Below are 52,689 nucleotides of genomic sequence, written 5' to 3'. Positions count from 1 at the left end.
GGGTCGCGGCAGGGTTGTGGCCGATACGCTGAGACCGATCGCCGGAGTCGGCGATGACCGGAACCTAGCGTGACCGGCACGCGCGCGCTGGAGAGTGAGCGCCATTATGGATGCAGCCGCCGCCAAGACTCGCGGCCGCATGCAAAAGGGGCGCGTCCCGCCAGCGGAACGCGCCCCTTTCAGCTCCTTGAAGGATCGGACTCAGTTCGATCCCATGACCGACGCGACCGTAACCGGCGCGGCGACGCCCGGCTGTACCGGTTCGGCGCGAACCGGTGCAGCGGTGATGGCGCTCATATGCTTGAGCCGCCCATCGATATGGCCACCATTTTCGATCGTGATGTTCTCATATTCGACATCCCCGGTGATGCGCGCGGTGCGCTCGACGGTCAGCAGCTTGGCGCGGACCGTACCCTCGATCGCACCGGCGAGGCGGGCGCTTTCGGCAGTGACGCTGCCGAAAATCTGGCTGTCGGCGCCCTGCGCCAGCGTGCCGCAATCGACATCGCCCTCGACCCGGCCTTCAATGTGCAACTCACTGGTGGCGCGGATGCTGCCGGTGATGACGATGTCCGGGCCGATGACCGAGAACATGCCGCGCTTCGATGCGCCGTTGCTCGGCGCAGGCGGCGCGGGCGGCATGCTGGGACGGTCATCACGCGAACGGTTGCTGTTGAACATTGTTACTCCCCACTTCCCCGGAATCTGAGTCGCTGTTCAATATCATAGCGAAATGGCGGCTGCAGCACGGCTGGTCCCGGATTTCGTCCCGTTGGGGGATTATCGTTTGCATTCGGGACGGCGAGCGGTCGTGCAGCGATCCAGGTCGCGGCGAGCATGCACGCCGCGCCCAGCGCGACCATCGGCGCGCCGAGGCCCAGATAGCCGGTGATCGCGGCGAACGATCCGATCTGGACCAGTGCCGCGAGGGCGAAGGCGGATCGCGTGCCGCGCGCGATCGCGAATGCCAAGATGAGCATGTCCGCGAGCAGGAAATAACGTTCATGCATGCGCGGCAGCAGTCCGGCGGTGAGCAGCGCGGCGAGCGCGGCCATGCCGACGAGTCCCGCATTGTCGAAGCGGACGATCTGCATCTTGGCGACGAACCAGGCGGAAGCGCCCAGCGCCGTGGCGAGCGCGAGGCCGAACAGGCGCGGGGCATTGTCGGGCGCGATCATCGCGGCGAGCGACCAGATGTTCGGCGCATTGCGCGCGATGTCGTTGCTGAACGTACCCGCCTGACGGAAGTAGATTGTCGCGAGGTCGGCGGGTGGCCAACCGGCGAGCAGGGCCGGGGTCATCAGCGCGAGCAGCCCGGCGGGCGCGGCGAGCCACTGGACCAGCGGCACACGCCGCTGGATGGCGATGGCGAGGAAGAAGGGGGCGACCAGCACCGCCTGCGCCTTGAACGCCACCGCCACGCCGCACCAGACGAACATCGCGACATGCCGCCGCTCGACGGTCATGGCGACGGCCATCAGGCAGGCGGCGACATAGATTGCGTCGCACTGACCCATCAATAGCGCGTTGAACGCGACCGAGGGGAGGGCAATGACCAGTGCCGCCCAATGCGTTCGCTGCGCTACGCCGAGCGCGCCGAGCAGCCGGTGCATCGCCAGCGCCAGCGCAACGGTTCCGGCGACCGAGAGCAGTTTGATCACGCTCATTGGATCGAGCCATGCGGCGAGCGGGCTGACCAGCGCGAGCAGGTAAAGGTAGCTCGGCATGTAATTGGAGAAGGGGCGCGCGAAGGCGTCGGCGACGCCGTTGGCGCGGATCGTCTCGAGCCACGGGATCAGATAGGCGGTCATGTCCGGCGTGAAGAGCGGCCACAACACCCAGGCCTGCACCGCCGCGACCAGCGCGACCAGCAGCGGGGAGGGGGCCGGGAGCCCGGAACGAGAGGCGGCGGACGACATGGCATCGCGGATAGGGCGCTGCGCTGAAGATCGGGTTAAGCTGGCGCCGCGCATGGCCGGTGGACAAGCCGCTGTCGCCGTTGCAGAAACCGCGCACCAATGCCGCGTTCCCTGTCCCCCGCCGCCCGACTTCGCCTGATTGCGCTCGTGCTCGCCATGCTGGCGCTGGGGCTGATCGCGCTGGGCGGGCGGTGCATGCTGCCGACGATGGTCAGCTGTTCGGCGACGACGCTCTTTGGCGGGCCGAAGCTGGACGTCCCGTACAAGAGCACGCGCCGCGATGTGGTCGCGCTGATGCTTGAGATGGGCGAGGTGAAGGCCGGGGACACGGTGATCGACCTTGGCACGGGCGATGGGCGCATCCTGATCGCTGCGGCGAAGGAGCGCGGGGCGACGGGACTTGGCGTCGATCTCGATCCCGTGCTGATCAAAAAGGCGCGCGACGCGGCGGAGGACGCCGGGGTCGCGGACCGCGTGCGATTCGAGGCGGCGGATCTGTTCAAGACCGACCTTAGCTCCGCTGACGTGGTCACCATGTATCTGCTGCCCGAAGTCAATCTGCGCCTGCGTCCGCAGCTGTTCGCACAGTTGAAGCCGGGCACGCGCGTGGTGAGCCACGCCTTCGACATGGGCGATTGGAAGCCGGAGGCGAAGCGGAAGGTGGGCGGATCGACGGTCTATATGTGGCGGATCCCGCAAACCGCTCCCGCAACCACCCAAACACCCCGTTGACCGTCGGGGGGCGCGCGTATATAGGCCGCGCGCTCGCAGGGATTCCGTCCCGCGAGCTTTATTGAGCTGAACGTTGTTGGAGACGCCAGGGCCCGGAGGCCGCGCTAGGCCGCCAGGGTCCTTTCGTATTTTCCGGAATCATGGCTCCAGCAAAGTAACCATTGGAAGGTGAAGGGCTTCATGCCGACGATTAACCAGCTGGTCCGCAAGGGCCGCGAACCGCAGAAGGCCAAGAGCAAGGTCCCTGCGATGGAACAGAACCCGCAGAAGCGCGGTGTCTGCACCCGCGTCTATACCACGACCCCGAAGAAGCCGAACTCGGCACTGCGCAAGGTGGCCAAGGTTCGCCTGACCAACCAGCGCGAAGTGATTTCGTACATCCCCGGCGAGGGCCACAATCTTCAGGAGCACTCGGTGGTCCTGATCCGCGGCGGTCGCGTTCGCGATCTTCCCGGTGTGCGTTACCACGTGCTGCGCGGCGTTCTCGATACCCAGGGTGTCAAGGATCGCAAGCAGAGCCGTTCGAAGTACGGCGCGAAGCGTCCGAAGTAAGCCAAAGTAAGCCCCGGACAGGTTCCGGAACCGGCTGAAGTTTTAGAAGGAAATTCAAGATGGCTCGTCGTCGTCGTCCCGAAAAGCGGGAAATTCTGCCCGATCCCGTGTACGGAGATCAGGTTCTGTCGAAGTTCATGAATAGCGTGATGCTGGACGGCAAGAAGGCCGTCGCTGAAGGCATCGTCTATTCGGCGCTTCAGGTTGTCGAGCAGCGTGCGAAGAAGGACCCGATCGGCGTCTTTCATGAAGCGCTGAACAACATCAAGCCGGGCATCGAAGTCCGCAGCCGCCGCGTCGGCGGTGCAACCTATCAGGTCCCGGTCGAAGTGCGCCCCGAGCGCGCCCAGGCACTGGCGATCCGCTGGCTGATCAGCTCGGCGCGCAACCGCAGCGAGAACACGATGTCGGCACGCCTGTCGGGTGAGCTGCTGGACGCTTCGAACAACCGCGGCAACGCCGTGAAGAAGCGCGAGGACACGCACCGCATGGCCGAAGCGAACCGCGCGTTCAGCCACTACCGTTGGTAATGACGGCGTTGCCGGTCTTTTCCCGGTAACATTCTTACCTATATCCCGGGGAGTCGCTTCTGGCGGCTCCCCATACCCTTAAGGAACCACGATCATGGCCCGCAGCCATCCGCTCGATCGCTATCGCAATATCGGCATCATGGCGCACATCGACGCCGGCAAGACGACGACGACTGAGCGCATCCTCTATTACACCGGCAAGTCCTACAAGATCGGCGAAGTGCATGAAGGCACCGCGACGATGGACTGGATGGAGCAGGAGCAGGAGCGCGGGATCACGATCACGTCGGCGGCAACCACCTGCAAGTGGAAGGCCGAAGACGGTCAGGGCCCCGAGCATCTGATCAACATCATCGACACCCCGGGCCACGTCGACTTCACCATCGAAGTCGAGCGTTCGCTGCGCGTGCTCGACGGCGCGGTTGCGTGCTTCGACGGTGTTGCCGGCGTTGAGCCGCAGTCGGAAACCGTGTGGCGCCAGGCGGACAAGTACAAGGTTCCGCGGATGTGCTTCGTCAACAAGCTCGACCGCACCGGCGCCGATTTCTATTTCTGCGTGGACACGATCGTTGACCGCCTCGGCGCGCGTCCGGCTGTCCTGTATCTGCCGATCGGCATGGAAGGCGGCTTCAAGGGTCTGGTCGACCTGGTCAACAACCGCGCGATCGTGTGGCTCGAAGAGTCGCTGGGCGCCAAGTTCGAATATCAGGACATCCCTGCCGATCTGGCAGAGAAGGCCGCGAAGTATCGCAGCGAGCTGATCGAAATGGCGGTCGAGCAGGACGACGCCGCGATGGAAGCCTATCTGGAGGGCAATGAGCCCGACGTCGCGACGCTCAAGAAGCTGATCCGCAAGGGTACGCTCGAAATGGCGTTCGTGCCGATCCTGTGCGGCTCTGCGTTCAAGAACAAGGGCGTTCAGCCGCTGCTCGACGCGGTGGTCGACTATCTGCCGTCGCCGCTCGACATTCCGGACGTTCAGGGCGTGAAGCTCGACGGCGAGACCCCGGATTCGCGTCCGGCGGACGACAATGCGCCGTTCTCGGGCCTGGCGTTCAAGATCATGAACGACCCGTTCGTCGGCTCGCTGACCTTCACCCGCATCTATTCGGGCACGCTGACCAAGGGCAGCTACCTGAACTCGGTGAAGGACAAGAAGGAAAAGATCGGCCGTATGCTCCTCATGCACGCGAACTCGCGTGAGGACATCGATGAGGCGCGTGCGGGCGACATCGTCGCGATTGCGGGCCTCAAGGAAACGACGACCGGCGACACGCTGTGCGACGCGGCCAACCCGATCATTCTCGAGCGGATGGAATTCCCCGAGCCGGTGATCGAGCTGTCGGTGGAGCCGAAGACCAAGGCCGACCAGGAAAAGATGGGCCTCGCGCTCAACCGCCTGGCTGCCGAGGATCCTTCGTTCCGCGTTTCGACCGACCATGAGTCGGGCCAGACCATCATCAAGGGCATGGGCGAGCTCCATCTCGAGATCCTGGTCGACCGCATGAAGCGCGAGTTCAAGGTCGAGGCGAATGTCGGCGCGCCGCAGGTGGCGTATCGCGAATATCTCAAGAAGCCGGTCGACATCGACTACACCCACAAGAAGCAGTCGGGCGGCACCGGCCAGTTCGGCCGCGTCAAGGTCAAGCTGACCCCGGGTGAGCGCGGTTCGGGCTTCGTCTTCAAGGACGAGATCAAGGGCGGTAACATTCCGAAGGAATATATCCCGGCGATCGAAAAGGGCTTCCGCGAGACCGCGATGACGGGTTCGCTGGTCGGCTTCCCGATCATCGACTTCGAAGTGCTGCTGTATGACGGTGCGTATCACGACGTCGACTCGTCGGCGCTGGCGTTCGAAATCTGTGCCCGCGCCGCAATGCGCGAAGCGGCGCAGAAGTCGGGCATCACGCTGCTCGAACCGATCATGAAGGTTGAGGTCGTGACTCCCGAGGATTATCTCGGCGACGTCATCGGCGACATCAACAGCCGTCGTGGCCAGATCCAGGGCACCGACAGCCGCGGCAACGCGCAGACCGTCGACGCGATGGTCCCGCTGGCCAACATGTTCGGCTATGTGAACCAGCTCCGCTCGTTCACGCAGGGACGCGCGCAGTACAGCATGCAGTTCTCGCATTACGACGAAGTGCCGCCGAACGTGGCCGAAGAAGTGAAGGCGAAGCTGGCCTAAGGCTGGCGTTCATCCAAATTGATCGCTATGGGGCCGCGTTCTCGTGAGTCCCATGGCGGTCCGGGAAATTGACTCAGAAGGTAGGAAATAATGGCGAAGGCAAAATTTGAGCGGACCAAACCGCACCTCAACATCGGCACCATCGGTCACGTCGATCACGGCAAGACCTCGCTGACCGCCGCGATCACCAAGGTTCTGGCAGAGAACGTCGCGGGCAACGCCGCGGTCGATTTCGCCAACATCGACAAGGCTCCGGAAGAGCGTGAGCGCGGCATCACCATCTCGACCGCGCACGTCGAGTATGAGACCGAAACGCGCCACTATGCGCACGTCGACTGCCCCGGCCACGCCGACTATGTGAAGAACATGATCACCGGCGCGGCGCAGATGGACGGCGCGATCCTGGTCGTGTCGGCCACCGACGGCCCGATGCCGCAGACCAAGGAGCACATCCTGCTCGCCAAGCAGGTCGGCGTTCCGACCATGGTCGTCTTCCTCAACAAGGTCGACCTGGTCGACGACGAGGAAATCCTCGAGCTGGTCGAAATGGAAATCCGTGAAGAGCTCAGCAAGCGCGAGTTCGACGGCGACAACATTCCGATCATCCGCGGTTCGGCGACCGCCGCTCTGTCGGGTTCGGACGACAAGCTGGGCAAGGACGCGATCCTCGCGCTCATGGCCGCTGTCGACGAGTCGATCCCGCAGCCGGAGCGTCCGCTGGACAAGCCGTTCATGATGCCGATCGAAGACGTGTTCTCGATCTCGGGTCGCGGCACCGTGGTGACCGGCCGCGTCGAAACCGGCGTTGTGAAGGTTGGCGAGGAAGTCGAGATCGTCGGCATTCAGCCGACCGTCCGCAAGACCACCGTGACCGGCGTCGAAATGTTCCGCAAGCTGCTCGACCAGGGCCAGGCCGGCGACAACATCGGCGCGCTGATCCGCGGCGTTGCACGTGACGAAGTCGAGCGCGGCCAGGTTCTGGCCAAGCCGGGTTCGATCACCCCGCACACCGACTTCCAGTCGTCGGTGTACGTCCTGTCGAAGGACGAGGGTGGCCGTCACACGCCGTTCTTCGCGAACTATCGTCCGCAGTTCTACTTCCGCACCACCGACGTCACCGGCACCATCGAGCTGCCGGCCGGCACCGAGATGGTCATGCCGGGCGACGAAGTCGCGCTGGGCGTGAAGCTGATCGCGCCGATCGCCATGGACGTCGGCCAGCGCTTCACGATCCGCGAAGGCGGCCGCACCGTCGGTGCAGGCGTCGTCAGCGGCATCGACAAGTAATCGACGCCCGCAAGGGCTGAGAATGAAGAGTCCGGCTTCCCCCAGGGGAGGCCGGACTTTTTGTTTGTGTGCCGCTGATTGGGCTTGCACGTGGCGGGGGAGGGCCTTCTTCAGTAAGGGTCCGCTATGCCCTTCCGAATCCTGACCTGCGACAATGGTGTCCTGTCGCTCGAGTTCGAGCCTGACGACATGGGTGCCGTGCGAGCGGCCATCGTGCGGCAGTTCGGAGCGTTGAATGTCGAAAGACACGTAGTTTCGTCGGAGGTTCACTTTGGCGGCGAGTCGTTCACATTTCAAAACGAGTGGGATGACCCTTGTCTAATCACGTCCACAGAGAGCGGGCGAGCGATCCTTCGCCGCTTATGCGATGATCTTAAGGTCATCGAAGCGCGGCGCGGCTCCGGTCTGAGCTCGGCGCGACGATAGAGAGTAGCGGTGCGACGAATTTCCTGTACTCACCCCCTTGCCAACCCGCCGCTTCCGCTGTAGTGGCGCGCCTTCGTTTTAGCGTATGAACCAGCAAGAGGCGTGTTTCACGCGCCCCGCTCTTTCGCATTGGTAGGGACATGGACAACAATATCCGCATCCGCCTGAAGGCGTTCGACCACCGCGTGCTCGATCAGGCCGCAAGCGATATCGCCGACACCGCGCGCCGCACTGGCGCCATGATCCGTGGCCCGATCCCGCTCCCGACCCACATCGACAAGTTCACGGTCAACCGTGGCCCGCACATCGACAAGAAGTCGCGTGAGCAGTTCGAGACGCGCACCTACAAGCGCCTGCTCGACATCGTTCAGCCCACCGCCCAGACCGTCGACGCGCTGATGAAGCTCGACCTCGCCGCTGGCGTTGACGTGGAGATCAAGCTGGCCTAAAGGCCGCGCTCTCCCAACGAGATTCGCGATTCCATCGGGATTGCGCAGGGCTGGCCGGATCGATCCCGATCCGAAGAGCCGCCCCGGAGCGAAAGCTCTAAACGACATAGGGATACCGCCGGACTTCGGTCCGGGCTGCGTCCCCCGTCTTTCCTGCCTTCGGGTCGGAATTCAGCCCGGACGGGGGCTCGCATCATATTTACGGGCTGAGGCATGCACCCTTCGGAATGGTCCGCGGGGTGCCTCTGTATTGAGGAGCAATTGATCATGCGCACTGGCGTGATCGCGAAGAAACTGGGGATGACCCGCCTGTTCAAGGACGATGGCCGCCACGTGCCGGTTACCGTTCTGAGCCTCGAAGGCGTTCAGGTCGTCGCCCGTCGCGAAATGGACAAGGACGGCTACACCGCCGTGCAGCTGGGCGCTGGCAGCGCCAAGGCGAAGAATGTCGCCAAGCCGCAGCGCGGCCAGTTCGGCAAGGCCGAAGTGGAGCCCAAGGCAATCCTCGCGGAGTTCCGCGTGGATGCGGACGGTCTGCTTGACGTGGGCGCCGAGATTTCGGCCGACCATTATGTCGCAGGCCAGTTCGTCGACATTCAGGGTCGTACGCAGGGCAAGGGCTTTGCGGGCGGCATGAAGCGCTGGGGCTTCGGCGGTATGCGTGCAACGCACGGCGTGTCGATCAGCCACCGCGCGCTGGGTTCGACCGGTAACCGCCAGGATCCGGGCAAGGTCTTCAAGAACAAGAAGATGGCCGGCCACATGGGCGACAAGAACCGCACGCAGCAGAATCTCGAAATCGTCGGCACCGACGTCGAGCGCGGCCTGATCTTCGTCAAGGGCTCGGTCCCTGGCTCGAAGGGTGGCTGGCTGTTCGTCAAGGATGCGGTGAAGGTCGCGCGTCATGCCGACGCGCCGTTCCCCGCCGGCATCAAGACTGCCGCCAACAGCAACGACACCGCCGCAGCGGACACCCCGGCCGACACGGTCGAGGCGCCTGAGGCGACCGAAGGCCAGGAGGGCTGAACGTGAAGGTCAAGGTTCAAACCCTCGACGCCAAGGAATCGGGCGACATCGAGCTCAACGATGCCGTGTTCGGCCTCGAGCCGCGCGCCGACATCCTGCACCGCGTCGTCACCTGGCAGCTGTGGAATCGCCGCGGCAGCGCCCGTCCGACGCGTGAGCGTTCGGAAGTCTCGCGCACCGGCAAGAAGTTCGGTCGCCAGAAGGGTGGCGGTACCGCCCGTCACGGCGACCGCGCTGCTCCGATCTTCATCGGCGGTGGTAAGGCCCATGGCGCCCGTCTGCGTGACTTCAACATCTCGCTGAACAAGAAGGTTCGCGCGCTGGGTCTGAAGATGGCGCTGTCGAGCCACGCCAAGGCGGGTTCGCTGATCGTCCTCGACGGGTTCGAGGCGAGCAAGACTTCGGCGCTGAAGGATCAGTTCGCTGGTCTGAAGGTCGGTCGCAAGACGCTGGTGATCGACGCGGATACCGGCAACGGCTTCCTCGCCGCACGCAACCTGGCGGACGTCAACGTCCTGCCGGCGGTTGGTGCCAACGTCTATGACATCCTGAAGCACGACACGCTGGTCCTGACCCGCGCTGCCGTCGAAAAGCTGGAGGCGCGCTTCAATGGCTAAGAAGCAGGAGCAGATCGACGTGCGTCATTATGACGTGATCGTCGCGCCGCACATCACCGAAAAGTCGACCCTGGTCTCCGAGCATAATGCGGTGGTCTTCAAGGTCGCCGGTGAAGCGACCAAGCCGCAGATCAAGGCGGCGGTCGAGGCGATCTTCGGCGTCGGTGTCACCGCGGTGAACACCATCGTCCAGAAGGGCAAGACGAAGCGCTGGAAGGGCAAGCCCTACACGCGCAGCGACATCAAGAAGGCGATCGTCACGCTGAAGGACGGCGATTCGATCGACGTCACGCAGGGGGTCAACTGACATGGCTCTGAAGAATTATAACCCGACCTCGCCGGCGCGGCGTGGCCTGATCCTGGTGGACCGTTCGGGTCTGCACAAGGGCGGTCCCGTCAAGGCGCTGACCGAGGGCAAGCGCAAGACCGGTGGCCGCAACAACAAGGGCCATGTGACCTCGCGCGGCATCGCGGGTGGCCACAAGCAGCGGTATCGCATCATCGACTTCAAGCGTCGTCTGTGGGACGTCGAAGGCACCGTGGAGCGGATCGAATATGATCCCAACCGCACTGCCTTCATCGCGCTGATCAACTACGGCACCGCCGAAACGCCGGACTATGCCTATATCATCGCTCCCCAGCGCCTCGGCGTTGGCGACAAGGTGATCGCGGGCAAGAAGACCGACGTGAAGCCGGGCAACGCCATGGAGCTGGGCCAGATGCCGGTCGGCACCATCGTCCACAATGTGGAGATGAAGCCGGGCAAGGGTGGTCAGATCGCACGTTCGGCCGGCACCTATGTGCAGGTCGTCGGTCGTGACCGCGGCATGGTGATCGTTCGCCTGAACTCGGGCGAGCAGCGCTACATCCGCTCGGACTGCATGGGCACCGTTGGCGCCGTGTCGAACCCCGACAATGGCAACACCAACCTCGCCAAGGCTGGCCGCAACCGCTGGAAGGGCATCCGCCCGCTGACCCGCGGTGTTGCCAAGAACCCGGTCGACCACCCGCACGGCGGTGGTGAAGGCCGGACCTCGGGCGGCCGTCATCCGGTCACCCCGTGGGGCAAGCCGACCAAGGGTGCGCGCACTCGTCACAACAAGGCGACGGATAAGTTCATCATCCGCAGCCGCCACGCGAAGAAGAAGGGCTAAACCATGGCTCGCTCCGTTTGGAAGGGTCCGTTCGTGGACCTCCACCTCCTGAAGAAGGCGGAAGTCGCTCAGGAGAATTCGGGCCGTGGCGGTCCGATCAAGACCTGGTCGCGTCGTTCGACCATCCTGCCGCAGTTCGTCGGCCTGACCTTCAACGTCTACAACGGCCGCAAGTTCGTGCCGGTGTCGGTGAACGAGGACATGGTCGGCATGAAGCTCGGCGAGTTCGCCCCGACCCGGTATTTCCCGGGTCACGCGGCTGACAAGAAGGGTAAGCGCTAACATGTCGAAGCCCAAGGCTCCCCGTCGCGTTGGCGACAATGAGGCGCTGTCGGTCGGCACGCAGATCCGTGGTTCGGCGCAGAAGCTGAACCTGGTCGCTGGCCTGATCCGCGGCAAGAAGGCCGGTGACGCCCTCAACATCCTCTCCTTCAGCACGAAGGCGATGGCGGTTGATGCGCGCAAGGTGCTGGCTTCGGCGATCGCCAATGCCGAGAACAACCACAATCTCGACGTCGACGCACTCGTCGTCGCCGAGGCGTCGGTCGGCAAGTCGATCACCATGAAGCGGTTCCACACCCGTGGTCGCGGCAAGTCGACGCGCATCCTGAAGCCGTTCAGCCGTCTGCGCATCGTGGTGCGCGAAGTGCAGGAAGAAGCATAATGGGTCACAAGAGCAACCCGATCGGTCTGCGCCTGCAGATCAACCGCACCTGGGACAGCCGCTGGTTCGCCGAGGGCGCCGATTACGGCCGCCTGCTGCTGGAAGATCTCAAGATGCGCCAGTACATCATGAAGACGCTGCCGCAGGCGGCGATTTCCAAGGTGGTGATCGAGCGTCCGGCCAAGCTGTGCCGCGTCAGCATCTTTGCTGCGCGCCCCGGCGTGATCATCGGCAAGAAGGGCACGGACATCGAAAAGCTTCGCAAGAAGCTCGGCGAGATGACCAGCTCGGACGTGTCGCTGAACATCGTCGAGATCCGCAAGCCTGAAGTCGACGCCAAGCTCGTCGCACAGGGTATCGCCGATCAGCTGGAGCGCCGCATCGCGTTCCGCCGCGCCATGAAGCGCGCCGTTCAGTCGGCGATGCGTCTGGGCGCGGAAGGCATCCGGATCAACTGTGGCGGCCGTCTGGGCGGCGCGGAAATCGCGCGTTCGGAATGGTATCGCGAAGGCCGCGTTCCGCTGCACACGCTGCGCGCGAACGTCGATCACGCAACCGCCGAAGCCCACACCGCCTATGGCGTGTGCGGCGTCAAGGTCTGGATCTTCAAGGGCGAGATCCTGGGCCATGATCCGATGGCGACCGATCGCCTGAACATGGAATCGCAGACGTCGGGCGTTCGCCCCGCGCGCGATGACCGTCGCTAAGGGTTAGAGACAATGTTGCAACCGAAGCGCACCAAGTTCCGCAAGGCCTTCAAGGGCCGGATCAAGGGTGAGACCAAGGGCGGCGCGACGCTGAATTTCGGCTCGTACGGCCTGAAGGCGATGGAGCCGGAGCGGATCACCGCACGCCAGATCGAGGCGGCACGCCGCGCGATCACGCGTCACATCAAGCGTCAGGGCCGCCTGTGGATCCGCGTGTTCCCGGACCTGCCGGTTTCGAGCAAGCCGGCCGAAGTCCGCATGGGCTCGGGCAAGGGCTCGCCTGAATATTGGGCGGCGCGCGTGGCGCCCGGCCGCATTCTGTTCGAGCTGGACGGCGTTCCTGGCCCGCTCGCAGCGGAAGCGTTCGAGCGTGCGGCGATGAAGCTGCCGATCAAGACCAAGGTCGTGGCCCGCCTCGGCGACACGTCGCACCTGGAGGGTTAAGAGATGACCAAGGCAATCGATCTGCGCGCGAAGAGCGACGATCAGCTGACCGAGGAGCTGGGCAACCTGAAGCGCGAGGCATTCAACCTGCGTTTCCAGGCGGCGACCAGCCAGCTCGAGAAGCCGAGCCGCGTGAAGGAAGTCCGCAAGGACATCGCCCGCATCAAGACGCTGCAGAACGAGCGTTCGCGCTCGGCTGCGAAGTAAGAGGACACAGGAACCATGCCGAAGCGCGTGCTGACCGGGCAGATCGTGTCCGACAAGGGCGACAAGACGGTGGTCGTGAACGTGGAGCGCAAGGTCAAGCACCCGCTCTACGGCAAGATCATCCGCCGCTCGAAGAAGTATCACGCCCATGACGAGGCGAACGAGTACAAGGCTGGCGAGACCGTGCGGATCGAAGAGACCGCACCGATCAGCAAGCTGAAGACCTGGAAGGTGATCGAGCGGGTGAACACCCACGCGACCCCCGAGCGGGCCGACATCGCTTAAGGCCCCCAAGGGTCTCAAGAGTTCAACTGGAACCCCCGGGACGTGTCCCGGTAGGCCAAGAGAGAAGGAACCGGATCAATGATCCAGATGCAGTCCAATCTCGACGTCGCTGACAACAGCGGCGCGAAGCGGGTGCAGTGCATCAAGGTGCTGGGCGGGTCGAAGCGTCGCTTCGCCGGCGTCGGCGACGTCATCGTCGTCAGCATCAAGGAAGCACAGCCCCGCGGCAAGGTGAAGAAGGGTGACGTGCATCGTGCCGTCATCGTCCGCACTGCCAAGGACGTTCGCCGCGCCGATGGCTCGGTCATTCGCTTCGACGGCAACGCTGCCGTTCTGGTCAACAAGAACGAGGAGCCGATCGGCACCCGTATCTTTGGCCCGGTGGTCCGCGAGCTTCGCTCGAAGGGCTTCATGAAGATCATTTCGCTCGCCCCTGAGGTGCTGTGATGGCTGCTGCCAAGATCAAGAAGGGCGACCAGGTCATCGTCCTGTCCGGCAAGGACAAGGGCAAGACCGGTGAAGTCGTCAAGTCGATGCCGAAGGCCGACAAGGTCGTCGTGTCGGGCGTGAACATTGCCGTGCGTCACACCAAGCCGAGCCAGGGCGACCCGCAGGGTGGTCTGAAGCGCGCCGAGGCGCCGCTGCACGTGTCGAAGGTTGCGCATGTGACCAAGGACGGCAAGGCGACCCGCGTCCGCTTCGAAGAGCGTGACGGCAAGAAGGTCCGCGTTGCGGTCAAGACCGGGGAGGTCATCTGATGGCTGACACCTATATCCCGCGCATGAAGTCGAAGTATGACTCGGAAATCGCCAAGGCGATGACCGCAAAGTTCGGCTACAAGAACGCGCTCGAAGTGCCGAAGATCGAGAAGATCGTGCTCAACATGGGCGTCGGCGAAGCGACCCAGGACAAGAAGAAGGTCGAGCAGGCAGCGTCCGAAATGGAGCTGATCGCCGGCCAGAAGCCTGTCGTGACCAAGGCCAAGAAGTCGATCGCGCAGTTCAAGCTGCGTGAAGGCATGGCGATCGGTTGCAAGGTGACGCTGCGCCGCGAGCGGATGTACGAGTTCCTCGACCGCTTCATCACCATCGCGCTGCCGCGTGTGCGTGACTTCCGCGGCCTGTCGGACAAGTCGTTCGACGGCCGTGGCAACTATGCCTGCGGCATCAAGGAACAGATCGTGTTCCCCGAGATCAACTATGACCGCATCGACAAGGTGCGCGGCATGGACGTGATCGTGACCACCACCGCCAAGACCGACGAGGAGGCCCGCGAGCTTCTCCGTCTCTTCGGTTTCCCGTTCCCCATCGAGGCGGACGGCGAAGCGAAGCAGGCAGCGTAAGGGAAAGAGAACTTAAGTCATGGCGAAACTGAGTTCCGTGCTCAAGAACGAGCGTCGCAAGAAGCTGGTGAAGAAATATGCCGGCCGCTATGCGAAGCTGAAGGCGATGGCCAACGACAAGTCGCTCGATGAGACCGAGCGTCTGATCGCGCGCCTGAAGATGGCCGAGATTCCCCGCAACGGGAACCCGACCCGCATTCGCAACCGGTGCGAGCTGACCGGTCGTCCGCGCGGTTATTACCGCAAGTTCCGTCTCGCACGTGTCATGCTGCGCGATCTGGCCAACAAGGGCCTGATCCCGGGTGTCACGAAGTCGAGCTGGTAAGGATCACGAAGATGGCATTGACCGATCCTCTGGGTGATATGCTCACCCGCATCCGCAACGGCCAGCGCGCCCGCAAGGACTCTGTCCTGACGCCGGCAAGCAAGCTGCGTGCGCGTGTCCTCGACGTGCTTCAGCGCGAGGGTTATATCCGTGGCTACAGCGAAGAGCAGATGGGCCCTGCGGCCGGCATCCGCATCGAGCTGAAGTATTTCGAGGGCCAGCCCGCGATCAAGTCGATCGCGCGCGTCTCGAAGCCTGGCCGCCGCGTCTATTCGGGTTCGAAGGAACTGCCGAAGGTGCGCAATGGCCTGGGCATCACCATCGTTTCGACGCCGCGTGGCGTTCTGTCGGACGCCGAAGCGCGCGAGCAGAATGTCGGTGGCGAAGTGCTCGCGGAGGTGTTCTGATGAGCCGCACCGGTAAGAAGCCGATCACCGTTCCCGCCGGCGTCACCGCCAGCGTCGAGGGCGGCAAGATCAGCGTCAAGGGTCCGAAGGGCACCCTGACGATGCCGACCGCTGACGACATCGCGTACGAAGTGGGCGATGGCACGATCACGGTGAAGCCCGCCAACGACACCAAGCGCGCCAAGGCGTTCTGGGGCATGCAGCGCACGCTGGTCCAGAACCTGGTGACCGGCGTGACCGAGGGCTTCACCAAGAAGCTGCTCATCACCGGCGTCGGCTATCGTGCGAACGCACAGGGCCGCAAGCTGAAGCTGCAGCTCGGCTATTCGCATGACGTCGATCTGGACGTGCCGGAAGGTGTGGAGGTCAAGACCCCCGACCAGACGACCGTCGAGATCTCTGGCAACGACAAGCAGGCCGTTGGCCAGTTTGCCGCGGAAATCCGTCGCTGGCGTAAGCCTGAACCCTATAAGGGCAAGGGCATCAAGTACGATGGCGAGTTCATCTTCCGCAAGGAAGGGAAGAAGAAGTAATGAGCAAGGGTCTCTCTCTCTTCGAGAAGCGGCGTCGCCGCAACCGTACCGCGCTGCGCGCGCGCTCGGGCGGTCGTCCGCGGCTGTCGGTGCATCGCTCGGGCAAGCACATCTATGTGCAGGTTATCGACGATGCGCAGGGCAAGACGCTCGCCGCAGCCTCGACGCTGGACAAGGATGTCCGTGGCACGAACGGTGGCAACATCGACGCGGCCAAGGCCGTCGGCGCACGCATCGCGGAAGTCGCCAAGCAGGCCGGCGTGACGCAGGTCGTGTTCGACCGTGGCGGGTTCCTGTTCCACGGACGCGTCAAGGCGCTGGCGGATGCCGCGCGTGAAGGCGGATTGGAGTTCTAAGATGGCCGACGAACAGAACCAGACGCCCGTCGAGGGCGCAGCAGCCGAAGCCGGCACCGAGAACCGTCGTGGCCGTGGTGGCCGTGGTGGCGACAATCGTGGCGGTGGCGGTCGTGGCCGTGACGGTCGTGGTCGTCGCGACGATCGCACCCCGCGCGACGAGCAGGGCGAAGAGCTGATCGAAAAGCTGGTCCACATCAACCGCGTCAGCAAGACCGTGAAGGGCGGCAAGCGCTTCGGCTTTGCAGCTCTGGTCGTTGTCGGCGACGGCAAGGGCCGGGTCGGTTTCGGTCATGGCAAGGCGCGCGAAGTGCCGGAAGCCATTTCGAAGGCGACTGCCGCTGCCAAGAAGAAGATGGTCCGCGTGCCGCTGCGCGAGGGCCGGACGCTGCACCATGACGGCAAGGGCCATTTCGGCGCTGGTCAGGTGACCGTCCGTTCGGCGCCTGCCGGTACCGGCATCATCGCCGGCGGTCCGATGCGCGCCGTGTTCGAGAGCCTGGGCGTGGCCGACGTGGTGACCAAGTCGGTCGGGACGTCCAACCCCTACAACATGATCCGCGCGACCTTCGAGGCACTGGGCGACCAGTATTCTCCGAAGGCAGTGGCCCAGCGTCGCGGCAAGAAGATTGCCGATCTGCTCGGCCGTGGCGGTTCGCAGACCGCCGAGGCTGATGCCGCGGCGATCGTGGAGTAAGCGACATGGCAACGATCAAGGTGAAGCAGATCGGTTCGCCGATCCGTCGGACCAAGGATCAGCGTGCGACGCTGATCGGTCTGGGCCTCAACAAGATGCACCGGGTCAGCGAACTGGAGGACACTCCCGAAGTTCGCGGCATGATCCGGAAGCTGCCCCATCTGGTCGAGGTCGTCGAGGGCTGAACCCCCGGCATCTTTTCCAGGTGACAATATGAGGGGAGGGGGCTATCGGCCCCCTTTCCGATTTTCCCGGCCCGTCCGGGAATTCAACCAGCGCGACTAAAGCGAAAGCGAGTGCACGACATGAATCTCAACGATATCCGCGATAATGAGGGTGCCCGTAAGGGCCGGATGCGCGTCGGACGCGGCATCGGCTCGGGCAAGGGCAAGACCGCAGGCCGCGGCCAGAAGGGTGCCAAGGCACGTTCGGGCGTCGCGATCAACGGCTTCGAGGGCGGTCAGATGCCGCTCCACATGCGCATCCCGAAGCGCGGTTTCAACAATCCGCGCGGCAAGGACTATGCCGAGGTCAATCTGGGCATGATCCAGAAGCTGATCGACGCCGGCAAGCTGACCGCGACCGAAATCGACCACGCTACGCTGCAGGCCGTTGGCCTGGCCCGTGGTGGCAAGAACGGCGTCCGTCTGCTCGCCAAGGGCGAACTGAAGGCGAAGCTGAGCTTCACCGTCGCTGGCGCGTCGAAGGGCGCGATCGAGGCGGTCGAGAAGGCTGGTGGCACCGTCACCATCCCGACGATCGTCCCCGCTGCTGACAAGCATGCTGCGAAGCATCGCGTGAAGCAGAAGGAAATCGCCGCGAAGAAGGCCGGCAAGGCCTGACTTTAGCTGTGGATCGGGCAGGCAAGCGCATTGCCCTGATCTGACAGTAACCTATATGGGCGGCGGGGGAGCGGCAAACGCTTCTCCGCCGCTTTGGTTTCCGGGATAGAATTTCAATGGCATCCGCAGCCGATTCAATGGCATCCGGCCTCAACCTGTCCAAGTTCGGACAGGCCACCGAACTCAAGAAGCGCCTGTGGTTCACACTCGGCGCGTTGATCATCTTCCGGATGCTCAGCTTCGTGCCGCTGCCCGGCGTCGATCCGACGCAGCTGGGCCTGCTGGCCGACCGCACCCAGGGCGGCGTGCTCGACTTCTTCAACACCTTTTCGGGCGGCGCGCTGGAGCGCATGTCGGTGATCGCGCTGGGCGTGATGCCCTACATCACTGCGTCGATCGTGGTGCAGCTCGCGACCTCGCTGTCGCCGACGCTCGCCGCGATCAAGAAGGATGGTGAGAGCGGGCGCAAGCGGCTGAACCAGTACACCCGCTACGGCACCGTCGCGCTGACCGCGATCCAGGGCTATTTCATCGCCGTGGGTCTTGAGACGCTGGGCGCGAGCCAGGGGCTTGCCCCGGTGGTCGAACCGGGCATGTTGTTCCGCATCGCGGCCGTCATCTCGCTGATCGGCGGTACCATGTTCCTGATGTGGCTGGGTGAGCAGATCACCAGCCGCGGCGTCGGCAACGGCATTTCGCTGATCATCATGGCCGGCATCGTCGCGCATCTGCCGACGACGCTGGTGCAGCTGTTCGAGGGCGGCCGCTCGGGCTCGATGAACCCGGTGACGCTGGTGGCGATTCTGGCGGCGGTGGCGGGCCTGATCCTGTTCATCTGCTTCATGGAGCGGGCGCAGCGCCGGATCCTGATTCAGTATCCCAAGCGCCAGACCCAGCGCGGCGTTCAGAGCGAACGCAGCCATCTGCCGCTCAAGATCAACACCGCGGGCGTGATCCCGCCGATCTTCGCCAGCTCGCTGTTGCTGATGCCGCTGACGATCAGCCAGTTTGCTGGTCAGGCTCAGGCCGGCCAGAGCTGGAGCGGTGACCTGATCATCACGCTGAACCAGTATCTGCAGCATGGCAGCCTGGTCTATATGCTGCTCTATGGTGCCGGCATCATCTTCTTCTCGTTCTTCTACACCGCGGTCGTGTTCAACCCGGAGGAGACGGCGGAGAATCTCAAGAAATATGGCGGCTTCATCCCCGGCATCCGTCCGGGTAAGAATACCGAGGCCTATTTCGATTATGTGCTGACACGCATTACCGTGATTGGTGCGGCGTACCTGACCGTCATCTGCCTGTTGCCGGAATATCTTGTGTCGGCGCTCGCGATCCCCTTCTATCTCGGCGGGACCAGCCTGCTCATCGTCGTGAACGTGACGATGGACACGGTCACGCAGATCCAGTCGCACCTGCTGGCACACCAGTATGGCGACCTGATCAAGAAGGCGAAGCTGAAAGGCGGCCGCCTGCGTTAAGCAGGGGCATGGAAGGGGAAGCCAGTTGAACATCATCCTGTTGGGGCCTCCGGGCGCAGGCAAGGGGACCCAGGCGTCGCGGCTCGAGAGCGAGCGCGGCATGGTGCAGCTGTCGACCGGCGACATGCTGCGCGCGGCGGTCAAGGCGGGGACGCCGGTCGGGCTGCAGGCGAAGGCGGTGATGGAAGCGGGCGAGCTCGTTTCCGACGCGATCGTCAGCGGCATCATCGGCGAGAGCCTGGATGCGCTGGGCGACAAGGGCGCGATCTTCGATGGCTACCCCCGGACCGCGGCACAGGCGGAGTCGCTCGACACCCTGCTGGCCGAGCGTGGCCGCAGCCTCGATCATGTGATTGAGCTGGTCGTCGACGAGGACGCGCTGGTCGAACGCATTACCGGCCGCTTCACCTGCGCCAATTGCGGTGCGGGCTATCATGACAGCTTCAAGCAGCCGGCGGTGGCGGGCGTGTGCGACGTGTGCGGGAGCACCGAGTTCAAGCGCAGGCCCGACGATAATGAAGATACCGTGCGCACGCGCATGGCCGAATATCGCGCGAAGACCACGCCGATCCTGCCGATCTACGAAGCGCGCGGACTGGTGCAGCGCGTCGATGGTATGGCTGACATCGCAGAAGTGACTGCAGCGATCGAGGCCATTCTCGACGGGCAGAGCTGAAGCCGCGCGCTGCGGCGGGGAACCTGCCGAGCGCTGATCGATTGACCGGGGTGCGCAGTGACCGCGTGTCCCCGGCGACACCTATTGCGCCGCACCCGGCACGCGACCCGATCGCGTGCGTTTGGGTGCGCGTTAGTTTATTGGAACGTACAATGTCTTACAAAGAACCCTCATTTCAGGATCGCACCGCCGCCGCCGCCAAGGCAAAGCAAAAGGCGCTTGAACTACTGCGCGCCAAGCCGGCGGTAGATCCGGCAGAGCTGGAAGCGCGGCGCAAGGCGCAGGAAGCGCGCGACCAGGCGTTGGCCGAGCAGCGTGCGGCGAAGGCGGAGGCGCTGGCTGCAGCGAAGGCGGAGAAGCTTGCGAAGAAGCAGGCTGAGGCCGAGCGTCAGGCCGAGGAACGGGCGGCCGCCGAGGCTGCTGCAGCGCTCAAGGAAGCGCGGCTCAAGCCGCCGAGTGCGGCCGAGATGAAGGCGGCGCGTGATGCGCGCTATGCGGCGCGGAAGGCGCGGAAGTAATCAGGAAAATGGGCCGCCCTCCTTTAGGATGGCGGCCCTTTTCATATCCGTTCAGCGACGCGCGCGGCGCTTGAACTGGTCGAGGCTGACGACGTTGGTCGGGCGCTCGATCGCGATGCCCGAATAGAGCGTCGCCATTGGTTCGTCGGTGACCGTGTGAACGCTGTCCTCGCCGAAGCCGTTGAAAGCGGTGCGCATGGCCGAGCCATAGGCGCCGAGCATGCCCACCTCGATATAGTCCCCAGCGATGATGTCCGAGGGCAGATCGAACGGGCCGGCCATGTGATCGAGATCGTCACAGGTCGGGCCATAGAAGCTGTATTCGGTCATCTCGGTCGCTTCATCGGCGTCGTCCCGCAGGACGCGAACCGGGAAACGCCAGCCGACATGCGCCGCGTCGAACAGCGCACCATAGGCACCGTCGTTGATATACAGCTCGTCGCCACGGCGCTTTTCGACGCGCACGATCAGCGAGCTATATTCGGCGCACAGCGCACGGCCGGGTTCGCACCACAGTTCGGCGCTGTACGAGATCGGCAGATTCTCGAACGCGTTGTGGATCACGCCGAAATAGGTTTCGAGCGGGGGCGGCTCCATGCCCGGATAGGTCGACGGGAAGCCGCCGCCGACATCGACGATGTCGACCGTGACCGACGAAGCGACGATCGCCGCGCGGACGCGCTCCATCGCTTCGGCATAGGCGGTGGGGGTCATCGCCTGTGAACCGACATGGAAGCAGATGCCCAGTGCGTCGGCGGCCTGGCGGGTCGCGACCAGCAGGTCGGCCACATCCTCGGGCTCCGCACCGAACTTCGCCGCCAGGCTCAGCTTCGAGTGATCGGACGACACGCGGATGCGGACGCACAGGTTGAGGTCGGTCGCACCACGGGTGGCACGCACGATCTTTTCCAGCTCGTCCATCGTGTCGAGGCTGAAGGTTTGGACGCCGTGAACGAAATAGGCTTCCTCGATCGCTTCCTCGGCCTTGACCGGGTGCATGAAGCACAGGGTCGCCTTGGGCAGGGCGCGGCGCGCCATGCGCACTTCGCCGATCGACGCGACGTCATAATGCGTCACACCGCTGTCCCAGAGGATCTGGAGCAATTCGGGGGAGGGGTTCGCCTTGACGGCATAGAGCACCGTTCCCGGAAACTTCTCGACAAAGAAGCGGGCGGCGCGCTTTGCAGCGTGCGGACGAACGAGCGTTACCGGCTCGACGGGACGAAGGGCTTTCGCTAGCCCGAGCGCGCTATGATGCTTGTGCAACTCAAGGGACCTCCAAGTGGCTTGCGCCGTACGGTTAAAGCTGCCTTGCGGTTGGAAGTCCCATGGGGCAGCGGAAGGGGGCATTTAGGGTCGGGGGTCCCCCCTGTAAAGTAGTTTTGGACCCATTTGAGCGTGGTGGGGTGAGATGTGACGATATTGCGACAGCCTACCCGGGCCGGCGTGCGGGACGCAGCGGCAAAGATTGCGGCGATCCTGCCGCCAACTCCCTTGTTCGTGGCGGAAATCCGCGGCGTGCCGGTGATGTTCAAGGCCGAATCGCTGCAGCCGATCGGCGCGTTCAAGATCCGCGGTGCCTGGCACCGGCTCACGGCACTGGACCCCGATGTAAGGGCCAAGGGTGTGGTCGGATTCTCGTCCGGCAACCATGCGCAGGGCGTGGCCTGGGCGGCGAAGCGACTCGGGGTGCCGGCGGTGATCGTGATGCCCAGCGACGCCCCGGCGCTGAAGCGGGAGGCGACGCTGGCGCTGGGCGCCGAAGTAGTCAGCTATGACCGGATGACCGAAAATCGCGACAAGATCGCCGCGCATCTCGCCCATGCCCGTGGCGCCACGCTGGTTCCGCCGTTCGACGACCCCTGGGTGATCGAGGGGCAGGGGAGCCTGGGGATCGAGGTCCTGACGCAGGCGGCCGAGATGAAGCTGCCCGATCCTGCGATGGTCGTACTGCCGTGCGGCGGTGGCGGGCTGGCCGCCGGGGTCGCGCTGGCGCTGCCCGATGCGCAGGTGACGGTGGTCGAACCGGAAGGCTGGGACGATATGTGCCGCAGCCTGGAGGCGGGGTGGATCGAGCCGGTTTGCGACAATCCGCCGCCGACGGCCTGCGATTCGCTGCAGACGCTGCGCGTCTCGCCGCTGACGTTCGACGTGCTGTCGCGGCGCGGGGCGACCGGGGTGCGGGTGACCGAGGCGGAGGTGCGGGCGGCGCAGCGCTGGGCGGCGCGGAAGTTGCGGCTGGTGATCGAGCCGGGCGGGTCCGTGGCGCTCGCCGCGCTGCTCGCTGGTAAGGTCGAGGCGCGGCCCGACCTGCTGGTGGTGCTGAGCGGCGGCAATGCCGATCCGGCGGCCTATGCCGGAGTGCTGAGCGGGGACGATTGACGGCGCTGCGAGAGTGTCCGGACGAAGCGGACGAAAAATGCGGGGTTTGGAGCCGAGTGGACGGGTCTGCGGCTGGCAGACAGCTGCGACGCGACGCTGACACGACACCTGCGCGACGCGGGGGCGACAAGTGCGCAACCGGGATGCGACATCTGGGCGGCGCGTGTCAGGCGCGGGCGTTTTGCGAAGGGGAGGCAGCGAGTTGGGGTTCACCGATCAGTTTAGATCAGGGAATTTCCAACATTGGAAGGGGACGGACTGGACCGGACGAGCGCAGTTCGATCCGTCGGGCCACGCGCCATATCGATCAATGCCTTGAAGGCCGCCGAATGGTTGCGCCTGCTGGGATAGTAAAGACACAAGGGCGCCAGCGGCGGTGTCCAGCCTTCCAGAACGCGACGCAGCCGGCCGGCTTGGATGTCCGCCCGCACGTCCGATTCCATGAAATAGCCGATGCCGACATGATCCAGCACCGCGCTCCGCGTGAGGCTCGCTTCGTCCAATGTGATCGGGCCTTGAACGTCGATCTGAACGGGCTGGCCGTCCTTCTCGAACTGCCAGCGATGGAGGGCGCCGTTCGGCAGGCGGATGCGCAGGCATGCGTGGTGCAGCAGGTCGGGTGGGACACGTGGTTCACCATGCGCGTCGAAATAGGCCGGAGTCGCGACAACGGCGAAGCTGCGGGGAGGGCCAACCGGGACGGCGATCATGTCGGTCGGCACCAGATCGGCGCTGCGCAGGCCCAGGTCGAAGCCGGCCTCCACGATGTCCACGATGCGGCCCTCGGTCACCAGATCGATATGGACCTGAGGATAGCGCCGCAGAAAATCGAGCAGGAGCGGTTGCAGGATTTCCCGCGCGCCGGTCGCAAAGGCGTTGATCCGCAAGGTGCCAGACGGCGTTTCCTGGTGTGCGCGCGCCGCTTCCAGCGCGTCGTGCAGCGTCCGTATGGCTGGCCCGATCTGATTGACGAAGCCCTGCCCTGCGTCGGTGAGCGACACGCTGCGCGTCGTGCGGTTGAACAGGCGGATGCCAAGGCCGCGCTCCAGCTTGCCGATCAGGTTACTCAACGCCGTGGTCGACAGGCCAAGCTCCAGCGCTGCTGCGCGGAACGACCCAAGCCGCGCAATGGCAAGAACCGCATCGAACTCAACCAGGCCATGCTTTGACATTATCCAGCTTTTCGAAATTCCGCATGCCACTTTCATGCGATTATCTGGGATGATCCTTATCGCTAGATCGGCACCGTCCCGTCAAGGAGCCGAGCAATGCCGATCGAACTGCCCAAACCCATCGCCGACTATCTCGCGGCGAACGCCCGTCTGGATGTGGAGGGAATGATCCTGCCATTCGCCGCAGACGCGGTCATCATCGACATTGGAAAGCGCTTTGAAGGACGAGAAGCGATCCGCACCCTGTTCGAGCAAGAGGTCGTTCCGGTGAAAGCGATATTTGTCCCCGATGCCGTCCGCCATGAGGGGGACCGGGTGGTGGTCGAAGGGCCAGTGCGTGGCGATTTCAGGGGCAGCCCGATCCGTTTCACCTATCGTTTCGCGCTGACCCAAGACGCGATCAAGGCCGTGGAGATCACCGCATGAGCATCAAGGCGGATCCGGCCGAGTTTGTTGGCAAGCGGGTGCTCGTCAGCGGCGGCACCAAGGGCCTTGGCCGCGCGACGGTCGATCGTTTTCGGGCCGGCGGTGCGCAGGTCATCACCGCCGCGCGGGGTGAGATGGAGCCGGTCGACGGGGTTATCTTTATTCAGGCCGACCTGACCACGCCGGAGGGCGGCGAAGCGCTCGCGAGGGCAGCGCGCGACCAGATGGGCGGGATCGACATCCTCGCACATGTGATCGGTGGGTCGTCCTCTCCCGGCGGTGGCTTCGCCGCGCTCACCGATGGGCATTGGCTTGCCGAGCTGAATTTGAACCTGATGGCGACGGTGCGGCTCGATCGGCTGCTCGTGCCGCAGATGATCGATCGGGGTGCCGGAGCGGTGGTGCATGTCACGTCGATCCAGGCGATCCTGCCGTTGCCGGAATCAACGACCGCCTATGCGGCTGCCAAGGCGGCGCTGCGGACCTATAGCAAGGCACTGTCCAAGGAACTGGGTCCGAAGGGGGTGCGGGTCAATGCCGTGTCACCCGGCTGGATCATGACCGAATCCTCCGCCGACTTTCTCGAACGGCTGCAGGCAGCGCATGGTGGGACGGTCGAGGAGGCGCGCCAGCGCGTGCTCGATGGGCTGGGCGGGATACCGATCGGGCGTGGCGCCGAACCGCATGAGGTTGCCGACCTGATCGCCTATCTCGCCTCCGACCGGGCGGCCGCGATCCATGGCGCGGAGTTTATCATCGACGGCGGCACGGTCCGGACTGTGTAAAGCATTCCGAGCTTCACCCCCGCATCCGCCCATCCGGCATCAGCTTCACCGTCCGCCCGGTGCGTGCCGAGGCGTAGATCGCCTCGATCAGCCGCATGTCGCGCAGGCCCATCTCGCCGCCGGTGACAATGGGGGTGTTGTCGCGGATGGCATTGGCGAAATGGTTGAGCTGGCCGGCGAACTGGGTGGTCGGGTCGCCGGGGGTGAGGTCGCGGGCGTTCTGCCCTTCGATCCGCATCCTTTGCCCGGCATAGCCGGTGGCGGGGTCCATGATGAGGGTGCCGTGCGTGCCGCGCACCTGGGCGAGATTGGCTCCGGCCGCGTCGTAGGACGTGGCGAGCTGGGCGACCGCGCCCGAGGGGAAGGTCAGTTGCGACGCGACATGGGCGAAGATTTCGGTGAAGCGCGGGTCGCCGCTGGGCTGAAAAGTCGAGGCGCTGATGCTGTCGGGCATCTCGCCGCTGAGGTAGAGCGCGGATTGCAGGCCGTAGAGGCCGTAATCCTCGAGCGGGCCGCCCCCGACGAGCGCGCGGTTGAAACGCCAGTTCTGGGCCGGGGTGGTGGGCCCCGCGCGATAGGATTGTTCGGTACGGATCAGGCGGATGGCGCCGACCGCGCGCTCGCGCATCAGCCGCATCGCTTCGACATTGTACGGCTCGAAATGGCAGCGATAGGCGATCATCAGCCTGCGGTTGGCGCGGCGACCGGCGGCGATCATCGCTTCGCATTCGGCGCTGGAAAGCGCCATCGGCTTTTCGCACAGGACGTGCTTGCCGGCCGCGAAGGCGCGGATCGTGAAGTCGGCGTGGAAGGCAGTGGGCAGGATGACGTAGACCGCCTGCGTCCGGTCGTCGGCGGCGATCTTGTCGAACTGCGCGTAGGAGTAGCGCGCGTCGGCCGGGACGCCATAGGCGTCGCCGACCTGGGCCAGCTTGGCGGGGTTGCCGGAGACGAGCGCGCTGATGTGCATGCGCTCGGCCTGGTCGACGCGCGGCATAATCTGGCTGAGGGCGTAGCCGCCGAGCCCGACGATCGCGATGCCGACGCTGTCCTCACGCTTGCGGCGGGGCGGCGTGGCGGGGAGGCGGACGCCGCCGGGCAGGGGGAGGCCCTTGAGCTGGGGTCGGGGGAACGGGGTTGTGGCGCTGGCGGTGGTGGTCAGCGTGGCGGCGAGGGCGCCGGTGGCTTCGATAAAGCCGCGGCGTGAGATGGGGGTGTGGGGCATCGCCGTCCTCTCCGATTGTGTGTCGGAGAGGTGATAGCGTTACCATCGCGGCGGGGGCAATTAGGGAATGCGCCGCTGGCGGCCCCGGCCTGCGCCGGGGCGACGGACCGGTCAGCCGACGAAGGCGCGTTCGATGACGTAGTGGCCGGGCTTGCTGTTGGAGCCTTCCTCGAAGCGCATGCCGTCGAGCATCGCGGAGAGATCCTTGATCATCTCCATGCTGCCGCAGAGCATGATGCGGTCGGTTTCGGGGTCGAGGCGCTTTTCGCCCGCCATGTTGGGGCCCGTGAACAGCGCGCCGTTTTCGATCAGTGTGCCGATGCGCTGGTTTGTCGGGAACGGCTCACGCGTGACGGTGGGCAAGTAGCTGAACTGCACCAGCGCTTGATCCTGCACCAGCGGATCGCCGGCGAGCTGGGCCTCCAGCTCCTCGCGGAAGGCGAGGTCGCTGACGCGGCGGACCGAGTGGACCAGCTGGACCTGATCGAACATCTCATACACGTCGGGATCGCGCGCGAGGCTCAAGAACGGGGCGAGGCCGGTGCCGGTCGAGAGGAAGAACAGGCGCTTGCCGGGCAGCAGCGCGTCGGTGACGAGCGTGCCGGTCGGCTTGCGGCCCAGGAACAGCTGATCGCCCGGCTGAATCAGCTGAAGCTTTGACGTCAGCGGGCCGTCGGGCACCTTGATCGAGAGGAATTCGAGCTCTTCGGCCCAGGCGGGGCTGGCGATCGAATAGGCGCGCAGCAGCGGGCGGCCTTCGCCCGGCAGGCCGAGCATCACGAATTCGCCCGAGCGGAAGCGGAAGCTTTGCGGGCGCGTGATGGTGAAGCTGAACAGATGCTCGTTCCAGTGACGGACGCTGAGCACGGTCTCCACGGTCAGCGCGGCGGACGGGGCGAGGGGGATGGCGTTACGGTCGGACATTGGCGGCTCGGCTAAAGGCCAGCGGTGCGCGGCGCAACCTTTTCTGGCTAGGGCGGTGAAAGGCTAAACTTTCAGCGCCCTTGGCAGGGGGTGTGTTGCGAGTCAATCGCATTAACCGCGCTGCGACTCGACGGGCGCGGGAAAGCGCGGCAGGAGGGTGGGATGCGCCCCGAATTGTCGACCGCCGCCAACATGACCCTCTCGCTGCTGCTGATCGCGGCGGTGGTGCTGGTGTGGGGCGGGGTGACGATGATCCGCAAGGGGGACCGGACCAAGGGCGTGCTGATGATCGTGTGCGCGGTGGTGCTGGTCGGCAATGTGCTGATCTGGACGGTGTGACGCCGCGACGATTTCGCTTTCGCTCCCATGCGCGCGGGTTAGACTGGCGCGAAATCGGGGGGAAATCATGAAGATATGGGTGGCAGCGGTATTGGCCGGTGCGACGATCCTGGCGGGGACGCCATCGGCCAGCGCGGACGAAGCGAAGACGCGCGCGCAGTTGCAAAAGGCGTATGAGGCGGCGCGGAAGGACGATTGCCCCACCGCGCTCAAGCTGCTGCGGCCGACGCTGAAGGCCAAGGCAATCGCCGAACTGCCCGGCGAACTCGCGGCGCTGGGCTATCATCTCGCCGCAATGTGCGAGATGCGCGGCGGGCGGATCGCGGAGGCGCGGGCGGCGACGGTAGCGGGCACTGCGATCGATGCGGCAAGCGACGATCTGTGGCGGCTGCGCTTCGGTCTTGAGCTGGACATGGAGGATCATGCCGCCGCGACGGCGACGGTCGTGGCGATGAGCCAGGGGCGCGGCGCGGCGCTGAACGGGATCGAACTGCGCTGGCTGTATCAGCTCAGCCGGAAGCTGCGCGAGGCGAAGCAGGATGCGTTGCAGCTCCAGTTGCTGACCATCCTGACCGACCCGGCCTTTGACCCGGCAGAGCCGCTTGCGGACAAGGACGGGTTTCGCGAGACGCTCGCGGGACTGATGCTCGACCGGGGCGACGCGGCGCGCGCGCGGGCGTTGGTCGGGGAGATCGAGTCCGCAGCGACGCTGCTGGACATCAGCTTCGACCGGCGGCTGCGCACGTTTCTACCCGGCGATTTCGACGCGCGAAAGGCGGTCGAACGCGATCTGGAACGGGCCAAGGCTGCAGCGGCGCGCTACCCGAAATATCTGCAGCCGCTGACGGATGGCGCGCGGTCGCTGCGCGCGCTGGGTCGGCCCAAGGAGGCGCTCGCCCTGCTGGAAAGCGCGCGGGCGGGCGGCAAGTCGCTGTCCGACTATGACGACGCCGACGAGTGGCACAATTGGTGGTGGGACAGCGTCGCGCGAACCCAGGAGATGCTGGGCGACTATGACGCGACCGTCGCCGCCTTTGCCGAGGGCGCGAAACTGGGCGAAGAGGGCATCGCGAACGTCAGCCAGGTGATCAATCGCGCGCATTCGCAGAACCGCTTCGGGCGGCCGGCGGAGACCCTCAAGACGCTGGCAGCGGCGGAGGGTGATTTCCCGGTCAGCCCCTATGGCGCGATGGAGCTGCGGCTGGCGCGCGGCTGCGCCAATGCCGCGCTCGGCAATGCCACGGCGCTGGCGGAGGACCGCGCATTCATGGAGGCGCGGGCCAAGGATCATCGCGAGGCGCTGACCTATGTCCTGATCTGCATCGGCGACATGGATGCGGCAGCGAAATCGCTGATCGCCGCGCTGGATGACCCCGATCAGCGGGCGGCGACGCTTGCGCGATGGAGCGACTATAACCCGCCGCTGCCGGGTGAGCCGGTCTATTCCTTTGCCAAGCGGATGCCCGAACTCAAGGCGCGTGCGGATGTGAAGGCAGCGATCGAACAGGCCGGAGGGACGCGCCGCATCGCGCTGCAGCCGGGCGAGTTTTAGAGGGTATTCGGGCTGGCTAGGCCTGTTGCGTGATGCGCAGCGCCCAGCGGTCATAGCCGAGTTCTTCGACCCGGGTGAGGAGCGACTGGATCAGCGCCGGGTCGGGGCGGGGATCGCGGGCGAGGAGCCAGAGGTAGCGGCCCGACGGTTCGCCGACGATCGACCAGTCATACTCGTCGCCATGGTCGAGCACCCAATAGTCGCCGGTGTAGAGCGGTCCGAAGAACGACACCTTGAGCTTGGCGTTGGTGTCTTCGTCGGCGACGATCGCGGTGCCTTCGCTGACGTCGCGTTCGGTTTCGCCCGCGCGGATGCCGCTGTTGACGATGCTGACCTTGCCGTTCGGTTCCAGGCCATAGTCGGCGGTGACCGAATCCATGCCCTTCTGGAAGCGGTTCTCATGCCGCGCGAGTTCGTACCAGGTGCCGGTGTAGCGGGTCAGATCGACCGGCTTGGCCGGCTCCGGCACCTTGGCGTTAATCACCGGCGGGCGGGTCGCGCGGGAGTAGAGGAACAGGCCACCAATGGTGGCAGCGGCGACGCCGGCGGCGAGTTTGATCGCGGTGGATTGCTTCATGGGGCGATCATGCTTCGGTCGCGTTCAAAAGGATAGAGGCGCCAGACGATCAGCGCTCGGTGAGAAGGCGAAGTCCGACCGCGCGGATTTCATCCCGCCACGCCAGCCGATTGAGCCATGTCACGGGAATGGCTCCTGCCCCGTAGATTGCGCCAGCAAGCTGTCCGGTGATCGCCGCGACGGTATCGGCGTCATCACCAAGATTCGCGGCGAGCAGGACCGCCTCGTCGAACCCATCGGAGTTGCCGACACACCATAACGCCGCCTCAAGGCTGTGAACGACATAGCCGCTGGAGCTGATCTGTGATCGTGCCTTTTCACGCCACGCGCCGCCGAATATCTCCGCCACGGCACGGGGCGCATCGACCCGTTGCGGTGCGAGTAGCGCGGCCTTCGGTTCGCCACGGATTGCCCGCACGAGCAGTGCGGCAAAGCCTTCGCATGCGGCGAGGCATTCATCGGCGCCGTGGGTCAGGCGACTCTGGTCTCGGGCGACCTCAGCGACCAGCGCGGCGTCACGATCCCAGCCCCACAGGGCGACCGGTGAAAGGCGCATGAGCGATCCATTGCCCGCGCTGCGTGAATTGGTCGGCCCGGAAAAGGGCTCACCCGTTTCTTCAGCGACCGTAAGCGCGGTCCGCGTCGTGATGCCGATATCGAAGCAGGTTCCGGTGCAGCTATATGCGCCCCGGCGATACCAGTTCACGAAGCGATTCATGCACGCCCGCGGGTCGAACAGGTCATGCCCAGCGAGCGTATCCGCCAGCGCAAGCGCCATCGCGGTGTCGTCGGTCCATTGACCTGGCTCCAGCGAAAACGGGCCGCCGCCAACCATGTCGGTCAGCGGCGGCCCGGAATCGCGTGCGGAGAACTCAAGCGTCGTGCCCAGCGCGTCGCCAACAGCAAGTCCAAGCAAGGCGCCCAGACCATTGTCGATCGTCGCTGAGTCCGGCCCGCTCACCGGATCGGCGAGTTGGGGTCGAGGCGCATGTCGAGGTAGTTGTCCACGCTGCGCATCAGCTGGTCCATTTCGTGCTCGAAGAAATGGTTCGCGCCGGGAATCGTGTCGTGGTGGATGGTGATGTGCTTTTGCGTGCGCAGCTTGTCGACCAGCTTTTGCACCGCGTTGGGCGTCACCACCTCGTCGCCCTCACCCTGGATGATGATGCCCGAGCTGGGGCAGGGGGCGAGGAAGGTGAAGTCGTACATGTTCGCGGGCGGCGCGACCGAGATGAAGCCGCGGATTTCCGGGCGGCGCATCAGCAGCTGCATGCCGATCCATGCGCCGAAGCTGACGCCGGCGATCCAGGTGGTCGAAGCCTCGGGGTGGAAGCTCTGCACCCAGTCGAGCGCGGACGCGGCGTCGCTCAGCTCGCCGATTCCGTTGTCGAACGTGCCCTGGCTCTTGCCGACGCCGCGGAAGTTGAAGCGCAGTGTCGCGAAGCCGCGGCGCTGGAACGTCTTGTACAGCTCCTGCACGATGCGGTTGTTCATCGTGCCGCCCGCATTGGGATGCGGATGCAGGATCATCGCGACCGGTGCGCGGGGGCGGGGGGCGGGGGCGAAACGCCCTTCGAGGCGGCCTTCGGGACCGGGAATGATGACTTCGGGCAAAGTGGACCTGCTCTATTGTGGGCGCGCGGTAGCGCGGAAACGGGTGCAGGCTATATAGTCCGGACGCCCCGACAAGCAATTGGAACGATTCTCCTGACCGACCGCATCTATCTGGACCATGCCGCGACCACGCCGATGCTGCCCGAGGCGCAGGCTGCGGTGACTGAAGGCATGGCGCATTGGGCCAATCCGTCATCGCCGCATGCCGAGGGACGCGCGGCGCGTGCGGCGCTGGAAGCGGCGCGGCGGGCGGTGGCGGGCGCCTATGGCTGGCCGCACGAGCTGATCTTTACCAGCGGGGCGAGCGAGGCGCTGCACATCGCGCTGCGGCGGAGCATGGCGCGGGCGACGCTGATCACGGCGGTCGAGCATGACGCGGTGCTGCGGCTGGCGGAGGGCGCGTGGACGCTGCCGGTGGATGCGCAGGGCATCATCGACCGCGACGCACTGAAGGCGGCGGTGGGGCCGGATACGGCCTTGTGCGTGCAATGGGCGAACAGCGAGACCGGGGTGCGCCAGCCGATCGCCGACATCGCCGAGATCATCCATGCGGCGGGCGGCATGTTGATCGTCGATGCGGCGCAGATGCCGGCCGGGGCCGATCCCGCGATCAAGCAGGCCGATCTAGTCGTGGTGTCGGCGCACAAGCGCGGTGGGCCGCCGGGTGTCGGCGCGCTGCTGGTGCGCGATTTCGCCAAGCTGATCCCGACCGGGGGGCAGGAAAAGGGCTATCGCGCGGGGACCGAGAATCTGCCGGGTGCTTTGGGCTATGCCGCCGCGCTGGCGGTGCCGGAGGACATGGGTGCGATGGCGCGGCTGCGCGCGCGACTGGAGGCGGCGCTGCCCGGCGTCGAGGTGGTCGGGGCTGCCAGTCTGCGAAGCCCGCTGATCGGAGCGTATCGCATGCCGGGGGTGTCGTCGGCGGCGCAGCTGATCCGGTTCGACCTCGCCGGGATATCGGTGTCGGCGGGCAGCGCGTGTGCCTCGGGTAGCTTGCGCCCGAGCCATGTGCTGACCGCGATGGGCTGGGACGAGCCGGCGCTGCGTGAGGTGGTGCGGGTGAGTTTCGGGCGCGGGACGAGCGAAGCCGAGGTCGATGCCTTCGCGGCGCTGTGGCGCCAGATCGCCGATGAAGCGCGGGCGCGGGCGGCATGATCTATCTGGATTATCAGGCGACGACGCCGCTGGCGCCCGAGGCTTTGGCCGCAATGGCGCCGTGGATGACGGAGAATTTCGCCAATCCGCACTCGGCACATGCGGCCGGGCGCAAGGCGAAGGCGGCGGTCGAGGTGGCGCGCGAGCAGGTCGCGGGGCTGATGCCTGATGGCGGGACGGTGACCTTTACCAGTGGCGCCACCGAGGCGCTGAACTGGGCGATCAAGGGCACGACCGGCGGGATCGTGACGATCGCGACCGAACATGCAGCCGTCCTCGACACGGTGGCGGCGGAGGCGCGGCGCGGGCGCGACGTGACCGTGCTGCCAGTCGGGCGGGAGGGTCTGGTCGATCTTAACGCGGCGCGGGCGGCGATCGGGCCGGGGACGGGGCTGGTCGCGGCGATGCTGGTCAATAACGAGATCGGGGTGATCCAGCCGGTCGAGGCGCTGGCGGAGCTGGCCAGGGCGGTGGGCGCGTTGATGCTGACCGATGCGGTGCAGGGCTTTGGGCGCGTGGCGATCCCCGATGGCGTCGATCTGGTCGCGGTGTCGGCCCATAAAATTCATGGGCCGAAGGGCGTCGGGGCTTTGTGGGTGCGCGATGGCGTGACGCTGGAGCCGCTGCTGCACGGTGGCGGGCAGGAGCCGGGCGGGCGCTCGGGTACCTTGTCGCCCGCTTTGTGCGCCGGGTTCGGGGCGGCGACGGCGCTGGCCAAGCAGCGGTTCGGGGCGGATCGCGCGCATGCGGCTCAGCTGTTCCGTGCGGGGTTTCAGGCGCTGGGGAGTGCGGGCTGGACGCTGAATGGGTCGAAGGATGAGCGTTATCCCGGCAATCTCAACCTGCGCTATCCGGAGCTGGACGTCGCGCGGCTGATGTCCGAGCTGCGCGATATTGCCTTTTCGGCCGGGTCGGCCTGCGCCAGCGGATCGGGGCGGCCGAGTCACGTGTTGCAGGCGCTGGGCCTGAGCGATGCCGAGGCGCGGTCGAGCATAAGGCTTGGGTTCGGTCGCTATACCACAGAGGAGGATTTGTTGGACGCCATCCAGCGCATTGACGCGGCCGCCCGCGCCCAGAGGATCGCGGCATGATCAAGGTGCGGTTTCTGACCCCCGATGGCGATCTGGCCGCCGAGGCCGAGGGCGCGGCTGGCGACCGGCTGCTCGAGGTCGGCCAGGCGCGCGGCATGCCGCTGGAGGGGACATGCGAGGGGCAGATGGCCTGCTCCACCTGCCACGTCATCGTCGCCGCGGAGGATTTCGCGCGGCTGCCGCGGGCGAGCGAGGAGGAGGAGGACATGCTCGACCTCGCCGTGGGCGCGACGCGGACCAGCCGCTTGTCGTGCCAGATCATCTTGACGCCGGAGCTGGACGGGCTGACGGTCAGCCTACCTTCAGAACATCGTGATATGCAGGGACGCTGATGATGACCACTCGCCGCACCGTAATCGCGGGCGCCGCCGCGCTCGCCGCCGTTCCCGCCTTTGCGCAAAAGGTCGGGCCGTTCGACCGCATTCGTGCGGAGACCGGCGGACGGCTGGGCGTTGCGGTTTATGACAGCGGGACCGGGCGGCGCTTTTCGGACGGGGCCGAGGCGCGCTTTGCGATGTGCTCGACCTTCAAGGTGCCGCTGGTCGCGGCGGTGCTGGCGCGGGTGGATCGGGGAGAGCTGAGCCTTGCCAGCGAGATCCGCTTTGGCGAGGCCGACCTGCTCGATTATGCGCCGGTGGTGCGCGCGAACCTGGCCAAGGGCGCGCTGTCGATCGACGCACTGTGCGAGGCGGCGGTGGTGATGAGCGACAACAGCGCCGCAAACCTGTTGTTCGGGCAGATTTCGGGGCCGCGCGGGCTGACCAAGTTCATCCGCGACGCGGGCGATCAGCTCACCCGGTCGGACCGCGACGAGCCGTCGCTCAACAATGTCCGCAATGGCGAGGTACGCGATACGACCACGCCCGAGGCGATGCTGTGGCTGATGAACCGCTTGCTGCTGGGCGATGTGCTGTCACCGGCGTCGCGGGCGAAGCTGATCGGATGGATGGAGGCGTCGCCCACCGGCAAGGACCGGCTGCGCGCGGGGCTGCCCAAGGACTGGCGCGTCGGGGACAAGACCGGGACGAGCGGCGAGGGCTATTTCAACACCATCGCGATCGCGACCCCGCCGGGGCGCAAGCCGATCCTGATCGCCTGTTACCTCGACGCGCCGGGGCTGGAGTCGGCCAGGGCGAATGCGGCGCATGCGAAGGTCGGGGAACTGGTCGGGGCGCTGTTCGCCTGACCGCTCACCACAATTGCGGCTTGGCAACCATCAGCCAGAAGACCGCAGTAAGGCCCAGGAAGGCGGGCCAGCCGAGGATGAACCATAGTCGCATCGCGCGATGATACTCCGCGCCGAGCGGCTGTCCGGTGGCGACTGCAGCGCGGGCGAGGTTGCGGGCGCGAATTTGCAGGCCGACCACGGGCACCCAGCAGGCGAAGGCGAGCAGATAGAGCGCGACGCTTGCCAGTACCCAGCTTTCGGAGAGCGGGATGCCGAGCAAATGGAGCAGGATCAGGCCGCTGACCGGCTGAACCACGCCGCTGGTGCCGGTGAAGATCCAGTCGGCGCGGACCACCATCGTGCCGACACTGGCGATCGTTGCGGGATCGCGGCTGCGATGCGCGTTCCACAGATACCAGGCCGTCCCCGCGCCGAAGCCGAACAGCACGGTGGAGCTCAGGATATGCACCCATTTGACCAGCAGATAGGTCATCGCCGGTCGCCGATCGCGCCGTGGACGAGGATCAGCAGCAGGATCGGGATGTTCTTGAGCAGCGGCCCGAGCGGATCGACCCATAGCGACGGCAGGCCCAGCGTGAGAACGAGCGTGTAGCCGGTGACGACCGCGAGCTGGACCGCCGTAGCGATGCGCGCGGTGCGGTCGCGCAACACGAGTGCGGCGATGGCCAGGTCGAGCAGGGCGGTGCCGATCTGGAGCGGGAGTGCGGCGCTGTCTGGTGCTCCAATCGCGGCGAGCCATTCCAGCGTCTGCGCCCGCCCGGCGAACAGTCCGAGCAACGCCGAGGCGAGCCACAGCAACGCGAGGCCCCAACGGATCGCGGGGGCGAGGAAAAACAGGCGCGCGTGCCAGCGGTCCTGCACCCCGGCGGCGCGGTCGCGCATCGCCTGTGCCACGCTGCGGGGGCGGAAGCCGACCGCCTGGGCAAAGGCGGCGCCATCGGCGGCATTGCCCGCAACGAGTTGGGTCAGGCTGTTGGTCGAGACCGGGCCGGACCCGGCGAGGTCGCCGATTCGGCCCAGCGCGCGCATCACCGGCATCGGCACGCGGACCAAGCGGCTGGGGCCAAGGCCGAGCCAGTGGCGGTAGCGCGTCATCAACTCGCGCAGAGTGAGCGTTTCCGGCCCGGCGGGCTCAAAGCTCTGGCCGACGAACCACAAATCCTCGCACGCAAGGCGGACCGAGCGGGCGAGATCGTCGGCATGGATCGGCGAGAAGGCGAAGTTGCCGTCACCCGCCAGCGGCTGGGCAAAGGGCAGGGCGGCGAGGCCGCGCAGCAGCGAGGTGCCGCCATAGCTGCTCTCCGCGATCACCAAAGACGGGCGGAAAATCGTCCAGCGCAGGCCCGAATCGCGCAGTGCAGCTTCGCCCGCAAGCTTGGTCGCGGCATAGTCGGTGGCGACATCGGCCCGCGCGCTGACGGCGGAGATCAGGATGACGCGGCGCACCTCGGCGCGCTTGCACGCGGCGTGGAGCGCGCGCGGCATGTCGACATGCACCGCCGCCATCTCCGGCCCACGCAGCACGCCCGCCGCGTTGACCACACAGTCGATGCCGGACAGGTGCGCACGCCAGCCTTCAGCGTCGGTGACCCGGGCGAGGTCGATCGCGACCCACTCGGCACCCGGCTCCGCCTCCCGCAGCCGCGTCACATCGCGCGCGACCGCGCGCACCTGGTGCCCGCTCGCCAGCAATTCGGACAGGATATGCCGGCCGATGAACCCCCCGGCGCCCAGCAATAAAATGCGCATCGTGCGGGGCTTAGCAGCGGCCTCATGGCGAGTCACCGCTCTCTCGCTTGATCGCTGGCGCGGCACTTTAGCTAAGCGGAATTACTCTTCGCGGAGCCAGTGGATGGCGAACAGTTCGCGACTGAAGCTCACGGACGCATGTCTCAAGCCCGTCGGTCCGCCGCGGCTGTTCTGCAATGTCATCATCGCCGCGTTGATCGCCTTGGGATCGGTTGCCCTGAGCTTACCGGCAACCTCACATACCGTCGCGCCGCAGATTATATGGATCAGCTCAACGTCGCGTGACCGAGATAGTGGCGCGTAATACGCGCGCAACGAGGCTTCTGTCGGTTCCGCCCAGCTGGCCAAACGCGCCTCGACGCGCAACCGCTTCGCCAGCGCGCGCGGCTCGGTGTCCGAGTGGGGATAGAGCCTTTCAAGTAACGGGTCGCGACCGGGGGGCTGCGACTGAATGGCCGGTTTTAAGATCATCGCCGCGGCGAATGCGGCGGATAGCAGAATAGTCATTGCCAAGGCTCCCTTGCGAATGAGGCGAGGGCGTCGGCTATGCAAGGTCGATCCGGTCAGAGGTAGACCGACTTTCTCGTCAACAATTTTTTCGTCGCGCAGTAACCGCGCAAGCTCGCGGCTGCTGCTGGCGCCGGTCTTGCGGCGCGCGCGGCGCAGATGCTCGTTGACTGAGGATAAGGAGCGTCGTGTGATTGCCGCGATGCTCTTTGCGGTATGCCCTTCGCCGAGCAATCGCAGGATTTCGCGCTCGCTGTCGCTCAGTCTGTTCAGACCCGTCTCGCTTTCGTCCGACACATCGCCTCCCATTGCTTTCCCTGTAGCGAACCCGAAGGGCGACCAAGGCCAATAAAATTGTCGGTGTGGCGTTTCGGATTTTCGCAGCGACATTCGGGATTTCACTGCGGCATTTTGAACTAGTGCGCGCTTCGTTGCAGTGACGTGGCAGGGTATCCACGAGCGGAGTCATTGCAATCGCGCGGACTTGCGCCTATCTGCGCCGCGGGAGTCGGGCGGACGATGCCGTCGCCAACCCGGTCAGATCCGGAAGGAAGCAGCCGTAACGATTTTCGTGTCGGGTCGTCCCGGCTCCCACCTTCCCCACATGACGCGCGCCGCATGACCCGCTAGGGTCCCACGCAATGTCCGATTCATTCCTTGGCCTCGACGAACCACCCCAGCCGCGCGACAGCGTGTATCGTGTGCTTGCGCGCAAATACCGGCCGCAGACCTTTGCCGAACTGATCGGGCAGGATGCGATGGTGCAGACGCTGGGGAACGCGATCCGGCGCGACCGGCTGGCGCATGCGTTTTTGCTGACCGGGGTGCGCGGGGTCGGCAAGACGTCGACCGCGCGGCTGATCGCCAAGGCATTGAACTGCATCGGGCCGGACGGGCAGGGCGGGCCGACGATCGATCCGTGCGGGGTGTGCGAGCCGTGCCGCGCGATTGCCGAAGGGCGGCATATCGACGTGATCGAGATGGATGCCGCCAGCCATACCGGCGTCGACGATGTGCGCGAGATCATCGATGCATCGCGCTATTCGGCGGTTTCGGCGCGGTACAAGATCTACATCATCGACGAAGTGCACATGCTGTCGAAGAACGCGTTCAACGCGCTCTTGAAGACGCTGGAAGAGCCGCCGGGGCATGTGAAATTCCTGTTCGCGACGACCGAGGTGCAGAAGGTGCCTGTGACGGTGCTGTCGCGGTGCCAGCGGTTCGATCTGCGGCGGATTCCGGCGGAAAAGCTCGCGGCGCATTTCGGCGAGGTGGTCGAGAAGGAAGGCGCGCAGGCCGAGCCCGAGGCGCTGGCGATGATCGCGCGCGCGGCGGAAGGCTCGGCGCGCGACGGCCTCTCGATCCTCGACCAGGCGATCGCCCATGCCGGGATGGAGGGCGGCGCGGTCACTGCGGATGCGGTGCGCGACATGCTCGGCCTGTCCGACCGCAATGCGATCCGCGACTTGTTCGCTCTGGTGATCGCGGGCGATGCCGCGGGCGCGCTGGCGGCGCTGCGCGGGCAATATGATCTGGGCGTCGATCCGCAAGCGGTGCTGAAGTCACTGCTCGAGATGGTGCATCGCGTGACGCTGGCGAAGCTCGGCAATGCGGTGATCCCGGGACAGGCGACGGAGGAAAGCGCGGCGCTGGCCGAATGGGCGGGGAAGCTCGGCTTCCCGGCGCTCCACCGGCTGTGGCAATTGCTGCTCAAGGGGCATGACGAGGTGATCCGCGCCGCGCTGCCGATCGAGGCGTGCGAAATGGCGTTGCTGCGGGTGATCCACGCATCGACCCTGCCCGATCCGGGCGAACTGGCGCGCAAGATCGCCGAGGGGGCGCCGATGGGCGGCCCGGCTCCTGCCGCGACTCCTTCAGCCCCCGCCGAGGCACCCGCGCCGCGCAATATGGCCGAGCTGGTCGAGCGGCTGGCGGCGGCGCATGAGGAACATCTCGCCGCGCGCGTGCGGAACCTTGTCCGCCCGATCCGGTTGGAGGAGCCGGTGGTCGAGGTCAGCAGCCATGGACTGCCCGCCGATCTGGTCCATGATTTCGAGAGCACGCTGCGGCGCGTGCTCGGCAAACGCTGGTCGCTGCGCGTCGTCGATGCGCCGGGCCAGAAGACATTGAACGAAGAGCGCGCGGAGCGCGAGGCGGCGGAGCGCGATGCGGTGTTGGCCTCGCCGGTCGTCGCCGCCGCGCTCGAAGCCTTTCCCGATGCCGAGCTGATCGGCTGGACCCGCGAAAACAGGAGGTTTGGGTGAAAAGTATCGAAGACATCATGGCGATGGCGCAGAACGTCCAGAACGAACTGACCAAGGCGCAGGCGAATCTCGACGGGATCGAGGTCGAGGGCGCGTCGGGCGGCGGGCTGGTCAAGGTCAAGGCGAGCGCCAAAGGCCGGATCATCGGCGTCGATATCGACGAATCGCTGCTGGCGCCGAGCGAGAAGCAGATGCTGGAAGACCTGGTCGCCGCCGCCCTCAACGATGCGCGGGCCAAGGCAGATGCGGCGGCGTCGGCCGAAATGTCGAAGCTGTCGAGCGGGATCCCGCTGCCCCCGGGGTTCAAGCTGCCGTTCTGAAACACCTGAACATTTCACAACGGGAACAATGGCTTTTGCCCCCGCGTTGGGCCGCCAATGTTCCTGTTGGGAGATGAGACATGGCTGAAGAACGGATTGTCGAGCGCACCGATGGCGTGACGGCGGAGCGGGTGACCGAGCGCAACGCTGGCGGCACCACCACGGTGATCGAGCGGCGCGGCGGTGGCGGTGGACTGATCCTGGGGATTATCGCGCTGGTGATCGTTGTGGTCGGTGCCTTCTACTTCCTCAGCAATAACTCCGAGACCCGCAAGGACGCGGCGATCACTGAAGCCGCGCAGGCCGTGGGTGAAACCGCCGAGAAGGCCGGCGACGCGATCGACAAGGCGGTTCCGGCAGAAAAGAAGTAACGGCTTGGCGCCCGCCCCGCTCAGCGGGGCGGGCGTTTTCCCGGGTGGCCGATCAGGTTCACCCGCATTGTCTGTCGGTCCGGATGAATGCGGTGCGGCGGGAAACACAGTGCGCGCAATACGGGCGTGTCGCGCAATGCCCAGCTCGCCCACCCGAGCGGCGTGTCGCCATTGGCATCGGTCGCGTCGGCGAGCGCCCCCGATGCGATCAGCATCCGGATGGTTTCGAGCGTGCCATAGGCTGCGGCCCGGTGCAGCGGGGTTTCGCCACGCGTGCGGGCATCGCGCATGAATGCACCCGTCGCGGCGCCCGCCATTGTCCGGGCATTTGTATCGGCTCCCGCCGCGAGCAGCACCTCTACCACCCGCTGATGCTCGACGCTCTCGAAACTGCAGAGCGCGGCATGGAGTGGCGTTTCCGCGGTATCGTCCAGTGCCGCCGATGGATCGGCACCATGTTCAATCAAAAACTCGCATAAGCGCCAGTGGCCATGAAAGGCCGCGCCGTTGAGATCGAAATTCGCTCCCAGCGCGGTCAGCTCCACACCCTGCGCCAGCAAATGCCGGATCGCCGAGACGTCACCATAATAGGCGCACCAGCGGATCAGCGAAGCGCTATCGCTGTTGGCGGCAGGATCATTGCCACGTGCGACCCACTCGAACACGAGGTCGGTTCGGCCGTTGGCAATTCGATCGAGCATGGCATCCGCCTCCTACGTCGGTCGGCTTATCGCACGCACGCATCCAGTCTGTCACGCTGGACGACGCCGATGCGCGCGGCAATCGCGTTGCCATAGCGGCGGGTGAAGCCCTTGGGTGCGGTGGCCGCGCGCTTCTTGGGCAATGGCAGCACGGCGGCGATACGTGCGGCCTCGGCGCGGGTCAGGTTGCCCGCGCCCTTCTTGAAGTAGCGCCGCGCACCGGCTTCCACGCCATAGGTGCCGATCCCCGTCTCGGCGACGTTGAGATACACTTCCATGATGCGCTTCTTGCCCCAGATCGTTTCGATCAGGACGGTGAACCATGCCTCCAGCGCTTTGCGGAAATAGCCGCCGCCCTGCCACAGGAACACGTTCTTCGCCGTCTGCTGGCTGATCGTCGATCCCCCGCGCAACACCTTGCCGCCCTGCGCATTGCGCAGCATCGCGGCGGCGATCGAGTCATAGTCGAAGCCGGAATGGGTGCAGAAGCTGCTGTCCTCGGCGGCGATCGCGGCGCGCGCCATGTCGGCGTCGATGCGCGATAGCGGCACCCATTTCTTGGTCACGCCATGGCCGGTGAAGATGTCGCCCATCATCGTCAACGTGAAGGGCGGGGGGACGAAGCGGTAGAGCGTGACCATCGCTACCGACACCAGCACGAAGGCGAGCGCGCCCTTGAACAGCCAGCCGATGATGCGGCGACCAATCGGCTTGCGGGGCTTTTTGGGTTTCACGGGCTGTATGCCGATACCGTTGAGATGGTCCAAGTCGGGGAGCGGACGCGGGCCGAGCGGGGCAGGTGAGGGGCGCGGTCGTCATCGCTCATCCGCCGCGAGATGCCGGATGTGGGCAGGCGGGGCAACTGGGAAAGCGCGGCCGCGTGTATCGGCTTGGCGCGATCACCTGCATGCGGCAGGATCGCCTGGGGCGATTGGGAGGCGGGCATGAAGATCATGTGGGGGCTGGCGGCACTGGCCGCGCTGCTGGGGCCGGGTCCGGTGGCGGCGAGCGAAGCGGACGATCTGTCGCGCCTGCTCCGCGACAATAGCTGGAAGGTGGAAACGAGCGCGACCGGGCTGAGCGGTCCGGGCGCGGCGCGGATCGTTGCATGGTCGCGCGAGGCGCAATTCTTCCTGCTCGGCGAGAATCACGACAGCGCCGGGATTGCGCGATTTGCCACCGGCGTCGCGAAGGCGCTGGGGCCGGTGGGGTTCCGGCACACGGTGGTCGAGGCCGACCCGCTGGTCACCGACCATATGGTTCGTTTGCTCAAACAAGGCGGGATGCCGGCCTTCGCCAACTGGCTCGCCACCGATCAGCGCCAGCGCGCTGTGCCGTTTTTTGCTTGGCGGGAGGAGGCCGATTTCGCGGTTGCCGCGCTGGCCAACGGACCGGTGTGGGGCGTCGACCAGAGCTTCCTCGCGGCGGCACATGTCCATCTCGACGCGATCGCGGCGCAGACGCGCGATCGTAGCGCGCGCACGATGGCGCAGGCGATGGCGGCGGAGGCGCGGGCGGATGTGATCGGTTGGCTGGCCAAGGTCGATCGCGCGCGGATCGTGGCGTTGCGCGATGCCATTCCCGCACGCGACGCGGCGGCGCGCCGGATCGCGGACCTGCTGGTCCAGTCGGCGGCCATCTATTCCCCGTTTTCGGGCGGGCAGGGGTCGTGGCACCGCGCCAATCTGGCGCGCGAGACGCTGATGAAGCGCAGTTTCCTTGGCTATTACGACGCCGTGGCCAAGCGGGGCGGGCCGCCGCCGCGCGTGCTGTTCAAATTCGGCGCCTGGCATCTCCAGCGCGGGCTTTCGGAAACCAATGTGCCCTCGCTCGGCAACTTCCTCGCCGAGCTTGCGCTGGCGCGATACGACCGACCGGTCTTCAATCTGCGGGTGATGTGCGGGCCCGGGGCCGAACAGGTGACGTTCGACGGGAGCGTTCAGTCGTGCGCCGATGAGTTTGCGCCGCTCGCGCCCGCTCTGGGCGCGGCGCTGTCGCCAGAGGGAGCGACTGTGTTCGACCTGCGCCCGCTTCGCGACAAGCCCCGGCTGTGGCGCGACTGGCCGGCCGAGGCGAAGCGGCTGGTGTGGACCTATGATGCGGTGGTGGTGATCCGGGGCGGGGGCGCGGCGACGTTCATCGCACCCCCGCCGAAATAGATCAGCCGACCGTCAGCAGGCGGCGGTCGCCGGCCAGACGCATCATCGCCTTTTGCAGCTTTTCGAACGCGCGCACCTCGATCTGGCGGACGCGTTCGCGGCTGACCCCATAGACCTGGCTCAGCTCTTCGAGCGTCTTGGGATCGTCGGTCAGGCGGCGTTCGGTGAGAATGTGCTTCTCACGCTCGTTGAGCTCGTCCATCGCCTCGGTCAGCATCGAATGGCGGACATCCGCCTCCTGCGCTTCGGCCACGACCTCATCCTGCAGGGCACTGTCGTCCTGCAGCCAATCCTGCCACTGGCTCTCGCCATCCTCGCGCATCGGCACGTTGAGCGAGGTGTCGCCGCCCATCGCCATGCGGCGGTTCATCGACGTGACCTCTTCCTCGGTCACGCCCAGATCCTTGGCGATCTTGGCCAGATCCTCGGGCTTAAGGTCGCCATCCTCGAACGCGTCGAGCTTGGCCTTCATCCGGCGGAGGTTGAAGAACAGCTTCTTCTGCGCGGCGGTGGTGCCCATCTTGACGAGCGACCAGCTGCGCAGGATGAATTCCTGGATCGATGCACGGATCCACCACATCGCATAGGTGGCGAGGCGGAAGCCGCGATCGGGCTCGAACTTCTTCACGCCCTGCATCAGGCCGATATTGCCTTCGGAAATTAGTTCGCTGACCGGGAGGCCATAGCCGCGATAGCCCATCGCGATCTTCGCCACGAGGCGCAGATGCGAGGTGACCAGCTGCGCGGCCGCTTCGGGGTCGCCATGCTCCTGAAAGCGCTTCGCGAGCATATATTCCTGCTCGGGCGCGAGGATCGGAAACTTCTTGATCTCCGCCAGATAGCGGTTGAGGCTTGCCTCACCACCCAGGGCGGGGATCGTTGCCGGGACATTGCTTCCGCGGGCCATGGTCACTTACTCCCTTTCAAATGGCTTCCCCCCTGTTGCGGCAGGGATGCCGGTCGACCCTCCGTCTGGACGAGTCAGATACTTATACGATGAGCTTATCCATCAGTTCCTGCATGTCCGCAGGCATTTCGCTATCGAACGCCAAAGCGTTACTACTGATAGGATGGATGAACCCCAGCCGGGCGGCATGCAAGGCCTGACGGCGGAAACCCATGGTTTCCAATACCTCCCGATGTTCTTTCTTCGTTCTACCATAAACCGGGTCGCCGATCAACGGGTGACCAAGCGACGCCATGTGCACGCGCACCTGATGCGTGCGACCGGTTTCGAGCCGGCATTCGACCAGCGCCGCCGCGTAGAGCGGCTTGACCAAAGTCCAGTGGGTGACCGCGCGCTTGCCGCCGGGCTGGATGGCGATCTTCTTGCGGTTTTGCGGCGAGCGCGCAAGCGGCGCGTCGACGGTTCCGGCTGACGTTTTCGGTCGGCCGGACACGATCGCCTTGTACCGCCGGTCGATCGAGTGATCCTTGAACTGCCGGGCGAGGCCGACATGCGCGCGGTCGGTCTTGGCCGCGACCATCAGGCCAGAGGTGTCCTTGTCGATGCGGTGAACGATGCCCGGCCGTGCGACGCCGCCGATGCCCGACAGGCTGCCCTGGCAATGGTGGAGCAGCGCGTTGACGAGCGTGCCGTCGAAATTGCCCGCCGCCGGGTGGACGACCAGGCCGGCCTGCTTGTCGATGACGATCAGATGTTCGTCCTCATAGACCACGTTCAGGTCGATCGCCTGCGCTTCGTTATGCGCGGGTTCGGGGTCGGGGACGTTGAGCGTGAACAGGGCGCCGCCGGGCGCCTTTTTCTTGGGATCGCGGATCAGGCCGTCGGGGCCGGTAACGTTGCCGGTGGAGATCAGCGCCTTGATCCGCTCACGCGACAGCGTGGGGAGCGCATCCGCCAAAGCCCGGTCGAGCCGCCAGCCATCCGCTGCATCCGCGATCCGCGCTTCGAGTGTGGAAACCCCCCGGTTCATTGCGCTACGCAGATGGGCATGGGTTTGCGGATTTCAAGCTGTGTTATGGATGTAATCCAGCGGGCAGCGGCGGAGGCCGCGCCGCTGGAGGCGTGCGGGTTGCTGTTCGGGACCGATGGGGTCGAGCGGGCGAGTGTGGCGGCCAATGTGTCGGACGATCCGACGCGGCGGTTCGAGATCGATCCGGGCGCGCTCATCGCGGCGCTGAAGGCCGAGCGTGGGGGCGGGGAGCGGGTCATCGGCTACTGGCACTCACACCCGTCCGGCGACGCAACCCCGTCCGCGACCGATGCGGCGATGGCGGCGGCGGATGGGAAGGTCTGGGTCATCGTCGCGGGAGACGCGCTGACGGCGTGGCGCGCGGGAGCGGGCGGGTTGCATGGGCGATTCGAGCGGGTAGAAGTGGAAGTAACGTGATAAGAAGAAAAGTTGCAGATATGCCGCCACTCTGAGTGACGGTGAATGCCTCAAGCCGCCAGTCATTTGTTGAGATGGTAGATCGCATGGCCAGCAATAATCCATTCCACTACGTTGGGCTGATAAACAGATCTGGCCATGGGATATCACCTCGTATGATACCGGACGTTGGTGCGATCCCGTCTCAGGATCCTGTTCTGCTCCCAAATGGGGCATTTGAGATTCCAATCATTCAGCCACGAGGCGAAGAGCGCCATGCCATTCTCGGAATTTTTCTCGATGAGTGGAGTAAGTTAGAGATGCAGGTGGCGAGGTTGCTAGCTCTGTCACTGGGTTCTGACCCAATGGAAATGCCCGTTTTGATGAACGGTTTGGGCAGTAGGGGCCAGCGGGATGCTCTTACTTCGTTGCTTCTGCCCCGCCTCAAGGATGGCGCCGCCTCAAAGCTTCAAAAAATCATGGAAAAGATCAAAGCGCACACCACAAGACGAAACCACATCATCCACGGATATTGGTATCTCGAAGTAGTAATAACAGATCGTAACGGAGTTCCTTGGCCAAATTACCGTCAGTATCGTAGGTATGATCCGTCAGATATTGCTGCGAGGCGTCAACTTGATAGCGGTAATGAAACACAGGCTAGGAAAAACTACATGTTCAGCCTCTCGCGTATTCAGGCGCTCAGCGCAGAAATGCAAGGACTTTGGCATGAATTTTCAAGTATAACCGAGCGGGATACAAAACCTGCGCCCCAGCGGTCTGTGCGAAAAATAACCGCCGTTGGCGGATGATAACCCAAAAAGGGTATGTCATCGCAGTATTTTGTATTTTGGTGCGTTCAGCGAGTAACCCTCACCATCGCGGTCAGCTGCGCCAGCGTCGCATCGAAGCGGCTCTCCGCCTCGGCGTTGCGCAGGAATTTGACGTTCTCGACCAGCACTTCCTTCGGCGTCGGTGACTGGGCGAACAGCGCCATTACCTCGTCGGCGAAATCGTCGAGCGGCTGGTAGCCCGCACGCTCGCGCTGGCCGGGGGTGAGGTCGGTCTGGACTGCGGGCGGGGCGAGTTCGATGACCTCGACCGACCCGGCGAGCGCGTCGCGCAGCGAGATGGTGTAGCTGTGGATCGCCGCCTTGGTCGCGCTGTAGGTCGCAGTGGCGACCAAAGGCACGAAGGCGAGGCCGGAGGTGACGTTGACGATCGCGGCATCGTCCTGCGCCTTCAGATGATCGACCAGCGCATTGGTCAGCCGGATCGGTCCGAGCAAATTGGTGGTGATCGTCGCCTCGGCATCGCTCAGGTCGCGGCGGGCGGAGAGGTCTTCGTACCGCATGATCCCGGCATTGTTGATCAGCACGTTGACGCTGGGATGGGCGGCGATGACCGCGGCAGCAAAGGCTTCGATCGCCTCCGCGCTGTCGATGTCGAGCGTCATGGCGTGCATGTTCGCGCGGCCCGCGATGGCGGCCTCGAGCGCGTCGCGGCGGCGGCCGGCGACGATGACGGTGTTGCCGGCATCGTGCAGGCGGTGGGCGAGCGCTTCGCCGATGCCCGATCCGCCGCCGGTGATGAGGATGGTGTTTCCGGACTGTTTCATACGCGCCTCCTTGAATTGGTGACGCCGATTTAGGCGGCTGCTATCCTTTCGAAAGAAGGCACCCGAAAGTTTTATACTTACCGAAAAGAGAGTGTGGGCAATGGGCAATGGCGAGTGGCACAATCCCGACCCGCGTGTCGATGCGCTGGTCTATGACTTGATCGGTGCGGTAGCCGACAAATGGTCGATGATCGTGCTCGAAACGCTCGATGAGCAGGGCGAGTTGCGCTTCACCCAGATTTCGAAGGCGATCCCGGGGATCAGCCAGAAGATGCTGACGCAAACGCTGCGCCGGATGGAGCGTGACGGCTTTGTCACGCGCACGGTCCACGCGGTGGTGCCGCCGCGCGTGGACTATCGCCTGACCCCGCTGGGCGAGAGCCTGGGCGAGGCGTTTTGCGGAGTGTGGCTGTGGGCCGAGGCGAATCTGGAAGCTGTGGCCAAGGCGCGGGCGGGGTTTGACGGGCGCGACGGCTGACCAACACCCGTTTGCCCTGAGCCTGTCGAAGGGCGGAATACCACCCCTGTCGGGGACGGTGCTTCGACAAGCTCAGCACAAACGGATGTGGGTGGCTCAATCCCCCTTCGGACCCAGATACTCCGCGCCATACACCGCCTTGCGGATATCGGTGTGCAGTGTCCCGTCGAACGGGAAGGTCTGGACGAAGAAGACCACCGCCATGTTGTTGGCGGGATCGACCCAGAACAGGGTGCTGGCCGCACCGTCCCAGAAGAATTCGCCGACTGCGCCGCGATTGCGGTCGGGCGTTGCGGGGCGGGCGGTGCGGACGGCGAAGTTGACGCCGAAGCCGCCGTCGATCTTGCCTGGCAACCATTCGCGCTCCTTGATCGCGGGATCGAGCATGTCGGTCGCCATCAGCCGGATCGTCGCAGGCTTGAGCAGGCGCGCGCCGTCGAGCTCGCCGCCGTTGAGCAGCATCCGGGCAAAGCGCATATAATCGTCGATCGGCGCCACGATGCCGGCGCCGCCCATGGTCAGCGGGACGCCGGGGAAGTTGCGCTCGCGCATCGCCGCCTCAGGCTGGCGGGTCATGCCGCTCGGCCCCTTCACATAGGTCGCGGCAAAGCGGGGGAGGCGGTCCATCGGCTGGTGCCAGCCGGCTTCGCGCATCTTGAGCGGGTCGAAGATGTGCTTCTGGACATAGTCGGTGAATTTCATACCTGACAGGCGCTCGACCAGCAGCGCCTGGACATCGACCGACACGCTGTAATGCCATTCCGTGCCGGGTTCGGAGAGCAGGGGCACCTTGGCGAGGCGGCGGCCGAACTCCGCCAGCGTATTCTGCGGGTTGAGCGGATCGGCAGCGGCGAACGCCTTGTGCGCCGGAGTCGGGCCGTCGCCATAGGCGAAACCGGCGGTGTGGCGCAGCACGTCGCGGATCGTGATCGGGCGGCTGGCGGCGCGCCACAGCGGCTTGCCATCGGGGCCGGCGCCGTCCTGCACCTGCATATTCGCGAAATCGGGGAGATAGCGGGCGAGCGGATCGTCGAGGCGGAACTTGCCCTGTTCCCATAGCTGCATGAGCGCCACGCCGGTCACCGGCTTGGTCATCGAGTAGATTTGTACCAGCGTGTCGCGGGCAAATGGGCGGTTCGCCTCACGATCGGCGACACCACGCGCGGCGAAATGCACCTCGCGCCCGTCCTTCCACACCAGCACCGAACCGCCGACCGCGCGACCATCGGCGATCATCTTCGCCAGCATCGCGTCGATCCGCTTGGTGTCGAGCTTGACCGCGTCGGCGGGCGCAGCGCGCGTCTGGGCGAGCGCGGGGGCTGCCCCTGTCGTAGTAAGTGCAAGTGCCGTCAACGCTGTCAGCCAATGCCGCATCCGGAATCTCCAAATCGATTTGCGGCGGACGCTAGCGGCGAATGGCCCAGTTGCGAAGAGGGTGCGCTTGCAGCGGCGGCGCGGCTGGGCCAAAGGGGGCGGTGGAGCAATGGGAGCATCCATGAACATTTCGCCGACCGATTTTGCCAGCCTGCTCTGCTCGCGCCTGTGCCACGACCTGCTGAGCCCGGTGGGTGCGCTCAACAACGGGCTGGAATTGCTCGCCGACGAGCATGACCCGGAGATGCGCGCGCGCTGCCTGGAGCTGCTCGCGGAGAGCGCGAAGGCGAGCGCGAACAAGCTGAAATTCTTTCGCCTGGCGTTCGGCGCGGCGGGCGGGTTCGGCGATACCGTCGACACGCGTGAGGCGCAGGCGGCGATCGACGGGCTGTTCGGCGACAATCATCGCGTGTCGATCGGCTGGATGGTCGAGGACCCGGTGCTGCCCAAGCAGGTGATCAAGGTGCTGCTCAACCTCGCGCTGATCGGCGGCGACGCGCTGGTGCGCGGCGGGCAGCTGGATATCGGCGCCGAGGCGCGCGACGACATGGTGGAGATTGTGGTGCGCGCCGAAGGGCCGCGCATCGTGCTGGACGGCGAACTGCGCGGCGCACTGAGCGGTGACACGGGCGATTCGCCGGTGACCCCGCGCGCGGCGGCGGCCTATCTGGTGCATCAGCTGGTGACGCAGGGCGGGGGCGAGCTGCAGGTATCGCCGCCCGACGCCGACGTGCTGCTGTTCGGGGCAGCGTTCAAGGTCGCCTGATGGCTGAAGTGCGCGTCGCGGCGCTGTATCAATTCACCCGGTTCGACGATCCGGCGGCCATTCGCGGTCCGCTGCTGGCGCTGTGCGTCGCGCGGGGGGTGAAGGGCACGCTGCTGCTCGCGCGTGAGGGGATCAACGGCACCATCGCGGGGAGCGACTCCGCGATCGAGGCCGTGCTCGACCATATCCGCGCGTTGCCCGGTTGCGCAGCGATCGACGTGAAGTTCTCGCACGCCGCCGCGATGCCGTTCCACCGGATGAAGGTGCGGCTCAAACGCGAGATCGTGACGATGGGCCAGCCCGATATCGATCCGCTGGCGGGGGTGGGGCACTATGTCGCGCCGGCCGAGTGGAACGACCTGATCGCCGACCCCGACACGGTGCTGATCGACACGCGCAACGATTATGAGGTGGCGATCGGCACGTTTCGCGGTGCGATCGATCCGCAGACGCGCAGCTTCAGCGAGTTTCCCGACTGGTTCCGCGCCAAGCGTGCGGAGATCGAGGCGGCGGGGCGCACGCCCAAGATCGCGATGTTCTGCACCGGCGGCATCCGCTGCGAGAAATCGACGGCGTTCGCAAAGGCGGAGGGGGTGGAGCAGGTCTATCACCTCAAGGGCGGCATCCTCGCCTATCTGGAACAGGTGCCGCAGGACCGCAGCCTGTGGGATGGCGAATGCTTCGTGTTCGACGAGCGGGTGGCGGTGAAGCACGGGCTGGAGGTCGGCGAGCATGTCCTGTGCCGCGCGTGCCGCATGCCGGTGAGCCCGGAGGCGCGGCAGTCGCCGCACTATGTCGAGGGGGTGAGCTGCCCCGCCTGTATCGGTACGCGCACCGAGGAGCAGCGCGCCAGCTATGCCGAGCGGCATCGCCAGGCGCTGCTGGCGGCGCAGCGCGGCGAAGCGCATGTCGGCGCGGTGTTTCCGGAGCCTGACGCTGACTGACCCGATTCTCTACAGCTTTCGCCGCTGCCCCTATGCGATCCGGGCGCGGCTGGCGCTGGCGGTGAGCGGGGTCGCGGTCGAGCATCGCGAGGTAAAGCTGCGCGACAAGCCGGCGGAAATGCTGACCGCCTCGCCCAAGGGGACGGTGCCGGTGCTGGTCCTGCCCGATGGGCGGGTGATCGACGAGAGTATCGATATCATGCGCTGGGCGCTGGCGCGGAACGATCCCGAAGGGTGGCTGGCGGGCGACGATGTTGAGTTGATCGCAGCCAATGACGGGGCGTTCAAGTTTCACCTCGACCGCTACAAATATGCTGAGCGCTACTTGTCGGACGACGTCGATCACCGTGCGGCGGGGCTGGGGATATTGGCGGGCTATGAGCAGCGGCTGCGCGAGCGGCCCTATCTCGGCGGCGACCAGTTCGGGCTGGCGGATGCGGCGATCCTGCCGTTCGTGCGGCAATTCGCGGCGGTGGATCGGGACTGGTTCGCGGCGCAGGATTTGGCGCGGGTGCAGAGGTGGCTGGCGGCGTTTGTCGGGTCGGCGCTGTTTGAGGGGGTGATGGCGGCGCGGGAGGTGTGGCGGAGCGAACCTGCCACCTGAAACTCTACCTCGTCCCGGACTTGATCTGGGACAGGGCTGTTCTTGTCTGCAGCCGAGAAGAAGCCTTGGCCCGGCTCAAGGCCGGGCTGACGGTGGGAGTGGGGGCTGACGGTGGCCGCCTTCTGGCCCTCTCCCGCTTGCGAGAGAGGGTTGGGTGAGGGTCTTCTTTCTTCTTTCTATCGGCGCTGGGGCGCGAAGAAGAAGAACAAGAAGAAGACCCTCCCCAACCCCTCCCGCGAGCGGGAGGGGCTTAAGAAGGAAGGGAAGGGATCCGGCGGCGGAGCCTCACCCCTTCACATTCACCACCTGCCGCAGCCGGTGACGAATCCGCACCAAATCCTGTTGCGCGTCCATCACCGTGCCGATGTCCTTGTAGGCGGCCGGGCTTTCGTCCAGCACGCCTTCGTCCACCCGCGCCTCGATGCCCTGCATCGCGGCTTTGTGGGCCTCCAGGGAAATCAGCTTCTTGGCCTGTCCGCGCGACATCACCCGTCCGGCGCCGTGCGAGCAGGAGCAGAACGACTCCTGATTGCCCAGCCCCTCGACGATGAAGCTGCCGGTGCCCATCGATCCGGGGATGATCCCCAGTTCGCCCGCGCGCGCGCTTACCGCGCCCTTGCGGGTCACCCACACCTGCTCCCCGAAATGCATTTCCCGGGTTGCGTAGTTGTGGTGGCAGTTGATCGCGGCCCTGTCGGTCTTGAAGCCGGGGGCGTGCTTGCGCAGCGCCTCCAGCACGCGGACCATCATCAGCTCCCGATTGGCCATCGCGTAATCCTGCGCGAAGTGCATCGCCTCGATATAGTCATCGAACAGCTGCGATCCTTCGGTCAGGAAGGCGAGGTCCTTGTCGACCAGATGGAAGTCGAGCGTCTCCTTCACGATCCCCTCCTTGGCAGCGTTGATGAAGTAGGTCCCGATCCGGTTCCCCGTGCCGCGCGATCCGGAGTGGAGCATCACCCACACGCGCTGCGCTTCATCGAGGCACACCTCGATAAAGTGGTTCCCCCCGCCCATCGAGGCGAGCTGGTCGCTGGTCTTGCCGTCGACCTTCGGGTTCTTGGCGACGATCTTGCGCCAGCGGTCCTCGAACCGGTCGTACCAGGTCCGCGACACGCTGTTCGGCGTGCTCGCCCAGCCACCCTTGGCGTGGTTGGCGGACTGGTTGGACTCCATCCCCTTGGGCACCGCGCGCTCGATCTCGGCACGCAAAGCGGCGAGGCTGTCGGGCAGCTGGCTGGCGGTGAGCGAGGTGCGCACCGCCATCATCCCGCAACCGATGTCAACGCCGACTGCGGCGGGCACGATCGCCTTCTGCGTCGCGATCACCGAGCCGACGGTTGCGCCCATGCCCCAATGCACGTCGGGCATCCCGGCGACATGGCGGAAGATGAACGGAAGCGAGGCGACGTTGCGCAGCTGCTGCATCGCGCCGGCCTCGAACGGTCCGGCGCTGTCCCACAGCTTGAGCGGCGCATGATGCGTCTGGTGAACGGAAAACTGGGTCATCGGAACTTCCTTGTCAGGCCCTGCGGCACCGGCCCGCTCCCCCACCCGGCCACCCATAGAATACACTGTCGTTGGGTGGCCGGGTGGGGGAGTGGGCCCGTGCCGCAGCCGATCCAGGTTACTGGATCGATCAACTAAGGGACGCCGATTCAGGACAGAGACGAGCACTCGTGCCGATGAAGCTGCGCCCCGGCGGG

General features: G+C 65.4%; 67 protein-coding genes and 1 other RNA gene. 49 read left to right on the top strand and 19 right to left on the bottom strand.

What is annotated here, in order from left to right; all coding sequences use genetic code 11:
- Positions 1–201 precede the first annotated feature (201 nt).
- Positions 202–681 (bottom strand): polymer-forming cytoskeletal protein, encoded by a 480-nt coding sequence (locus tag KYX69_RS04715; RefSeq protein WP_300494356.1) that lies wholly within the window; start codon positions 679–681, stop codon positions 202–204.
- Between the two features lie 2 nt (positions 682–683).
- Positions 684–1,919 (bottom strand): hypothetical protein, encoded by a 1,236-nt coding sequence (locus KYX69_RS04710; RefSeq protein WP_300494353.1) that lies wholly within the window; start codon positions 1,917–1,919, stop codon positions 684–686.
- Positions 1,920–2,018: 99 nt separating this feature from the next.
- Here KYX69_RS04710 and KYX69_RS04705 point away from each other — a divergent pair, with 99 nt between their 5' ends.
- The 29 genes from KYX69_RS04705 (at position 2,019) to KYX69_RS04565 (ending at position 20,364) form a co-directional block, all read left to right on the top strand.
- Positions 2,019–2,651: a methyltransferase domain-containing protein gene (locus KYX69_RS04705; protein ID WP_300494350.1), complete on the top strand. Its 633-nt coding sequence runs from the start codon at positions 2,019–2,021 to the stop codon at positions 2,649–2,651.
- A 180-nt stretch (positions 2,652–2,831) separates the two neighbouring features.
- Positions 2,832–3,203 carry a 30S ribosomal protein S12 gene (gene rpsL / locus KYX69_RS04700; RefSeq protein ID WP_019831557.1) on the top strand — a complete coding sequence of 124 codons (372 nt, stop codon included), beginning with the start codon at positions 2,832–2,834 and terminating at the stop codon, positions 3,201–3,203.
- A gap of 59 nt (positions 3,204–3,262) precedes the next feature.
- Complete coding sequence (gene rpsG, locus KYX69_RS04695) at positions 3,263–3,733, top strand: 30S ribosomal protein S7 (RefSeq protein WP_257845146.1); 471 nt, start codon at positions 3,263–3,265, stop codon at positions 3,731–3,733.
- Positions 3,734–3,827: 94 nt separating this feature from the next.
- Positions 3,828–5,921 carry an elongation factor G gene (fusA, locus tag KYX69_RS04690; RefSeq protein WP_300494341.1) on the top strand — a complete coding sequence of 698 codons (2,094 nt, stop codon included), beginning with the start codon at positions 3,828–3,830 and terminating at the stop codon, positions 5,919–5,921.
- A 90-nt stretch (positions 5,922–6,011) separates the two neighbouring features.
- Entirely contained in the window at positions 6,012–7,208 is a 1,197-nt protein-coding gene (gene tuf, locus KYX69_RS04685) for an elongation factor Tu (protein ID WP_300494338.1), read from the top strand.
- Between the two features lie 566 nt (positions 7,209–7,774).
- Positions 7,775–8,083 carry a 30S ribosomal protein S10 gene (gene rpsJ, locus KYX69_RS04680; RefSeq protein ID WP_066664400.1) on the top strand — a complete coding sequence of 103 codons (309 nt, stop codon included), beginning with the start codon at positions 7,775–7,777 and terminating at the stop codon, positions 8,081–8,083.
- A 267-nt stretch (positions 8,084–8,350) separates the two neighbouring features.
- Entirely contained in the window at positions 8,351–9,109 is a 759-nt protein-coding gene (rplC, locus tag KYX69_RS04675; RefSeq protein ID WP_300494706.1) for a 50S ribosomal protein L3, read from the top strand.
- Positions 9,110–9,111: 2 nt separating this feature from the next.
- Positions 9,112–9,726 carry a 50S ribosomal protein L4 gene (gene rplD, locus KYX69_RS04670; protein ID WP_300494333.1) on the top strand — a complete coding sequence of 205 codons (615 nt, stop codon included), beginning with the start codon at positions 9,112–9,114 and terminating at the stop codon, positions 9,724–9,726.
- The gene (locus tag KYX69_RS04665; protein WP_300494331.1) at positions 9,719–10,033 is read left to right on the top strand and encodes a 50S ribosomal protein L23; all 315 of its coding nucleotides are present in this window, start codon (positions 9,719–9,721) and stop codon (positions 10,031–10,033) included. Before rplD ends, KYX69_RS04665 begins: the two co-directional genes overlap by 8 nt.
- A 1-nt stretch (position 10,034) precedes the next feature.
- Positions 10,035–10,880 (top strand): 50S ribosomal protein L2, encoded by an 846-nt coding sequence (gene rplB, locus KYX69_RS04660; RefSeq protein WP_300494329.1) that lies wholly within the window; start codon positions 10,035–10,037, stop codon positions 10,878–10,880.
- A gap of 3 nt (positions 10,881–10,883) precedes the next feature.
- Entirely contained in the window at positions 10,884–11,162 is a 279-nt protein-coding gene (gene rpsS, locus KYX69_RS04655) for a 30S ribosomal protein S19 (RefSeq protein ID WP_066664409.1), read from the top strand.
- A gap of 1 nt (position 11,163) precedes the next feature.
- Positions 11,164–11,544: a 50S ribosomal protein L22 gene (gene rplV / locus KYX69_RS04650; protein WP_066664412.1), complete on the top strand. Its 381-nt coding sequence runs from the start codon at positions 11,164–11,166 to the stop codon at positions 11,542–11,544.
- Positions 11,544–12,251 carry a 30S ribosomal protein S3 gene (gene rpsC, locus KYX69_RS04645; RefSeq protein ID WP_300494324.1) on the top strand — a complete coding sequence of 236 codons (708 nt, stop codon included), beginning with the start codon at positions 11,544–11,546 and terminating at the stop codon, positions 12,249–12,251. Before rplV ends, rpsC begins: the two co-directional genes overlap by 1 nt.
- Positions 12,252–12,263: 12 nt before the next feature.
- Positions 12,264–12,695 carry a 50S ribosomal protein L16 gene (gene rplP / locus KYX69_RS04640; protein ID WP_300494321.1) on the top strand — a complete coding sequence of 144 codons (432 nt, stop codon included), beginning with the start codon at positions 12,264–12,266 and terminating at the stop codon, positions 12,693–12,695.
- A 3-nt stretch (positions 12,696–12,698) separates the two neighbouring features.
- The gene (rpmC, locus tag KYX69_RS04635) at positions 12,699–12,902 is read left to right on the top strand and encodes a 50S ribosomal protein L29 (RefSeq protein ID WP_066664425.1); all 204 of its coding nucleotides are present in this window, start codon (positions 12,699–12,701) and stop codon (positions 12,900–12,902) included.
- A gap of 15 nt (positions 12,903–12,917) precedes the next feature.
- Complete coding sequence (rpsQ, locus tag KYX69_RS04630) at positions 12,918–13,187, top strand: 30S ribosomal protein S17 (protein WP_066574429.1); 270 nt, start codon at positions 12,918–12,920, stop codon at positions 13,185–13,187.
- Between the two features lie 78 nt (positions 13,188–13,265).
- Positions 13,266–13,634 carry a 50S ribosomal protein L14 gene (rplN, locus tag KYX69_RS04625; protein ID WP_066574426.1) on the top strand — a complete coding sequence of 123 codons (369 nt, stop codon included), beginning with the start codon at positions 13,266–13,268 and terminating at the stop codon, positions 13,632–13,634.
- Positions 13,634–13,945, top strand: a complete 312-nt coding sequence (rplX, locus tag KYX69_RS04620) for a 50S ribosomal protein L24 (RefSeq protein WP_066664426.1) — start codon at positions 13,634–13,636, stop codon at positions 13,943–13,945. The genes rplN and rplX overlap by 1 nt, the downstream gene beginning before the upstream one ends.
- Positions 13,945–14,529, top strand: a complete 585-nt coding sequence (rplE, locus tag KYX69_RS04615; protein ID WP_300494307.1) for a 50S ribosomal protein L5 — start codon at positions 13,945–13,947, stop codon at positions 14,527–14,529. Before rplX ends, rplE begins: the two co-directional genes overlap by 1 nt.
- A 19-nt stretch (positions 14,530–14,548) precedes the next feature.
- The gene (gene rpsN / locus KYX69_RS04610; protein WP_300494304.1) at positions 14,549–14,854 is read left to right on the top strand and encodes a 30S ribosomal protein S14; all 306 of its coding nucleotides are present in this window, start codon (positions 14,549–14,551) and stop codon (positions 14,852–14,854) included.
- 11 nt (positions 14,855–14,865) lie between these two features.
- On the top strand, positions 14,866–15,261 hold the full coding sequence (gene rpsH / locus KYX69_RS04605; protein ID WP_066664429.1) for a 30S ribosomal protein S8: 396 nt from the start codon (positions 14,866–14,868) through the stop codon (positions 15,259–15,261).
- Positions 15,261–15,794: a 50S ribosomal protein L6 gene (gene rplF / locus KYX69_RS04600; protein ID WP_300494299.1), complete on the top strand. Its 534-nt coding sequence runs from the start codon at positions 15,261–15,263 to the stop codon at positions 15,792–15,794. Before rpsH ends, rplF begins: the two co-directional genes overlap by 1 nt.
- Positions 15,794–16,150, top strand: a complete 357-nt coding sequence (rplR, locus tag KYX69_RS04595; protein ID WP_300494296.1) for a 50S ribosomal protein L18 — start codon at positions 15,794–15,796, stop codon at positions 16,148–16,150. Before rplF ends, rplR begins: the two co-directional genes overlap by 1 nt.
- 1 nt (position 16,151) lies before the next feature.
- Positions 16,152–16,847, top strand: a complete 696-nt coding sequence (gene rpsE, locus KYX69_RS04590) for a 30S ribosomal protein S5 (protein WP_300494294.1) — start codon at positions 16,152–16,154, stop codon at positions 16,845–16,847.
- Between the two features lie 5 nt (positions 16,848–16,852).
- Positions 16,853–17,032 carry a 50S ribosomal protein L30 gene (gene rpmD / locus KYX69_RS04585; protein ID WP_066664442.1) on the top strand — a complete coding sequence of 60 codons (180 nt, stop codon included), beginning with the start codon at positions 16,853–16,855 and terminating at the stop codon, positions 17,030–17,032.
- A 120-nt stretch (positions 17,033–17,152) separates the two neighbouring features.
- Positions 17,153–17,689 (top strand): 50S ribosomal protein L15, encoded by a 537-nt coding sequence (gene rplO / locus KYX69_RS04580; protein WP_300494291.1) that lies wholly within the window; start codon positions 17,153–17,155, stop codon positions 17,687–17,689.
- 116 nt (positions 17,690–17,805) lie between these two features.
- Positions 17,806–19,170 carry a preprotein translocase subunit SecY gene (secY, locus tag KYX69_RS04575; protein WP_300494289.1) on the top strand — a complete coding sequence of 455 codons (1,365 nt, stop codon included), beginning with the start codon at positions 17,806–17,808 and terminating at the stop codon, positions 19,168–19,170.
- Positions 19,171–19,195: 25 nt separating this feature from the next.
- Positions 19,196–19,846 carry an adenylate kinase gene (locus KYX69_RS04570; protein WP_300494288.1) on the top strand — a complete coding sequence of 217 codons (651 nt, stop codon included), beginning with the start codon at positions 19,196–19,198 and terminating at the stop codon, positions 19,844–19,846.
- A 152-nt stretch (positions 19,847–19,998) separates the two neighbouring features.
- The gene (locus KYX69_RS04565; RefSeq protein WP_300494287.1) at positions 19,999–20,364 is read left to right on the top strand and encodes a DUF6481 family protein; all 366 of its coding nucleotides are present in this window, start codon (positions 19,999–20,001) and stop codon (positions 20,362–20,364) included.
- A gap of 51 nt (positions 20,365–20,415) precedes the next feature.
- Here KYX69_RS04565 and KYX69_RS04560 read toward each other — a convergent pair whose 3' ends face one another.
- Complete coding sequence (locus tag KYX69_RS04560; protein WP_300494286.1) at positions 20,416–21,630, bottom strand: type III PLP-dependent enzyme; 1,215 nt, start codon at positions 21,628–21,630, stop codon at positions 20,416–20,418.
- 180 nt (positions 21,631–21,810) lie between these two features.
- Between KYX69_RS04560 and KYX69_RS04555 the strand changes: the two genes are divergently transcribed.
- A complete protein-coding gene (locus KYX69_RS04555) occupies positions 21,811–22,746 on the top strand; it encodes a threonine/serine dehydratase (protein WP_300494284.1) in 936 nt (311 codons plus the stop codon).
- A gap of 221 nt (positions 22,747–22,967) precedes the next feature.
- On the opposite strand, the gene KYX69_RS04550 is transcribed toward KYX69_RS04555, so the two are convergent.
- Positions 22,968–23,918, bottom strand: a complete 951-nt coding sequence (locus KYX69_RS04550; protein WP_300494282.1) for a LysR family transcriptional regulator — start codon at positions 23,916–23,918, stop codon at positions 22,968–22,970.
- A 96-nt stretch (positions 23,919–24,014) separates the two neighbouring features.
- Here KYX69_RS04550 and KYX69_RS04545 point away from each other — a divergent pair, with 96 nt between their 5' ends.
- Positions 24,015–24,344, top strand: a complete 330-nt coding sequence (locus KYX69_RS04545; protein WP_300494280.1) for a nuclear transport factor 2 family protein — start codon at positions 24,015–24,017, stop codon at positions 24,342–24,344.
- Entirely contained in the window at positions 24,341–25,129 is a 789-nt protein-coding gene (locus KYX69_RS04540) for an SDR family oxidoreductase (protein WP_300494279.1), read from the top strand. Before KYX69_RS04545 ends, KYX69_RS04540 begins: the two co-directional genes overlap by 4 nt.
- 13 nt (positions 25,130–25,142) lie before the next feature.
- Here the strand turns inward: KYX69_RS04540 and KYX69_RS04535 are convergent, their stop codons facing one another.
- Both KYX69_RS04535 and KYX69_RS04530 read right to left on the bottom strand, forming a co-directional pair.
- A complete protein-coding gene (locus tag KYX69_RS04535) occupies positions 25,143–26,354 on the bottom strand; it encodes a Gfo/Idh/MocA family oxidoreductase (protein ID WP_300494277.1) in 1,212 nt (403 codons plus the stop codon).
- Positions 26,355–26,465: 111 nt separating this feature from the next.
- Positions 26,466–27,278 carry a ferredoxin--NADP reductase gene (locus tag KYX69_RS04530; RefSeq protein ID WP_300494274.1) on the bottom strand — a complete coding sequence of 271 codons (813 nt, stop codon included), beginning with the start codon at positions 27,276–27,278 and terminating at the stop codon, positions 26,466–26,468.
- A gap of 162 nt (positions 27,279–27,440) precedes the next feature.
- Between KYX69_RS04530 and KYX69_RS04525 the strand changes: the two genes are divergently transcribed.
- The gene (locus KYX69_RS04525; RefSeq protein WP_300494273.1) at positions 27,441–27,617 is read left to right on the top strand and encodes a hypothetical protein; all 177 of its coding nucleotides are present in this window, start codon (positions 27,441–27,443) and stop codon (positions 27,615–27,617) included.
- Between the two features lie 67 nt (positions 27,618–27,684).
- The gene (locus tag KYX69_RS04520; protein ID WP_300494271.1) at positions 27,685–29,169 is read left to right on the top strand and encodes a hypothetical protein; all 1,485 of its coding nucleotides are present in this window, start codon (positions 27,685–27,687) and stop codon (positions 29,167–29,169) included.
- A gap of 16 nt (positions 29,170–29,185) precedes the next feature.
- On the opposite strand, the gene KYX69_RS04515 is transcribed toward KYX69_RS04520, so the two are convergent.
- Genes KYX69_RS04515 through KYX69_RS04505 form a run of 3 tightly spaced genes read right to left on the bottom strand, consistent with a single transcriptional unit; the run spans position 29,186 to position 31,360 of the window.
- A complete protein-coding gene (locus KYX69_RS04515; RefSeq protein WP_300494270.1) occupies positions 29,186–29,746 on the bottom strand; it encodes a lipocalin family protein in 561 nt (186 codons plus the stop codon).
- Positions 29,747–29,795: 49 nt separating this feature from the next.
- Positions 29,796–30,707 (bottom strand): ADP-ribosylglycohydrolase family protein, encoded by a 912-nt coding sequence (locus KYX69_RS04510; RefSeq protein WP_300494267.1) that lies wholly within the window; start codon positions 30,705–30,707, stop codon positions 29,796–29,798.
- Complete coding sequence (locus KYX69_RS04505; protein ID WP_300494265.1) at positions 30,704–31,360, bottom strand: alpha/beta hydrolase; 657 nt, start codon at positions 31,358–31,360, stop codon at positions 30,704–30,706. The genes KYX69_RS04510 and KYX69_RS04505 overlap by 4 nt, the downstream gene beginning before the upstream one ends.
- A 93-nt stretch (positions 31,361–31,453) precedes the next feature.
- On the opposite strand from KYX69_RS04505, the gene KYX69_RS04500 reads away from it, so the two are divergent.
- The 4 genes from KYX69_RS04500 to bla are packed head-to-tail and all read left to right on the top strand — an operon-like array spanning position 31,454 to position 34,792.
- The gene (locus KYX69_RS04500; RefSeq protein WP_300494703.1) at positions 31,454–32,515 is read left to right on the top strand and encodes an aminotransferase class V-fold PLP-dependent enzyme; all 1,062 of its coding nucleotides are present in this window, start codon (positions 31,454–31,456) and stop codon (positions 32,513–32,515) included.
- Positions 32,512–33,606: a cysteine desulfurase family protein gene (locus KYX69_RS04495; RefSeq protein WP_300494264.1), complete on the top strand. Its 1,095-nt coding sequence runs from the start codon at positions 32,512–32,514 to the stop codon at positions 33,604–33,606. The genes KYX69_RS04500 and KYX69_RS04495 overlap by 4 nt, the downstream gene beginning before the upstream one ends.
- Positions 33,603–33,938, top strand: coding sequence for a 2Fe-2S iron-sulfur cluster-binding protein (locus tag KYX69_RS04490; RefSeq protein ID WP_300494262.1), 336 nt, complete (start codon positions 33,603–33,605; stop codon positions 33,936–33,938). Before KYX69_RS04495 ends, KYX69_RS04490 begins: the two co-directional genes overlap by 4 nt.
- Positions 33,939–33,940: 2 nt before the next feature.
- Positions 33,941–34,792 carry a class A beta-lactamase gene (gene bla / locus KYX69_RS04485; RefSeq protein ID WP_300494261.1) on the top strand — a complete coding sequence of 284 codons (852 nt, stop codon included), beginning with the start codon at positions 33,941–33,943 and terminating at the stop codon, positions 34,790–34,792.
- Positions 34,793–34,796: 4 nt separating this feature from the next.
- Here bla and KYX69_RS04480 read toward each other — a convergent pair whose 3' ends face one another.
- The 3 genes from KYX69_RS04480 to KYX69_RS04470 all read right to left on the bottom strand — a co-directional run bounded on the left by KYX69_RS04480 (position 34,797) and on the right by KYX69_RS04470 (position 37,348).
- Complete coding sequence (locus KYX69_RS04480; protein WP_300494259.1) at positions 34,797–35,267, bottom strand: DUF2269 domain-containing protein; 471 nt, start codon at positions 35,265–35,267, stop codon at positions 34,797–34,799.
- Positions 35,264–36,544, bottom strand: coding sequence for an SDR family oxidoreductase (locus KYX69_RS04475; protein ID WP_300494257.1), 1,281 nt, complete (start codon positions 36,542–36,544; stop codon positions 35,264–35,266). The genes KYX69_RS04480 and KYX69_RS04475 overlap by 4 nt, the downstream gene beginning before the upstream one ends.
- A gap of 81 nt (positions 36,545–36,625) precedes the next feature.
- Positions 36,626–37,348 (bottom strand): helix-turn-helix transcriptional regulator, encoded by a 723-nt coding sequence (locus KYX69_RS04470; protein ID WP_300494255.1) that lies wholly within the window; start codon positions 37,346–37,348, stop codon positions 36,626–36,628.
- 203 nt (positions 37,349–37,551) lie between these two features.
- Between KYX69_RS04470 and ffs the strand changes: the two genes are divergently transcribed.
- The 4 genes from ffs to KYX69_RS04450 all read left to right on the top strand — a co-directional run bounded on the left by ffs (position 37,552) and on the right by KYX69_RS04450 (position 40,006).
- Positions 37,552–37,650, top strand: an RNA gene (gene ffs, locus KYX69_RS04465) — signal recognition particle sRNA small type.
- Positions 37,651–37,692: 42 nt separating this feature from the next.
- Positions 37,693–39,315 (top strand): DNA polymerase III subunit gamma/tau, encoded by a 1,623-nt coding sequence (locus KYX69_RS04460; protein ID WP_300494252.1) that lies wholly within the window; start codon positions 37,693–37,695, stop codon positions 39,313–39,315.
- Positions 39,312–39,635: a YbaB/EbfC family nucleoid-associated protein gene (locus KYX69_RS04455; RefSeq protein WP_224920576.1), complete on the top strand. Its 324-nt coding sequence runs from the start codon at positions 39,312–39,314 to the stop codon at positions 39,633–39,635. Before KYX69_RS04460 ends, KYX69_RS04455 begins: the two co-directional genes overlap by 4 nt.
- A gap of 80 nt (positions 39,636–39,715) precedes the next feature.
- Positions 39,716–40,006 carry a hypothetical protein gene (locus KYX69_RS04450; protein ID WP_300494249.1) on the top strand — a complete coding sequence of 97 codons (291 nt, stop codon included), beginning with the start codon at positions 39,716–39,718 and terminating at the stop codon, positions 40,004–40,006.
- Between the two features lie 20 nt (positions 40,007–40,026).
- Here KYX69_RS04450 and KYX69_RS04445 read toward each other — a convergent pair whose 3' ends face one another.
- Together KYX69_RS04445 and mtgA are read right to left on the bottom strand one after the other, a co-directional pair.
- Positions 40,027–40,707, bottom strand: a complete 681-nt coding sequence (locus KYX69_RS04445; protein WP_300494246.1) for an ankyrin repeat domain-containing protein — start codon at positions 40,705–40,707, stop codon at positions 40,027–40,029.
- Between the two features lie 26 nt (positions 40,708–40,733).
- Positions 40,734–41,414: a monofunctional biosynthetic peptidoglycan transglycosylase gene (mtgA, locus tag KYX69_RS04440; protein ID WP_300494700.1), complete on the bottom strand. Its 681-nt coding sequence runs from the start codon at positions 41,412–41,414 to the stop codon at positions 40,734–40,736.
- Between the two features lie 237 nt (positions 41,415–41,651).
- Here mtgA and KYX69_RS04435 point away from each other — a divergent pair, with 237 nt between their 5' ends.
- A complete protein-coding gene (locus KYX69_RS04435) occupies positions 41,652–42,866 on the top strand; it encodes a hypothetical protein (RefSeq protein ID WP_300494243.1) in 1,215 nt (404 codons plus the stop codon).
- A 1-nt stretch (position 42,867) separates the two neighbouring features.
- On the opposite strand, the gene rpoH is transcribed toward KYX69_RS04435, so the two are convergent.
- A complete protein-coding gene (gene rpoH / locus KYX69_RS04430; RefSeq protein ID WP_300494240.1) occupies positions 42,868–43,773 on the bottom strand; it encodes an RNA polymerase sigma factor RpoH in 906 nt (301 codons plus the stop codon).
- Positions 43,774–43,855: 82 nt separating this feature from the next.
- Positions 43,856–44,803, bottom strand: coding sequence for an RluA family pseudouridine synthase (locus KYX69_RS04425; RefSeq protein WP_300494237.1), 948 nt, complete (start codon positions 44,801–44,803; stop codon positions 43,856–43,858).
- 45 nt (positions 44,804–44,848) lie between these two features.
- Here KYX69_RS04425 and KYX69_RS04420 point away from each other — a divergent pair, with 45 nt between their 5' ends.
- Positions 44,849–45,220, top strand: a complete 372-nt coding sequence (locus tag KYX69_RS04420; RefSeq protein ID WP_300494234.1) for a M67 family metallopeptidase — start codon at positions 44,849–44,851, stop codon at positions 45,218–45,220.
- 35 nt (positions 45,221–45,255) lie between these two features.
- Positions 45,256–46,011: a hypothetical protein gene (locus KYX69_RS04415; RefSeq protein WP_300494232.1), complete on the top strand. Its 756-nt coding sequence runs from the start codon at positions 45,256–45,258 to the stop codon at positions 46,009–46,011.
- 47 nt (positions 46,012–46,058) lie between these two features.
- Here the strand turns inward: KYX69_RS04415 and KYX69_RS04410 are convergent, their stop codons facing one another.
- Positions 46,059–46,817 carry an SDR family oxidoreductase gene (locus KYX69_RS04410; RefSeq protein WP_300494228.1) on the bottom strand — a complete coding sequence of 253 codons (759 nt, stop codon included), beginning with the start codon at positions 46,815–46,817 and terminating at the stop codon, positions 46,059–46,061.
- A gap of 100 nt (positions 46,818–46,917) precedes the next feature.
- Between KYX69_RS04410 and KYX69_RS04405 the strand changes: the two genes are divergently transcribed.
- Positions 46,918–47,295, top strand: a complete 378-nt coding sequence (locus KYX69_RS04405; protein WP_300494226.1) for a helix-turn-helix domain-containing protein — start codon at positions 46,918–46,920, stop codon at positions 47,293–47,295.
- 96 nt (positions 47,296–47,391) lie between these two features.
- Here the strand turns inward: KYX69_RS04405 and KYX69_RS04400 are convergent, their stop codons facing one another.
- Positions 47,392–48,669, bottom strand: coding sequence for a serine hydrolase (locus tag KYX69_RS04400; RefSeq protein ID WP_300494224.1), 1,278 nt, complete (start codon positions 48,667–48,669; stop codon positions 47,392–47,394).
- A gap of 121 nt (positions 48,670–48,790) precedes the next feature.
- On the opposite strand from KYX69_RS04400, the gene KYX69_RS04395 reads away from it, so the two are divergent.
- From KYX69_RS04395 to KYX69_RS04385, 3 genes are read left to right on the top strand one after another with little or no spacing between them, the layout of a single operon-like run.
- The gene (locus KYX69_RS04395; RefSeq protein WP_300494223.1) at positions 48,791–49,435 is read left to right on the top strand and encodes a histidine phosphotransferase family protein; all 645 of its coding nucleotides are present in this window, start codon (positions 48,791–48,793) and stop codon (positions 49,433–49,435) included.
- On the top strand, positions 49,435–50,379 hold the full coding sequence (locus KYX69_RS04390) for a rhodanese-related sulfurtransferase (protein ID WP_300494220.1): 945 nt from the start codon (positions 49,435–49,437) through the stop codon (positions 50,377–50,379). Before KYX69_RS04395 ends, KYX69_RS04390 begins: the two co-directional genes overlap by 1 nt.
- Positions 50,342–50,983 (top strand): glutathione S-transferase, encoded by a 642-nt coding sequence (locus KYX69_RS04385; protein ID WP_300494217.1) that lies wholly within the window; start codon positions 50,342–50,344, stop codon positions 50,981–50,983. Before KYX69_RS04390 ends, KYX69_RS04385 begins: the two co-directional genes overlap by 38 nt.
- A 285-nt stretch (positions 50,984–51,268) precedes the next feature.
- Here the strand turns inward: KYX69_RS04385 and KYX69_RS04380 are convergent, their stop codons facing one another.
- A complete protein-coding gene (locus tag KYX69_RS04380) occupies positions 51,269–52,492 on the bottom strand; it encodes an RtcB family protein (protein WP_300494214.1) in 1,224 nt (407 codons plus the stop codon).
- Positions 52,493–52,689: the final 197 nt, after the last annotated feature.

Source organism: Sphingomonas sp. (assembly GCF_030145815.1).
GTDB lineage: Bacteria > Pseudomonadota > Alphaproteobacteria > Sphingomonadales > Sphingomonadaceae > Sphingomonas.
The sequence above is the reverse complement of the archived record's forward strand: the minus strand, read 5'-3'. Positions and strand labels throughout refer to the sequence as shown.

What these genes read in the sequence shown, in the direction of transcription:
- KYX69_RS04410 (WP_300494228.1), bottom strand. Translation starts at nt 46,817, where the DNA reads ATGAAACAGTCCGGAAACACCATCCTCATCACCGGCGGCGGATCGGGC.
- KYX69_RS04525 (WP_300494273.1), top strand. Translation starts at nt 27,441, where the DNA reads ATGCGCCCCGAATTGTCGACCGCCGCCAACATGACCCTCTCGCTGCTG.
- KYX69_RS04490 (WP_300494262.1), top strand. Translation starts at nt 33,603, where the DNA reads ATGATCAAGGTGCGGTTTCTGACCCCCGATGGCGATCTGGCCGCCGAG.
- KYX69_RS04520 (WP_300494271.1), top strand. Translation starts at nt 27,685, where the DNA reads ATGAAGATATGGGTGGCAGCGGTATTGGCCGGTGCGACGATCCTGGCG.
- rpsH (WP_066664429.1), top strand. Translation starts at nt 14,866, where the DNA reads ATGGCATTGACCGATCCTCTGGGTGATATGCTCACCCGCATCCGCAAC.
- rplC (WP_300494706.1), top strand. Translation starts at nt 8,351, where the DNA reads ATGCGCACTGGCGTGATCGCGAAGAAACTGGGGATGACCCGCCTGTTC.
- fusA (WP_300494341.1), top strand. Translation starts at nt 3,828, where the DNA reads ATGGCCCGCAGCCATCCGCTCGATCGCTATCGCAATATCGGCATCATG.
- KYX69_RS04565 (WP_300494287.1), top strand. Translation starts at nt 19,999, where the DNA reads ATGTCTTACAAAGAACCCTCATTTCAGGATCGCACCGCCGCCGCCGCC.
- KYX69_RS04385 (WP_300494217.1), top strand. Translation starts at nt 50,342, where the DNA reads ATGTCGGCGCGGTGTTTCCGGAGCCTGACGCTGACTGACCCGATTCTC.
- KYX69_RS04665 (WP_300494331.1), top strand. Translation starts at nt 9,719, where the DNA reads ATGGCTAAGAAGCAGGAGCAGATCGACGTGCGTCATTATGACGTGATC.
- rpsN (WP_300494304.1), top strand. Translation starts at nt 14,549, where the DNA reads ATGGCGAAACTGAGTTCCGTGCTCAAGAACGAGCGTCGCAAGAAGCTG.
- secY (WP_300494289.1), top strand. Translation starts at nt 17,806, where the DNA reads ATGGCATCCGCAGCCGATTCAATGGCATCCGGCCTCAACCTGTCCAAG.
- rplB (WP_300494329.1), top strand. Translation starts at nt 10,035, where the DNA reads ATGGCTCTGAAGAATTATAACCCGACCTCGCCGGCGCGGCGTGGCCTG.
- bla (WP_300494261.1), top strand. Translation starts at nt 33,941, where the DNA reads ATGACCACTCGCCGCACCGTAATCGCGGGCGCCGCCGCGCTCGCCGCC.
- KYX69_RS04390 (WP_300494220.1), top strand. Translation starts at nt 49,435, where the DNA reads ATGGCTGAAGTGCGCGTCGCGGCGCTGTATCAATTCACCCGGTTCGAC.
- rplO (WP_300494291.1), top strand. Translation starts at nt 17,153, where the DNA reads ATGAATCTCAACGATATCCGCGATAATGAGGGTGCCCGTAAGGGCCGG.
- KYX69_RS04545 (WP_300494280.1), top strand. Translation starts at nt 24,015, where the DNA reads ATGCCGATCGAACTGCCCAAACCCATCGCCGACTATCTCGCGGCGAAC.
- rplV (WP_066664412.1), top strand. Translation starts at nt 11,164, where the DNA reads ATGTCGAAGCCCAAGGCTCCCCGTCGCGTTGGCGACAATGAGGCGCTG.
- rpsJ (WP_066664400.1), top strand. Translation starts at nt 7,775, where the DNA reads ATGGACAACAATATCCGCATCCGCCTGAAGGCGTTCGACCACCGCGTG.
- KYX69_RS04395 (WP_300494223.1), top strand. Translation starts at nt 48,791, where the DNA reads ATGAACATTTCGCCGACCGATTTTGCCAGCCTGCTCTGCTCGCGCCTG.
- KYX69_RS04495 (WP_300494264.1), top strand. Translation starts at nt 32,512, where the DNA reads ATGATCTATCTGGATTATCAGGCGACGACGCCGCTGGCGCCCGAGGCT.
- rpsE (WP_300494294.1), top strand. Translation starts at nt 16,152, where the DNA reads ATGGCCGACGAACAGAACCAGACGCCCGTCGAGGGCGCAGCAGCCGAA.
- KYX69_RS04400 (WP_300494224.1), bottom strand. Translation starts at nt 48,669, where the DNA reads ATGCGGCATTGGCTGACAGCGTTGACGGCACTTGCACTTACTACGACA.
- KYX69_RS04515 (WP_300494270.1), bottom strand. Translation starts at nt 29,746, where the DNA reads ATGAAGCAATCCACCGCGATCAAACTCGCCGCCGGCGTCGCCGCTGCC.
- KYX69_RS04540 (WP_300494279.1), top strand. Translation starts at nt 24,341, where the DNA reads ATGAGCATCAAGGCGGATCCGGCCGAGTTTGTTGGCAAGCGGGTGCTC.
- KYX69_RS04450 (WP_300494249.1), top strand. Translation starts at nt 39,716, where the DNA reads ATGGCTGAAGAACGGATTGTCGAGCGCACCGATGGCGTGACGGCGGAG.
- rplE (WP_300494307.1), top strand. Translation starts at nt 13,945, where the DNA reads ATGGCTGACACCTATATCCCGCGCATGAAGTCGAAGTATGACTCGGAA.
- KYX69_RS04535 (WP_300494277.1), bottom strand. Translation starts at nt 26,354, where the DNA reads ATGCCCCACACCCCCATCTCACGCCGCGGCTTTATCGAAGCCACCGGC.
- KYX69_RS04460 (WP_300494252.1), top strand. Translation starts at nt 37,693, where the DNA reads ATGTCCGATTCATTCCTTGGCCTCGACGAACCACCCCAGCCGCGCGAC.
- KYX69_RS04475 (WP_300494257.1), bottom strand. Translation starts at nt 36,544, where the DNA reads ATGCGCATTTTATTGCTGGGCGCCGGGGGGTTCATCGGCCGGCATATC.
- rplR (WP_300494296.1), top strand. Translation starts at nt 15,794, where the DNA reads ATGAGCAAGGGTCTCTCTCTCTTCGAGAAGCGGCGTCGCCGCAACCGT.
- KYX69_RS04425 (WP_300494237.1), bottom strand. Translation starts at nt 44,803, where the DNA reads ATGAACCGGGGGGTTTCCACACTCGAAGCGCGGATCGCGGATGCAGCG.
- tuf (WP_300494338.1), top strand. Translation starts at nt 6,012, where the DNA reads ATGGCGAAGGCAAAATTTGAGCGGACCAAACCGCACCTCAACATCGGC.
- KYX69_RS04715 (WP_300494356.1), bottom strand. Translation starts at nt 681, where the DNA reads ATGTTCAACAGCAACCGTTCGCGTGATGACCGTCCCAGCATGCCGCCC.
- KYX69_RS04550 (WP_300494282.1), bottom strand. Translation starts at nt 23,918, where the DNA reads ATGTCAAAGCATGGCCTGGTTGAGTTCGATGCGGTTCTTGCCATTGCG.
- rplX (WP_066664426.1), top strand. Translation starts at nt 13,634, where the DNA reads ATGGCTGCTGCCAAGATCAAGAAGGGCGACCAGGTCATCGTCCTGTCC.
- rplP (WP_300494321.1), top strand. Translation starts at nt 12,264, where the DNA reads ATGTTGCAACCGAAGCGCACCAAGTTCCGCAAGGCCTTCAAGGGCCGG.
- KYX69_RS04380 (WP_300494214.1), bottom strand. Translation starts at nt 52,492, where the DNA reads ATGACCCAGTTTTCCGTTCACCAGACGCATCATGCGCCGCTCAAGCTG.
- KYX69_RS04435 (WP_300494243.1), top strand. Translation starts at nt 41,652, where the DNA reads ATGAAGATCATGTGGGGGCTGGCGGCACTGGCCGCGCTGCTGGGGCCG.
- rpmC (WP_066664425.1), top strand. Translation starts at nt 12,699, where the DNA reads ATGACCAAGGCAATCGATCTGCGCGCGAAGAGCGACGATCAGCTGACC.
- KYX69_RS04530 (WP_300494274.1), bottom strand. Translation starts at nt 27,278, where the DNA reads ATGTCCGACCGTAACGCCATCCCCCTCGCCCCGTCCGCCGCGCTGACC.
- rplF (WP_300494299.1), top strand. Translation starts at nt 15,261, where the DNA reads ATGAGCCGCACCGGTAAGAAGCCGATCACCGTTCCCGCCGGCGTCACC.
- rpmD (WP_066664442.1), top strand. Translation starts at nt 16,853, where the DNA reads ATGGCAACGATCAAGGTGAAGCAGATCGGTTCGCCGATCCGTCGGACC.
- rpsL (WP_019831557.1), top strand. Translation starts at nt 2,832, where the DNA reads ATGCCGACGATTAACCAGCTGGTCCGCAAGGGCCGCGAACCGCAGAAG.
- KYX69_RS04710 (WP_300494353.1), bottom strand. Translation starts at nt 1,919, where the DNA reads ATGTCGTCCGCCGCCTCTCGTTCCGGGCTCCCGGCCCCCTCCCCGCTG.
- KYX69_RS04420 (WP_300494234.1), top strand. Translation starts at nt 44,849, where the DNA reads ATGGATGTAATCCAGCGGGCAGCGGCGGAGGCCGCGCCGCTGGAGGCG.
- KYX69_RS04480 (WP_300494259.1), bottom strand. Translation starts at nt 35,267, where the DNA reads ATGACCTATCTGCTGGTCAAATGGGTGCATATCCTGAGCTCCACCGTG.
- rpsS (WP_066664409.1), top strand. Translation starts at nt 10,884, where the DNA reads ATGGCTCGCTCCGTTTGGAAGGGTCCGTTCGTGGACCTCCACCTCCTG.
- rpsC (WP_300494324.1), top strand. Translation starts at nt 11,544, where the DNA reads ATGGGTCACAAGAGCAACCCGATCGGTCTGCGCCTGCAGATCAACCGC.
- rpsQ (WP_066574429.1), top strand. Translation starts at nt 12,918, where the DNA reads ATGCCGAAGCGCGTGCTGACCGGGCAGATCGTGTCCGACAAGGGCGAC.
- KYX69_RS04445 (WP_300494246.1), bottom strand. Translation starts at nt 40,707, where the DNA reads ATGCTCGATCGAATTGCCAACGGCCGAACCGACCTCGTGTTCGAGTGG.
- rpoH (WP_300494240.1), bottom strand. Translation starts at nt 43,773, where the DNA reads ATGGCCCGCGGAAGCAATGTCCCGGCAACGATCCCCGCCCTGGGTGGT.
- rpsG (WP_257845146.1), top strand. Translation starts at nt 3,263, where the DNA reads ATGGCTCGTCGTCGTCGTCCCGAAAAGCGGGAAATTCTGCCCGATCCC.
- KYX69_RS04705 (WP_300494350.1), top strand. Translation starts at nt 2,019, where the DNA reads ATGCCGCGTTCCCTGTCCCCCGCCGCCCGACTTCGCCTGATTGCGCTC.
- rplN (WP_066574426.1), top strand. Translation starts at nt 13,266, where the DNA reads ATGATCCAGATGCAGTCCAATCTCGACGTCGCTGACAACAGCGGCGCG.
- KYX69_RS04405 (WP_300494226.1), top strand. Translation starts at nt 46,918, where the DNA reads ATGGGCAATGGCGAGTGGCACAATCCCGACCCGCGTGTCGATGCGCTG.